At 69.6% G+C, this 43,502-nt stretch carries 43 protein-coding genes and 1 tRNA gene (1 of these 44 only partly in view); 28 read left to right on the forward strand and 16 right to left on the reverse strand.

Annotated features, from left to right (window positions below; genetic code table 11):
* On the reverse strand, positions 1-128 hold the 5' end (the start) of the coding sequence (locus C5E10_RS01950) for a TrkH family potassium uptake protein (protein ID WP_104330203.1). 1,330 nt of this gene lie to the left of the window's left edge; 128 of the gene's 1,458 nt are visible here — the first part of the coding sequence; it begins with the start codon at positions 126-128; its stop codon lies beyond the left edge, outside the window.
* A gap of 210 nt (positions 129-338) precedes the next feature.
* On the opposite strand from C5E10_RS01950, the gene C5E10_RS01955 reads away from it, so the two are divergent.
* The 3 genes from C5E10_RS01955 to C5E10_RS01965 all read left to right on the forward strand — a co-directional run bounded on the left by C5E10_RS01955 (position 339) and on the right by C5E10_RS01965 (position 1,155).
* Complete coding sequence (locus C5E10_RS01955; protein ID WP_104243471.1) at positions 339-551, forward strand: helix-turn-helix domain-containing protein; 213 nt, start codon at positions 339-341, stop codon at positions 549-551.
* 106 nt (positions 552-657) lie between these two features.
* Positions 658-756: a 30S ribosomal protein bS22 gene (locus C5E10_RS01960; protein WP_082775156.1), complete on the forward strand. Its 99-nt coding sequence runs from the start codon at positions 658-660 to the stop codon at positions 754-756.
* 135 nt (positions 757-891) lie between these two features.
* Entirely contained in the window at positions 892-1,155 is a 264-nt protein-coding gene (locus C5E10_RS01965) for a glutaredoxin family protein (protein ID WP_258070957.1), read from the forward strand.
* A gap of 25 nt (positions 1,156-1,180) precedes the next feature.
* On the opposite strand, the gene C5E10_RS01970 is transcribed toward C5E10_RS01965, so the two are convergent.
* Genes C5E10_RS01970 through C5E10_RS01980 form a run of 3 tightly spaced genes read right to left on the reverse strand, consistent with a single transcriptional unit; the run spans position 1,181 to position 3,848 of the window.
* Positions 1,181-2,095: an FHA domain-containing protein gene (locus C5E10_RS01970; RefSeq protein ID WP_181062594.1), complete on the reverse strand. Its 915-nt coding sequence runs from the start codon at positions 2,093-2,095 to the stop codon at positions 1,181-1,183.
* A gap of 38 nt (positions 2,096-2,133) precedes the next feature.
* On the reverse strand, positions 2,134-3,321 hold the full coding sequence (locus C5E10_RS01975) for a M23 family metallopeptidase (RefSeq protein ID WP_104330205.1): 1,188 nt from the start codon (positions 3,319-3,321) through the stop codon (positions 2,134-2,136).
* Positions 3,318-3,848 carry a hypothetical protein gene (locus C5E10_RS01980; RefSeq protein ID WP_104330206.1) on the reverse strand — a complete coding sequence of 177 codons (531 nt, stop codon included), beginning with the start codon at positions 3,846-3,848 and terminating at the stop codon, positions 3,318-3,320. Before C5E10_RS01980 ends, C5E10_RS01975 begins: the two co-directional genes overlap by 4 nt.
* 317 nt (positions 3,849-4,165) lie before the next feature.
* Between C5E10_RS01980 and C5E10_RS01985 the strand changes: the two genes are divergently transcribed.
* The 8 genes from C5E10_RS01985 to C5E10_RS02025 all read left to right on the forward strand — a co-directional run bounded on the left by C5E10_RS01985 (position 4,166) and on the right by C5E10_RS02025 (position 12,771).
* Positions 4,166-4,459, forward strand: a complete 294-nt coding sequence (locus C5E10_RS01985) for a hypothetical protein (RefSeq protein ID WP_104243463.1) — start codon at positions 4,166-4,168, stop codon at positions 4,457-4,459.
* A 19-nt stretch (positions 4,460-4,478) separates the two neighbouring features.
* Positions 4,479-5,297 carry a hypothetical protein gene (locus C5E10_RS01990; RefSeq protein ID WP_104330207.1) on the forward strand — a complete coding sequence of 273 codons (819 nt, stop codon included), beginning with the start codon at positions 4,479-4,481 and terminating at the stop codon, positions 5,295-5,297.
* The gene (locus tag C5E10_RS01995) at positions 5,297-6,880 is read left to right on the forward strand and encodes a hypothetical protein (RefSeq protein WP_104330208.1); all 1,584 of its coding nucleotides are present in this window, start codon (positions 5,297-5,299) and stop codon (positions 6,878-6,880) included. Before C5E10_RS01990 ends, C5E10_RS01995 begins: the two co-directional genes overlap by 1 nt.
* A 4-nt stretch (positions 6,881-6,884) precedes the next feature.
* Positions 6,885-8,378, forward strand: coding sequence for an SCO6880 family protein (locus tag C5E10_RS02000; RefSeq protein WP_181062595.1), 1,494 nt, complete (start codon positions 6,885-6,887; stop codon positions 8,376-8,378).
* Positions 8,375-9,937, forward strand: coding sequence for an ATP/GTP-binding protein (locus C5E10_RS02005; RefSeq protein ID WP_258070958.1), 1,563 nt, complete (start codon positions 8,375-8,377; stop codon positions 9,935-9,937). The genes C5E10_RS02000 and C5E10_RS02005 overlap by 4 nt, the downstream gene beginning before the upstream one ends.
* Positions 9,934-11,709, forward strand: coding sequence for a type IV secretory system conjugative DNA transfer family protein (locus tag C5E10_RS02010; RefSeq protein WP_104330210.1), 1,776 nt, complete (start codon positions 9,934-9,936; stop codon positions 11,707-11,709). The genes C5E10_RS02005 and C5E10_RS02010 overlap by 4 nt, the downstream gene beginning before the upstream one ends.
* Positions 11,706-12,107, forward strand: a complete 402-nt coding sequence (locus tag C5E10_RS02015; RefSeq protein WP_104330211.1) for a DUF4913 domain-containing protein — start codon at positions 11,706-11,708, stop codon at positions 12,105-12,107. The genes C5E10_RS02010 and C5E10_RS02015 overlap by 4 nt, the downstream gene beginning before the upstream one ends.
* A gap of 268 nt (positions 12,108-12,375) precedes the next feature.
* Positions 12,376-12,771 (forward strand): type II toxin-antitoxin system HicB family antitoxin, encoded by a 396-nt coding sequence (locus C5E10_RS02025; protein ID WP_104330213.1) that lies wholly within the window; start codon positions 12,376-12,378, stop codon positions 12,769-12,771.
* A 104-nt stretch (positions 12,772-12,875) separates the two neighbouring features.
* Here the strand turns inward: C5E10_RS02025 and aspS are convergent, their stop codons facing one another.
* Entirely contained in the window at positions 12,876-14,186 is a 1,311-nt protein-coding gene (gene aspS / locus C5E10_RS02030; protein ID WP_104330214.1) for an aspartate--tRNA(Asn) ligase, read from the reverse strand.
* A gap of 118 nt (positions 14,187-14,304) precedes the next feature.
* Here aspS and C5E10_RS02035 point away from each other — a divergent pair, with 118 nt between their 5' ends.
* The 5 genes from C5E10_RS02035 to ccsB are packed head-to-tail and all read left to right on the forward strand — an operon-like array spanning position 14,305 to position 19,378.
* A complete protein-coding gene (locus tag C5E10_RS02035; protein WP_104243445.1) occupies positions 14,305-14,952 on the forward strand; it encodes a histidine phosphatase family protein in 648 nt (215 codons plus the stop codon).
* Positions 14,949-15,587, forward strand: coding sequence for a TlpA disulfide reductase family protein (locus C5E10_RS02040; protein ID WP_258070959.1), 639 nt, complete (start codon positions 14,949-14,951; stop codon positions 15,585-15,587). The genes C5E10_RS02035 and C5E10_RS02040 overlap by 4 nt, the downstream gene beginning before the upstream one ends.
* Positions 15,588-15,622: 35 nt before the next feature.
* Positions 15,623-16,495: a cytochrome c biogenesis protein CcdA gene (locus C5E10_RS02045; RefSeq protein WP_181062598.1), complete on the forward strand. Its 873-nt coding sequence runs from the start codon at positions 15,623-15,625 to the stop codon at positions 16,493-16,495.
* The gene (locus tag C5E10_RS02050; protein WP_104330215.1) at positions 16,479-18,290 is read left to right on the forward strand and encodes a cytochrome c biogenesis protein ResB; all 1,812 of its coding nucleotides are present in this window, start codon (positions 16,479-16,481) and stop codon (positions 18,288-18,290) included. Before C5E10_RS02045 ends, C5E10_RS02050 begins: the two co-directional genes overlap by 17 nt.
* Positions 18,287-19,378 (forward strand): c-type cytochrome biogenesis protein CcsB, encoded by a 1,092-nt coding sequence (gene ccsB, locus C5E10_RS02055; RefSeq protein WP_104330216.1) that lies wholly within the window; start codon positions 18,287-18,289, stop codon positions 19,376-19,378. Before C5E10_RS02050 ends, ccsB begins: the two co-directional genes overlap by 4 nt.
* Here ccsB and C5E10_RS02060 read toward each other — a convergent pair.
* Positions 19,363-20,376 carry an o-succinylbenzoate synthase gene (locus C5E10_RS02060; RefSeq protein ID WP_104330217.1) on the reverse strand — a complete coding sequence of 338 codons (1,014 nt, stop codon included), beginning with the start codon at positions 20,374-20,376 and terminating at the stop codon, positions 19,363-19,365. The genes ccsB and C5E10_RS02060 overlap by 16 nt on opposite strands.
* A 107-nt stretch (positions 20,377-20,483) precedes the next feature.
* On the opposite strand from C5E10_RS02060, the gene C5E10_RS02065 reads away from it, so the two are divergent.
* The 3 genes from C5E10_RS02065 to C5E10_RS02075 all read left to right on the forward strand — a co-directional run bounded on the left by C5E10_RS02065 (position 20,484) and on the right by C5E10_RS02075 (position 23,351).
* On the forward strand, positions 20,484-21,026 hold the full coding sequence (locus C5E10_RS02065) for a hypothetical protein (RefSeq protein ID WP_104300482.1): 543 nt from the start codon (positions 20,484-20,486) through the stop codon (positions 21,024-21,026).
* Positions 21,027-21,104: 78 nt separating this feature from the next.
* Positions 21,105-22,016: a 1,4-dihydroxy-2-naphthoyl-CoA synthase gene (locus tag C5E10_RS02070; protein WP_104243435.1), complete on the forward strand. Its 912-nt coding sequence runs from the start codon at positions 21,105-21,107 to the stop codon at positions 22,014-22,016.
* Positions 22,017-22,058: 42 nt separating this feature from the next.
* Positions 22,059-23,351 (forward strand): AMP-binding protein, encoded by a 1,293-nt coding sequence (locus C5E10_RS02075; protein ID WP_258070961.1) that lies wholly within the window; start codon positions 22,059-22,061, stop codon positions 23,349-23,351.
* Positions 23,352-23,404: 53 nt separating this feature from the next.
* Here the strand turns inward: C5E10_RS02075 and C5E10_RS02080 are convergent, their stop codons facing one another.
* From C5E10_RS02080 to C5E10_RS02095, 4 genes are all read right to left on the reverse strand, one after another.
* Positions 23,405-25,429: a molybdopterin oxidoreductase family protein gene (locus C5E10_RS02080; protein ID WP_258070963.1), complete on the reverse strand. Its 2,025-nt coding sequence runs from the start codon at positions 25,427-25,429 to the stop codon at positions 23,405-23,407.
* A gap of 38 nt (positions 25,430-25,467) precedes the next feature.
* Positions 25,468-27,012, reverse strand: a complete 1,545-nt coding sequence (locus C5E10_RS02085) for an FAD-dependent oxidoreductase (protein WP_104330220.1) — start codon at positions 27,010-27,012, stop codon at positions 25,468-25,470.
* A gap of 1 nt (position 27,013) precedes the next feature.
* Entirely contained in the window at positions 27,014-28,405 is a 1,392-nt protein-coding gene (locus C5E10_RS02090) for an MFS transporter (protein WP_104330221.1), read from the reverse strand.
* A 158-nt stretch (positions 28,406-28,563) separates the two neighbouring features.
* A complete protein-coding gene (locus C5E10_RS02095) occupies positions 28,564-29,808 on the reverse strand; it encodes an SGNH/GDSL hydrolase family protein (RefSeq protein ID WP_104330222.1) in 1,245 nt (414 codons plus the stop codon).
* Positions 29,809-29,964: 156 nt separating this feature from the next.
* Here C5E10_RS02095 and C5E10_RS02100 point away from each other — a divergent pair, with 156 nt between their 5' ends.
* A complete protein-coding gene (locus tag C5E10_RS02100) occupies positions 29,965-30,945 on the forward strand; it encodes a 1,4-dihydroxy-2-naphthoate polyprenyltransferase (RefSeq protein ID WP_104330223.1) in 981 nt (326 codons plus the stop codon).
* On the opposite strand, the gene C5E10_RS02105 is transcribed toward C5E10_RS02100, so the two are convergent.
* Positions 30,942-31,370 carry a DUF4229 domain-containing protein gene (locus C5E10_RS02105; RefSeq protein WP_104330224.1) on the reverse strand — a complete coding sequence of 143 codons (429 nt, stop codon included), beginning with the start codon at positions 31,368-31,370 and terminating at the stop codon, positions 30,942-30,944. The two genes, C5E10_RS02100 and C5E10_RS02105, sit on opposite strands and share 4 nt — an antisense overlap.
* Positions 31,371-31,528: 158 nt before the next feature.
* On the opposite strand from C5E10_RS02105, the gene C5E10_RS02110 reads away from it, so the two are divergent.
* From C5E10_RS02110 to C5E10_RS02120, 3 genes are read left to right on the forward strand one after another with little or no spacing between them, the layout of a single operon-like run.
* Positions 31,529-32,098 carry a PLDc N-terminal domain-containing protein gene (locus C5E10_RS02110; protein WP_104330225.1) on the forward strand — a complete coding sequence of 190 codons (570 nt, stop codon included), beginning with the start codon at positions 31,529-31,531 and terminating at the stop codon, positions 32,096-32,098.
* Complete coding sequence (menD, locus tag C5E10_RS02115; protein ID WP_308471700.1) at positions 32,091-33,941, forward strand: 2-succinyl-5-enolpyruvyl-6-hydroxy-3-cyclohexene-1-carboxylic-acid synthase; 1,851 nt, start codon at positions 32,091-32,093, stop codon at positions 33,939-33,941. Before C5E10_RS02110 ends, menD begins: the two co-directional genes overlap by 8 nt.
* A 58-nt stretch (positions 33,942-33,999) precedes the next feature.
* Positions 34,000-34,485 carry an acyl-CoA thioesterase gene (locus C5E10_RS02120; RefSeq protein ID WP_104243423.1) on the forward strand — a complete coding sequence of 162 codons (486 nt, stop codon included), beginning with the start codon at positions 34,000-34,002 and terminating at the stop codon, positions 34,483-34,485.
* A 39-nt stretch (positions 34,486-34,524) separates the two neighbouring features.
* Here the strand turns inward: C5E10_RS02120 and C5E10_RS02125 are convergent, their stop codons facing one another.
* The gene (locus tag C5E10_RS02125) at positions 34,525-34,734 is read right to left on the reverse strand and encodes an Rv0909 family putative TA system antitoxin (RefSeq protein WP_104243421.1); all 210 of its coding nucleotides are present in this window, start codon (positions 34,732-34,734) and stop codon (positions 34,525-34,527) included.
* Positions 34,735-34,829: 95 nt separating this feature from the next.
* Here C5E10_RS02125 and C5E10_RS02130 point away from each other — a divergent pair, with 95 nt between their 5' ends.
* Positions 34,830-35,681: a PPK2 family polyphosphate kinase gene (locus C5E10_RS02130; RefSeq protein ID WP_104330227.1), complete on the forward strand. Its 852-nt coding sequence runs from the start codon at positions 34,830-34,832 to the stop codon at positions 35,679-35,681.
* A gap of 1 nt (position 35,682) precedes the next feature.
* Here C5E10_RS02130 and C5E10_RS02135 read toward each other — a convergent pair whose 3' ends face one another.
* Together C5E10_RS02135 and C5E10_RS02140 are read right to left on the reverse strand one after the other, a co-directional pair.
* Positions 35,683-36,216, reverse strand: a complete 534-nt coding sequence (locus tag C5E10_RS02135) for an ASCH domain-containing protein (RefSeq protein ID WP_258070962.1) — start codon at positions 36,214-36,216, stop codon at positions 35,683-35,685.
* The gene (locus C5E10_RS02140; protein ID WP_308471701.1) at positions 36,213-37,514 is read right to left on the reverse strand and encodes an isochorismate synthase; all 1,302 of its coding nucleotides are present in this window, start codon (positions 37,512-37,514) and stop codon (positions 36,213-36,215) included. Before C5E10_RS02140 ends, C5E10_RS02135 begins: the two co-directional genes overlap by 4 nt.
* A gap of 75 nt (positions 37,515-37,589) precedes the next feature.
* Here C5E10_RS02140 and C5E10_RS02145 point away from each other — a divergent pair, with 75 nt between their 5' ends.
* The 3 genes from C5E10_RS02145 to C5E10_RS02155 all read left to right on the forward strand — a co-directional run bounded on the left by C5E10_RS02145 (position 37,590) and on the right by C5E10_RS02155 (position 40,935).
* A complete protein-coding gene (locus C5E10_RS02145; protein ID WP_104243417.1) occupies positions 37,590-38,318 on the forward strand; it encodes a class I SAM-dependent methyltransferase in 729 nt (242 codons plus the stop codon).
* Positions 38,319-38,421: 103 nt separating this feature from the next.
* Positions 38,422-39,519, forward strand: a complete 1,098-nt coding sequence (locus tag C5E10_RS02150; protein WP_104330228.1) for a polyprenyl synthetase family protein — start codon at positions 38,422-38,424, stop codon at positions 39,517-39,519.
* Positions 39,520-39,570: 51 nt separating this feature from the next.
* Positions 39,571-40,935, forward strand: a complete 1,365-nt coding sequence (locus C5E10_RS02155) for an FAD-dependent oxidoreductase (protein WP_104330229.1) — start codon at positions 39,571-39,573, stop codon at positions 40,933-40,935.
* 225 nt (positions 40,936-41,160) lie between these two features.
* On the opposite strand, the gene cls is transcribed toward C5E10_RS02155, so the two are convergent.
* Complete coding sequence (cls, locus tag C5E10_RS02160; RefSeq protein WP_104330239.1) at positions 41,161-42,675, reverse strand: cardiolipin synthase; 1,515 nt, start codon at positions 42,673-42,675, stop codon at positions 41,161-41,163.
* Positions 42,676-42,737: 62 nt separating this feature from the next.
* A complete protein-coding gene (locus C5E10_RS02165) occupies positions 42,738-43,226 on the reverse strand; it encodes a YajQ family cyclic di-GMP-binding protein (RefSeq protein ID WP_104307651.1) in 489 nt (162 codons plus the stop codon).
* Positions 43,227-43,350: 124 nt separating this feature from the next.
* Between C5E10_RS02165 and C5E10_RS02170 the strand changes: the two genes are divergently transcribed.
* Positions 43,351-43,432 (forward strand) — tRNA-Tyr (locus C5E10_RS02170).
* Positions 43,433-43,502: the final 70 nt, after the last annotated feature.

The raw sequence follows: 43,502 nt of genomic DNA on the forward strand, positions 1-43,502 counted from the left end.
ACCGCGAACCGGGACGGCGTGTGATGGGCGAAGTCGTCGATCTTCCGGCCGACGGCCGCGACGATGCGCCGCAGCAGCCCATCCGTGTCCACGGGTGCGGGGATGCTCGAGGCCCGCGGAGTGCGCATCCCATCCCCAATTCACTGCACCGTCGACGACGCCGCGCGTGCGCGAGGCGTCGGTCATGCTACTCCTCGCGGGTGGAATCGCGAATCCGTGGCACGGCATGATTCGCTCTGGACCTTGTTTCTGCAGTGCTCTGGGCCATAAGGTGTTCAATTGACACTCACTTCACTTCCGTAACGCGCGGATCATCTGTCACCTTGGAGCTGCAACACATGGCAAACGACCTGTCTGATGTGCGGTTCCTGACCGTTGCCGAGGTGGCAGAACTCATGCGGGTCTCGAAGATGACGGTGTACCGACTCGTGCACTCCGGTGAACTTCCCGCGGTGCGCTTCGGCCGCTCGTTCCGGGTGCCGGAGTCGGCGGTCTCCGAGGCCATCAAGCAGTCCGGCCGCGGAGATGAGCTCGACCAGCACACCGCCTGAGTTCCGCTGGACACAGGGTTACCGGCAGGTGACGTGTAAGCTGGCGCGAGCGATGCCGCAGCCTACCGTTGCGCACACCTCGTACTTGTAGATAAAGGATGTTCCTATGGGTTCAGTAGTCAAGAAGCGCCGCAAGCGCATGGCGAAGAAGAAGCACCGCAAGCTGCTTCGCAAGACTCGCCACCAGCGTCGCAACAAGAAGTAGTCGCGACGACGCAGAGCGCCGGGCCCTCGGGTCAGGCGTTTTCTGCGTTAAGGCGCTGGTCCGCCGGTCGAGTGCTGGCACGACGGCGGCCTCCGCGCCTGCCGTCGCAGGGCACTCGTCTGCGAGACTCGAGGCATGACGGATGCGCGCGTTCCGATGGTCACCTTCCTGGGCAAGCCGGGCTGTCACCTGTGCGAGCAGGCTGAGCCGGTGGTGCGGGAGGTGACGGCTCGTCACGGTGCCGCACTGTCGGTGCTCAGCATCCTCGACGACGAGGCACTGCAGCGGCAGTATGGCGAGCTAATCCCGGTTGTCCTCGTCGATGGGGTGCAGCACTCGCAGTGGTTCGTGGAGGCCGAGCGGCTAGATGCCGCGCTCGCGGCTGCGGCGCGCGCGTAGGGGCGGCCGGTCGCTGCCACAGCACTCAGCGGAAGCTGGCGGACTCGGTGCTCACGCGGCAGAGGACGTCGCCGAGTCGCAGCTGCGCACCGTCGGGGACGCGGTAGACGACGCCGGGCACGAACGTCGAGGTTCGTCGTCCGCCGAGGTGCACGCCGTGTGTCGAGTGGTAGTCGGTGACGAGGATGCGGCCCGCGTGGTCGACGTCGACGAGCGCGTGGGTGCGGGAGACCGTGCTGTCTCGGCTGTCGACGCGAACCGGGATGCGGCCGTCGACGGGTGACGGGTTGCGGCCCAGCGCCGCGCTGCCCGAGAGGACCGCGCGTGAGTCGTCGTCGAACTCGATGACGAGGGCTCGGGGCGAGGCCGGCCGTCGTGGTGACGTGCGAGCTGCCCCCTGCTGCCTTGAGCTCTCTCGGGGTCTTCGGGAAAGCGCGGGCGATGGTGCGGTCGGCTGCGGCTGCGGCTGCGGAGCTTCTCGACGGAGCTCGCGTCTGCCGGTCCGTCGACGCTCGCCCGCACCGTCCTCCTCGGGAGTCGAAGCCTTGGCGTTGCGACTCAGCGGTTCCAGGGCGCCGCAGCCCTGGCACCGAGCGTCTGCGGCGCTCGACGTGCATCCGCACGCGCGACACGTGCCGGTCACCGCGACCGGCGCTGGCAGGTCCGGCTCGGTGCGGTAGGGCCCGTCCTCGGTGTCTCCGGGGTCAGCGGCGCCAGACGGATGCACCACCAGCTCGCGCATCCGGTCGCGCTCGTGCAGCTCGAGTCGGACGGGGCGTGCGATCGTCTGCGCGATGCGCGTGCACCGCGCGACGACGGCGGCGCGTGCCGCGTCGCGATCCGACGCGGAGATCCGGCGCACCACGGAGTTCCAGGACAGCTCACCCTGGCCGTCAGCTCCGAGCCGCGCGGTGATCCGGGGCCACAGGGGCACCGCCATACCGGGCTCGGCAGCGGCGGGCCGTCGCCTCCTCGCCATCAGAAGCTCACCCCTCGGGACGCCAGGAACGGGAGTGGATCGACGCGGCTGCCGTCGACGACCACCTCGAAGTGCAGGTGGCAGCCGGTCGACTGCCCGCTGGTGCCGGTGATGCCGATCTGCTGCCCCGCCGTGATCGTGGCTCCGACCCCGACGAGGTAGCCGTCCGCCTCCATGTGCAGGTACTTGGTGATGAGGCCCCCGCCGTGGTCGACGACGATCGTCCCGTTACCGGAGCTGTCCGGTTCGGCCTCGATGACGGTGCCCGACTGCGCGGCCCAGATCTGGCCCCCACAGCCGCCGGCGGCGAGGTCGATGCCGTTGTGCATGCGCCACTCGAAGTCGGTCGGGTGGAACCTGTTGCCGAACGTATCGGTGATGCCGCCCAGACCGGGAGCTGCCCAGCCGCCCGGGCTCACCGGCGTGCGGCTGCCGCCGTCAGGGGTGGTTGCTCCTGCTCGCGCGGCGCCGCATCCGTCACCGTCCGAGCCGCTTGCGCTCGCACCGGAAGCGAGTGCTCCGTCACCGAGGCCCGTGCTGGACGCGCTGATCGTCTCGCTGACGGCGACGGCTGCCTGCCAGTACTTCGAGTAGTGCGCCGGGTCGGCGTTGCCCTGGACGCGGTGAGCTGCCTCGGAGGGGGTGAGCGCGTCTCGCTCGGTCACCGCGAGTAGCGCTGCGAAGAAGTTGTCCGCGCTGATGCGCGGGTCCATCCTGTCGGAGTAGCTGCCCCAAGCGCCGTTGTCCCGCTGCTGGAACAGGCCTCGTGAATCAGGGCCAGCCTCGTCGCCGTGGTCGATGACCAGCAGTGTCGACTCGCCGATCGCGGTCATGACGCCGATGACCTGATCGCGCGTGCCGAGCCCAGCCGCGCGGCCCGCCAGCAGGATGTGGGCCGCGTTCGACAGCTGGGCACCGGCGAACTCGACCTGATCTTCGCCGATCATGGTGCGCACCTCGAGCGCTGCCGCGGATTCCGGCTCGGCGTCCAGGCCCGCGCTCGACTTCGCCTTGGGCCCAGCGTCGGAGAAGACTCCCGGCAACGGGAAGTCGGGCGTCGCGCAGGCGGCCACCCCCACGAGCGCGGTGCTCGCGATGGCCGCGACCACGAGCGCGCCGAGCAGGAGGCCGGGAGCGAGCAGGGCCACGATCGCAACGCCCCACCAGAGGCCGTTCCGGGTGCTCACGAGCTCGACTCCTGGGGTGTGATCTCGGCGACGAGCCAGGGCCTGGAGCTGCCGTCGCGCACGAGCAGAAGGCGGTAGGAGCCCGACTCGGTCGGTGCGGTGACGTGAGCCAGGTACCCGCTCGTGTGGCGCTCGAGGTGCGTCGCGGCGGTCAGGGAGGCGCCGGGGATGGTGGTGGGGTCGACCGAGCTCAGCGCGGCCATCGCCGACGCCGTGAGATGCGGTTCCAGCGCTTCGAGCCAAACGCGTGGCGAGATCTCGCGGCCGAGATACGCCTCGATGGCGGCAGAGGCGACGGCCAGAGCCTCCGCGTCAGAGGCCTCGTCATGCGTCGGAGACGGCCCAGGGGGCTGCGTGTCGACGTGGTCATCCTGCGGCCCACGGACGAGCTGGGTCGGTGCCGATGGCGAAGCTGCAGCGATGGCTGGAGCGCGCCCCGGCACCTCCGCGGGCGAGCAGCCGCTCACGCACACGCTCACACCGAGGGTGATGGCGGCAAGCCCGGCGGCAATGATCCTTCGGCGCATGGAGCACCCCCTTCTCGCCGCAGACCGGCAGCGGCGAGCACCAATCTAGGTGGCTCTGGAGCCCCCAGATCGTGGCTGTGGATAACTCCTCGCAGCCCCCTCGACCGTGCGTAGAGTCCATTCCTGTGCCGAGCCGGTGCACACGCCGACGGACCGTCTGAGGTTCTCGACCTGCTGGCTCACGTCCCCGGCGGGCCCACGGCGAGCTGACTCGAGCGCTCGCGGTCCGACTGCCCGGCGACGGCTCGAGCCCGCCATGAGCGCGGCTGCCCTTCATCGCGCGTTCCCGCGTCCATCTCGACAGGAGACCACTCACCATGACGATCGCCGCACTCACCGACCTGCTGCTCGACGCTTCAGCGCACCTCACGACGCTCCCCGACCCCGACCCCGTGCAGCCTCCAGGCACCGAGGGCCTCACGACGCTGCTCGGCTGGGTCAAGTGGATCGGGCTCGCCGTGTGCGTCCTGGGCCTCATCGCGGCCGGCACGATGATGGCGATCCAGTCGCGCAGAGGCGAGGGCGGCGAGCACGCGGGCAAGATCGGCATGGCGCTTGGCGGCGTCATCATCATCTCGGCGGCGACCAGCCTCGTCGGCTTCTTCGTCTGATGCCGGGAGAACGAGCATCATGCCGGGCGGCGCATCGATCCAACGGCGGTCAGCGCAGCGCCGCACGGCTTCCTCCTGGAGCCGGCCAGGGTTCATCGTCGCCGCGCTGGGCATCGCCCTGCTTGTCGTGGCCGGCGTCGTGGTCTCTATCCAAGCCGCTTTCGGTGGCGACACATCCGGAGACGACATGACGGTGGGCGACGGGCAGCCGGCGTCCGCTTCGGCGGGCGCCACGCCTGCGGGTCCCGGGCACGAGCCCGGCGATGCCGACGCGATCGCGACCGTCTCGCCGAGCAACTGCGGGCTACGCGAACCGGAGGAGACCTCACCGCTTCCCGCCGACAGGCAGCTCCTGATCGCGCCGGAGACCAGCTGGCGCGACATCGACGTCAACCCGGCACCGAGCTCGCCGGAAGCGGGCCCCGCAGCACTGCACGAGGCCGGCTTCGGATACTGCTTCCAGCGTTCAGCGGAGGGGGCGCTGTTCGCCGCCGCGAACTTCCTCGTGCAGTCGAACACTCCCGCGCTTCGGGCGCCGCTCCTCGACTACGCACTCGCCGCAGGCCAGCACCGGGAGTCCCTGCTGGCCGATTCGGGCTCGGGAGGCTCCGGCGTGCGACTCCAGATCGTGGGCTACCGGGTGCTCGCGTTCGACGGTGACACCGCGCGCGTCGACGTCGCCCAGCGTGTGAGCGTCGACGGGACGACCAGCTTCATCGCCGCCGTCATCGACCTCGTCTGGGTCGACGGCGACTGGCGCATTCCGAGCGATGAGCCTGCTCCGGTGCGCCTGCAATCGCTCGGCGACATCGGCGGCTACGTGAGATGGAGCGCGTGATGGCCGACTGCGGACTCATGGACTTCGAGTGCTACTCCAAGGAGATCGCCTCGACGGTGTGGACTCGAACACGTGAAGCCCTCCAGAACGACATCAACGAGTGGATGGCCGAACAGCTCTCGACCCTCGGCACGATGTGGGTCGACGTCCCGACGCCCGACCTCGGGACGACCGGCGCGCCCTCTGGCACGGCGGCGGCAGCTCCGACGGGCGACATCGAGACCCACCTCGGGACCGTCCTCGGCTACGTGAGCTGGATCTCGGGCACCGTCGCGGTCATCGGGCTCGTCTTCCTCGCCGTCATGGTGGGGCTGCGCATCCGCTCGGGCGACGGCGTCCCCTTCCATGGACGGCTGTTCGCGGTGCTCGCTGGTGGGGTGCTCATCGCGGGAGCCTCGTCGCTCGTGTCTGCCCTCATCCCGACGGCACCAGCGGCGGCGACCAACACTGCGACGTTCCTGCAGTCGTCGACATGGTGGCTGGCTGGGGTCTGCGCGATCGTGTCGGTCATGATCGGCGGTGCTCGCATGGCCTGGGAGCAGCGCGCGAGGCCAGGGCAGGAGCTGCTGAAGAGCCTCCTCACGCTGGTGGTCGTCGCCAGCGTCGGCCTCACGATCGTGTGGCTGCTCGTCCGGGCCGGCGACTCGTTCTCGACCTGGATCATCGACGAGTCACTCGAATGCGACCTCGACGGGGCACCGAACTGCTTCAAAGACAACGTCGGCGTGATGCTCGGCACCTCGATCGCCGGTGTCGCAGGCGCAGCAGGCGGGACTGCCGGGCCCGCCGCGGTCTCCGGGGTCGTGAACGGCCTCTTCATCGGGGTCATCGTCGGCCTCGTGTCCGTCGTCCAGGTGCTCCTCATGATCGTGCGAGGGGGGATGCTCGTGATCCTCGCCGGGATCCTCCCGCTGGCGGCCTCGGCGACGAACACCGAGCTCGGCCGGGGCTGGTTCCAGCGCTGCCTCGCCTGGCTCACCGCCTTCATCCTCTACAAGCCAGCCGCGGCGATCGTCTACGCCGCCGGATTCCGCATGAGCGGGGCGGCCCCGAGCGCCGAGAGTGGGGCCGTACTGACCACCTACACGGGGATCGTGATCCTCGTCCTCGCCATCGTCGCGCTCCCCGCGCTCATGCGATTCGTCACTCCCATGGTGGGCGCGATCGCCTCGAGCGGGGGCGGTGCCGGGATCGCCACCTCGGTCGCGGATCGGGTGCCAGAGGGCGCACGACCGAGGCCGGCCTCAGCACCCCAGGGGAGCAGCGTCCCGCGCGGCGGAGGGCGTGCCTCGACAGGCGGCGGCCCTGCAACGCACGGGTCAGGACCGAGCCCGCGGGCGGTGCCCGCTGCGGCGGGAACATCTGCGGCATCGTCGGCGAGCACGCGCGCAGCCGCATCGACGGGTGCAGCCTCCGGTGGGGCGGCAGCCGCAGCGGGAGCAGGCAAGGCCCTCGCTGGGCCCTACGTCGCGGCAGGGATCGCAGGCGTTCAGCCGTTGAAGAAAGCCGTCCAGCTCGGCACTGACGCCGCGATCGCGGTCGCAGAACGGACAACAGGAGAGGACCCGAGCGGTGGTCGATAGCTCGATGACACGACAGATGCGAACCTACGGGAACTGGCGGAAGCCGACGTCAGCGGGACTGCTCGGTCTCGGCTCGGTGGGGACGGCGCTCCTCCTGGGCGGACTGGTGCTCGTCGTCGTGGCCGTCATGATCTCGGGCCTCATCGCTGCGCTCATCGTCGCCACGGGGATCGGCGTCGCGCTCATGATGCTCGTGGTGCGCGACGCGCACGGCAAGAACGCGCTGTCGCGGCTCGGAGCCCACTCGGGCTGGGCCCTCTCGCGGGCGAGGGGCGAATCCGCGTACCGGTCCGGGCCGGTCGGACGAGTGCCGTGGGCGACATTCCAGCTGCCGGGCATCGCGGCGCCGACCAGGTTGAGCGAGCACGTCGACTCGCATGGCCGGCCATTCGCGCTGCTGCTGACGCCCGCGGTCGGCAGCTACACCGTCGTGTTCGGCACGGACCCTGATGGTGCCGCGCTCGTCGACCAGGAGCAGATCGACTCCTGGGTTGCCGAGTGGGGCCACTGGCTCTCCAGCCTCGGCGACGAACCGGGCATCGAGGCGGCGTCGGTGACGATCGAGACAGCCCCCGACTCCGGCTCTCGCCTCAGGCGAGAGGTCGCCATGAACATCGACCCCGACGCGCCAGCCTTCGCGCGGGCAGTGCTCGAGGAGACCGTCGCGGGGTACCCGGAGGGCTCCTCCACCGTGAAGGCCTTCGTCGCGCTCACCTTCCAGGGGGCCCTCCGAGTCGGTGCCAGAAGGAGGGCGCCGGACGAGATGGCGCGCGAGCTCGCGGCGCGGCTCCCCGGTCTCAGCGCGGGGCTCCAGGCAACCGGAGCGGGCGCCGCGCAACCGCTCACCGGGCAGGAGCTCTGCGAGATCGTCCGAGTCGCCTACGACCCGGCGGCCGCGGTGCTGATCGACGAGGCGCACGCCGGAGGGGAGATCCCGGAGCTCAGCTGGAGCGACGTCGGCCCGGCGGCGGCCCGCGCCAGCTGGGCCGGCTACCGTCACGACTCCGCCTACTCGACGACCTGGGCGATGACCGTCGCACCCAGGGGCAGCGTGCAGTCGAGCGTCCTCGCGCGGCTCCTCGCGCCCCACCGTGACATCGCGCGCAAGCGCGTGACGCTGCTCTACCGCCCCATCGACGCAGCCAGAGCAGCGGCGCTCGTCGAAGCTGACCTCAGTGCGGCCCAGTTCAGGCAGACCTCCACCTCGAAACCCGCGGCGCGCGACACGCTCGCCGTCCGCGCCGCCGCCGCGACGGCAAGCGAGGAGGCATCCGGCGCTGGCCTCATCAACTTCGGAGTGCTCGTCACGGCGACAGTGCTCGACGCCGCCCACGAGCTCGACGCACGAGCGGCCGTCGACAACCTCGCCGCGACAGCGCGCCTCCGCCTGCGCCCCGTCTACGGATCCCAGGACTCGGCCTTCGCCGCGGCACTCCCGCTCGGCCTGGTCCTCAGCAAGCACCTGCGAGTGCCAAGCGAACTGCGAGAGAAGCTATGAGACGAGCACACGCCACGTCACGCAAGCAGGCGACCGAGAAGCGGGCGCGCCCACCCGAGCGGCCGGGACCCAGGGGCTGGAGCGGGACCGGCCGGGGCGCATCCACCTACGTCCAGGCACCCGACGAATGGCGTGGCACCACCGTCCAGGTGTGCGGGCTCTGGCCCTTCGCCGTCGGCACGGGAACTCCCATGATCGGGGTGCCCCTCGGGCGGCACACGCAGACCGGCGCGACCCTCTGCTGCGACCCCATCTCGTGGTTCCAGCGGGCGAAGCTCATCAGCAACCCCTCCGCGTTCATCCTCGGCAAGCCCGGACTCGGGAAGTCGTCGCTCGTGCGTCGCATGGCGACAGGCCTCGCCGGCTACGGCGTCATGCCGCTCGTGCTCGGCGACCTCAAACCCGACCACGTCGACATGATCACCGCCCTCGGCGGGCAGGTCATCTCGCTCGGGCGCGGACGCGGCTACCTCAACGTGCTCGACCCCGGAGAGGCGACGGCCGCCGCGCGGCGGCTCAGGGCGAGCGGCTTCGACGCCGAGGCTGGCCAAGTGCTCGCCGATGCGCATGGCCGCAGGCACACGATGGTGTCGGCCCTCCTCACGATCATGCGGCTCCAGCCGCCGAGCGATCGAGAGGAGACGATCATCGACCGGGCACTCAAGTGGCTCGACCAGCACCACGACGGCGTGCCCGTTCTCGGCGACCTCCTCGAGGTCGTGCGAGCAGGTCCCCCGGAGGTGCGCGCGGTTGCGCTCGACCGCGGAGACGACAGCAGGTACAAGGCCATCACGGAAGACCTCGAGGCCTCCCTCATCGGGCTCGTCGGAGGGGGCAGGCTCGGCGAGACGTTCTCCCGCCAGACCACCAACCCCATGCGACGCGACGCGCCAGTCGTGTACGACGTCTCCTCCATCGACGACTCAGACGTCGACCTGCAGGCGGCGGCGCTCCTCGCCTGCTGGTCGGCCGGGTTCGGCACCGTCAACGTCGCGAACGTGCTCGCGGATGCGGGACTCGAGCCCCGCCGGCACTACTTCGTCATCCTCGACGAGCTCTGGCGCGCGCTGCGAGCAGGCAAGGGAATGGTCGACAGAGTCGACGCCCTCACTCGCCTCAACCGCCAGCGCGGAGTCGGCATGGCAATGATCTCGCACACCATGAGCGACCTGCTCGCGCTGCCCACCGAGTCAGAGCGGATGAAGGCGAAAGGCTTCGTGGAACGCGCCGGCATGGTCATCTGCGGCGGACTGCCGGGTGCCGAGATGCCGCGCCTCACCTCCGCAGTGCCCCTGTCGCTCGCAGAGCAGGAACTTCTCATCGGCTGGCAGGACCCGCCAGCCTGGGACGCGGCCAGCGGCAGAGAGGCCGAGCCACCGGGGCGAGGCAAGTTCCTCGTCAAAGTCGGCGGCAGGCCTGGCATCCCGGTCGACGTGCAGCTCACCGCGGCAGAGGCGAGCATCAACGACACCAACAAGCTCTGGCACGAGCCGAGCCGTGTGGCCGGGCTGGGCCCGGAACCGTCAGCTGGTCTCGACCCGGAGCGGATACGGCGATGAGCGCGCCGCGAAAGCGGGGCCCGGGCGGCATGGCCGCCGAGGCCGTGCTGCTGTGGATCGGACTCACTGCCGCCGTGGTCGCCATCGGCGGGACCAACCTCTGCGTGCGGGTCGCCGCGAACGTCGAACGCCCCAGCGAGCCGCTGCCCGACGACGTGTTCGCGCTGTTCTTCGGCGTGCTGCGGGGGAGCATCCGCTGGAGTGCCACAGCGACCGGGGCAGCGGTGGCGCTCGGGCTCGGTCTGGCGCTCGCGGTCTCGGCGACGCTGCTCCTCGCTCGCAGGCATCGCTCCGGCAGTCGACGCCTCGACCGCTCGGCGGCACTCCTCGGGCGGGGCCGGGAGATCGCAGGCATCAGCGCCCGCGGGGCGCGTGCGAGCAGCCAGCGCCTCGGCGTCGCGGGCTCCATCGGCGTGCGGCTCGGCACGAGTCTGCCGGGCGGCTCACCCGTCTACGGCAGCTGGGAGGACATGCAGATCAACATCAGCGGCCCGCGAACCGGGAAGTCGACGGCCTTCGCTATCCCCGCCATCGTCGAGGCGCCGGGAGCCGTCATCGTCACGTCCAACAAGCGGGATGTCGTCGACGCCACCCGGGGCGTGCGCGCCGAGGCCGGGCGAGTCTGGGTGTTCGACCCGCAGGGTGTTGCAGGCGACGTCGCAGAGTGGTGGTGGGACCCGCTCAGCTACGTCACCGACGAGGTGCAGGCGGGAAAGCTCGCCGAGCACTTCGCGAGCGGATCCCGGGAGCCGGGTTCGAGGGCAGACGCGTTCTTCGACCCAGCTGCGAAGGATCTCCTCGCCGCGCTCCTCTTGGCAGGGGCGGTCGCGGGCACCCGGATCACCGAGGTGTACCGGTGGGTGACGCGGCCCGGTGACGACGATGCGGTCGGCATCCTGCGGGATGCGGGGTACCGCCTCATCGCCGACCAGCTCGAGGGGGTGATCAGCGCGCCCGAGCGCCAACGCGGCGGCATCTACGGCACCGCGCAGCAGATGGCGTCCTGCCTCACCAACGGCGCGCTCGCCCCGTGGATCACAGCGACCGGGGAGCTCGACACGAGGCCGCGGTTCGACCCGCACGAGTTCGTCCGCGGAACCGACACGCTCTACTCGCTGTCCCGCGAAGGACAGGGGACCACAGGCCCGCTGGTCACCGCCCTCACCGTCGCCGTGGCCGAGGCAGCGGAGGAACTCGCCTCCGCCTCACTGTCCGGACGGCTCGCTCGGCCGCTGCTCGGCGTCCTCGACGAGGCCGCGAACGTCTGCCGCTGGCGAAGCCTCCCCGACCTGTACAGCCACTACGGCTCGCGGGGCATCGTGCTCATCACCATCCTCCAATCCTGGTCGCAGGGCGCCGAGGTCTGGAGTGAAGGCGGGATGCGCAAGCTCTGGTCGGCGGCCAACATCAAGATCTACGGGGGAGGCGTCAGCGAGGCGGCCTTCCTCGACGAGCTCTCCAAGCTCGTCGGCGACCACGACCGCGAGCTCTCGTCGCTGAGCTACGGGCGAGGCCACCGCACCGTCTCGAAGCAGCTGCATCGAGAGCGCATCCTCGACGTCGCCGAACTCAGCGCGCTCCCGCGCGGCCGCGCCCTCGTGCTCGCATCCGGCAGCCGCCCCACCCTCATCAGGACCAGGTCGTGGATGCAGGGCCCGCACGCCCCGCGCATCCGCGCGTCGATCACCGCGCACCAACCACGCGGCGACGCCACAGGAGGATACGAGGCAGAACGCGCAGAGGCGGAACGCGGAGAGGAGACACTGCCATGAGTCAGGAGCAGAGCCAGGGTGGCATCTCGAGCGAACTCGCGCGGGCTCCGGGGCCGCAGTTCTCGTGCCTCGCCGACTTCGTGGCCGAGTTCGTCGCTCGGAGCTGCGCGCGCAGAGTCGACGGCCGGACGCGCGTCTGGTCGGCGCGCTGGTGGGACTCCCCGGAAGCGGTGCTCCGCCTCGGTGGGCTCTGGCAGGCGTGGGAGGAGCTGAAGGACGTGCCCGGAGGTGCGTCCCTCTGGTTCCGAGACCACGCCGACTACCACCTTGGCGTGCTCTTCAGCCCAGACGGACCCTTCGAGGCGAGCCCCGACCTCCGCGAGAGCATCAGCCGCCGCGGCGACGACCTTCCCTGCGCCCAACCACCGCCCGGTCACGAGGTCTCCCGACGACGCTGACCCGTGCCCGAACGCAGCAGAGCCGCCCGCAACTTGTCAAGAGCTATTGCCAGTATTCGTCTACACGTCTGGACAAACATGTGAAACGCTTGGACCTTCTCCGGCGACTGCGTCGACATGCAGCCGAACAGCGACTCGAGATGGTGCTCACCGAAGGCGCCAGCCACACCAAGGTCGTGAACGGGGGAGCGAGGACCGTCGTGCCGCGTCACAGCGAGATCAACGAGCGGACGGCGCGAGCCATCCTGAGACAGACGGGAATCGAACGATGAAGGTAACGGCGCGGGCGACCCGTTCCGGTTCCTGGTGGGCCGTCGAGGTGCCAGAGGTGCCAGGGCTCTTCACGCAGGTGAAGCGCCTCGAGCACGTCCGAGAGCAGGTCGCGGACGCGGTCGAGCTCCTCGAAGGTGTGCCAGCGGCAGACGTGCAGATCGCGCTCATACCAGTGTTCGACACAGCCACGGATGGCGTTGTTCACGGCGCGCAGAACGCGGCGGCGGCAGCAGCCGCTGCCCAATCTGTCGCCTCACGCAGCATGCGGTCGGCCGTGGCTCGCCTTCGCGACGAGCAGCTCACGATGCGAGACATCGCGGAAGTCCTCGGCATCAGCCACCAGCGCGTGTCGCAACTTGTGCAGGCCGCCGGCGTCCGCGAAGCGGGCTAGCGCTCAGTCGACCGCGGTGCTGCGCGCCCCGAACGCAGCAGAGCCGCCCGCGAGTGATCGCGGACGGCTCTGGGGGAACTCGGCAGGCCAGGCTGCCGGGTGGCTTACGGCTGCAGGCGGTTCGGGCCGCGGAACAGGTACGTGACCTCGCGCAGCGTCGTCTGGTGCAGCATCAGCATCAGGATGCGTGCGAAGCCCATGCCGAACCCACCGTGAGGCGGTGCGCCATAGCGGAAGAAGTCGAGGTAGAAGCCGAGCTCGTCGACCTCCATGCCCTTCTGCTTCGCCTGCTCCTCGAGCACGTCGACACGGTGCTCGCGCTGAGCCCCCGTCGAGATCTCGACGCCGTTCCAGATGAGGTCGTAGCTCTTCGTGAGCGACTCGTCGCCCTCGTGGCGCATGTGGTAGAACGGCCGGATCGAAGCCGGGTAGTCCGTCAGGAACACGAACTCGTGGCCGAACGTCTCCTGCACGTGCGCCGCGATCTGACGCTCGCCCTCAGGGTCGAGGTCCAGGTCGTTGCGCTCGAGCTTGTGGCCGCGGGCCTCGACGATCTCTCGAGCCTCCAGCAGCGGGATGCGCGGGAACGGCAGTGTCGGCACGGTGACGTCGACGTCGAAGAGCGCCTTGATCTCCTCGCCGTGGGCATCCTTGACCGCCTGCAGGCCGGCAACCATGAGCTGCTCCTGCATCTGCATGACGTCCTCGTGCGACTCGATCCAGCTCACCTCGGCGTCGATGCCCGTGAACTCGGTCGCGTGGCGCGACGTGAACGAAGGGTCAGCGCGGAAGACCGGCCCGATCTCGAAGATCTTGCCGAGGCCGGAGCTCATGGCCATCTGCTTGAAGAACTGGGGGCTCTGCGCGAGGTACGCGCTCGTGTCGAAGTAGTCGACCTTGAACAGCTCGGCCTTCGACTCGGACGCCGAGGCCATGAGCTTCGGGGTGAACAGCTCGACGTAGCCGTTCTCCACCCAGTAGGTGCGGAACGCGTGCGCGAACGTCGTCTGGATGCGGAAGATGAGGGCGTTGCGCGGGATGCGCAGGTCGAGGAAGCGCCAGTCGAGGCGCTTGTCGATCGACGTGTCCTCGGCGATGGGCGTCTCGGGGAGCGCCGCGGTCTCGACGACGATCTCGTCGACCTTGACCTCGAGTCCGCCGAGCTTCACGCGCTCGTCGGCCTTCTTCTGGCCGCGCACGGAGATGAAGCTGCCCTGGGCGAGCGCGGAGATCGTGTCGGAGATCGCCTCGCGGCCCTCGGCGCGCGGGTTCACGAGCTGGACGGCGCCGCTCTCGTCGCGGAGGACGACGAACTGCACCTTCTTCTGGTCTCGAACCGTATCGACCCACCCCTGCACAAGCACGGGGCCGTCTTCGAGCGTGGAAAGGGAGGAGATGAGGGCGCGATCAGTCACCTCGCAAGGGTACCCGAGGCGCAGGCGCGTGCGAGCGGGAAGAGAACAAGGCACAGCTTTGGGGTGCGGACGCGCATCCTGTGCCGCAGTGTCGGTGGCGGTTCGTAGACTGGAGCGCATGGCGGCACAGCGAATCCACCTCGTCCGCCACGGCGAGGTCGAAAACCCCAACGGGCTCCTCTACGGGCGCCTCCCCGGCTTCGGCCTCTCCGAGCTCGGCGCGCGAATGGCGCGCGTCACAGCCGAGGACCTGCACGCCAGGGCCGTGCCCGCCACCCGCCTCGTCGTCTCCCCGCTGCAGCGCACCCGCGAGTCGGCGGCACCCATCGCCGAGCTGTTCGGCCTCGAGCCCGTCATCGACGAGCGTGTCATCGAGCCGACGAACGCCTTCGAGGGGCGACGGATGACGGGCAGGTACGGAGCCCTTCGTCGCCCTGGCTCGTGGCCGAAGCTCGTCAACCCCCTGCGCCCCAGCTGGGGCGAGGCGTACAAGTCCATCGTCGCCCGCATGCGAGAGGCGGTGCTCGACGGGGCCGAGCTCGCCGATGGCGGCGATGTTATCGTGGTCTCTCACCAGCTGCCGATCTGGATGGTGCACCGCGCGCTCTCGAAGGAGCCGCTCGCGCACAACCCGAAGCACCGGCGGTGCTCGCTCTCGAGCATCACGACGCTGGAGTACCACCCCGCAACCGGCTTCGTGGAAGCCGACTACCGCGAACCGGCGGCGCACGAACTCGGCGCCGCCACCGATGAGGGAGCCGTGTGACCATCCGCTCAGAGAGCGTGAAGACGTCGCGCTTTCCCCGAACCCTCCGTGTAGCCCTCGCGACCGCGGGTGTCGCCACCATGCTGGCGCTCGCCGCCTGCTCCGGAGACGAGCCGCTCGCCCAGGACTACGCCGCCGGGGGAGATCAGGGCTACGTCGCGGGCGACGGCAGCTACGAGATCTTCCCGGCAGGCGAACGACAGGACCCGATCCAGTTCGGTGGCGTCACCGAATTCGGAGATGAGCTCTCCAGTGAGGATCTCGCGGGCTCCGTCACCGTCGTCAACTTCTGGTACGCATCCTGCCCGCCTTGCCGCCTCGAGGCCCCCGACCTGCAGGCAGCTTGGGAAGAGCACGAAGACGACGGCGTGAAGTTCGTCGGCGTCAACATCTACGACCAGGCGGCGACCGCCAAGACGTTCGCCGAGACGCAGGGCATCACGTACCCGTCGATCCTCGACGTCGACGACGCGAGCGTGCGACTCGCCTTCGCCGACAACGTGCCGCCCCAGGCCATCCCGTCCACGCTCGTGCTCGACGCTGAGGGCCGGGTCGCTTCCGTCATCCGCGGGCCGATCGACCCCTCGATCCTGAACTCGATGATCACCGACACGCTCGCAGAGAGCAGCAAGTGACGACGCCCCTGCTCGCCTCCTCCGCGCTGACGGCGATCGCCCCCGGCAGCGCGGTTGGCGAGACGATCGTGAGCGGCCAGCTCCTCCTCGCGATCCCGCTCGCCGTCCTGGCCGGCCTCGTCTCCTTCGCCTCCCCGTGCGTGCTGCCCGTCGTGCCCGGCTACCTCGGGCTCGTCGGCGCAGTGGCTCAGGATGCGCCGGCCAAGGTTCCCGCTCGCCAGAGCGTCGGAGCGGCCTCGGGTCCCGCCGCCGCAGCCGAGTCCTCCTCGCCCGCATCGCGACCCGCAGACCAGCCCGAAGCGAAGCGGGGCCTGCTCGCCCGACTCACGGCCGGACGCGGCCGAGTCGCGTTCGGCGCGACGCTGTTCGTGCTCGGCTTCTCTGTCATCTACGTGCTCTTCGGTGTCGCGTCGGGGTTCCTCGGCAAGTGGTTCCTTCGCTATGGCGATATCGTCACTCCGATCCTCGGCGTCATCGTCGTGCTCATGGGTGTCGTCTTCATCGGCCAGGTTTCGTTCCTGCAGCGAAGCGCGCGTATGCGCTTCGCGCCCGCCGGACTCCTTGGTGCGCCGCTGCTCGGCGTCATCTTCGGCGTTGGTTGGCTCCCGTGTGTCGGGCCGACGCTCGCCACGATCCAGGCTCTCAGCTACACCCTCGCTGACCCCGGCCGGGGAGCGCTCCTCGCGTTCTTCTACTGCATCGGGCTCGGCCTCCCGTTCGTCCTCGTGGCGCTCGGCATCGGCCGCGTGACGACGGGCATCAACTGGGTGCGGAAGCACATCCGCACCATCAACCTCGTCGGCGGCGGCATCCTCATCCTCATCGGATTCCTCATGGTGATCGGCGTCTGGCAGCACTTCATGTCCGCGTTCGCGGCGACGATCGGCGGCTATGTCCCGGCCCTCTGACCACTTCGACGCGGGAAAAGACGGCTTCGAGGCCCGCGACCGCGAACCGAAGAAGACCGCATCGGGCGCCGCGCGCGCGAGCATGCCGAACAAGCCGGGCGACATCAAGAAGCCCGGCCGCGCATCTGCGCTCGTCGCCTGGCTCCGCACGGCCTGGCGTCAGCTCACGAGCATGCGCACCGCGCTGCTCCTCCTGCTGCTGCTCGCCATCGCCGCCGTACCCGGCTCGCTGGTGCCGCAGCGCTCGAGCGACCCCAACGGGGTCATCGTCTACCAGGACACGTACCCGGACATCGCCCCGTTCCTCGACGACATCGGCATGTTCGACGTCTACAGCTCCCCGTGGTTCACGGCGATCTACCTGCTGCTCTTCGTCTCGCTCATCGGCTGCATCATCCCGCGCATCAAGCACCACTGGGATGCGCTGCGCTCGAAGCCGCCGAAGACTCCAGCGCGCCTCTCGCGGCTCGACGCCTACTCCACGCAGGTCCTCGACTCGTCGCTCGACCCGAAGCGCGGCGCCGTCATCGACGAGGCCGCCAAGCTGCTGCGCGACAAGAAGTACCGCACCGTCATCTTCGATGACGGCAAGCGCGGAATCTCCGTGTCCGCGGAGCGCGGCTACCTGCGGGAGACGGGCAACCTGGTCTTCCACTCGGCCATGGTCGGCATCATCGTGGCCGTCGGCATCGGCGGCGGCTTCACCTGGTCCGGGCAGCGTGTGCTCGTCGAAGGCCAGACGTTCGTGAACGGCCTCGTCAGCTACTCGTCGTTCAACCCGGGACGATTCTTCACGCCAGACGTGCTCGCGCCGTTCTCGATGCGCCTCGACTCCTTCGACATCACGTACGAGGAGGAGAACCAGAACGCCATCGGGCAGGCCACCGACTACGCGGCGAACGTCACCGTCAATACTCCGGGCGGCGAGCCGAAGACCGAGACGGTGCGCGTCAACGACCCGCTTCGCTTCGCCGGCACCGACAGCTACCTCCTCGGCAACGGCTACGCCCCCGAGATCACGGTGCGCGACCCGGACGGCAACGAGGTCTTCTCCGACTTCGTCCCGTTCCTCCCGCAGGACGCCTTCCTGACCTCCATGGGTGTCGTGAAGGTCCCGGATGGGCTCGACGAGCAGATCGGCATGCTCGGCTTCTTCTACCCCTCAGCGGTCGAACTCGAGTCGGGCGCGCTCACCTCGAATCATCCCGACCTCCGCGACCCGATGCTGACCCTGAACGTCTACTCGGGTGACCTGGGTCTCGACGATGGGGTCCCGAGGTCCGTGTACACGCTCGACACGGACACGCTCACGCCCATCGCGGCGCGCGACCTCGACTTCAAGCCCATCGAGCTCCGGCCGGGGGAGACCGCCGAGCTGCCGAACGGCCTCGGCACGATCGAGCTCGGCGAGGTTCCCCGTTACGCCTCCTTCGACGTGCACGAGGACCCGACGCAGATACCGGTGCTCATCTTCGCGATCCTGATCATCGGCGGGCTCTTCACGTCACTGCTCGTGCCGCGACGCCGCCTCTGGGTGAAGGCCACGACCCGCTCCGACGGCACGGTGCTCGTCGAGTACGCGGGCCTCGCACGTGGAGACGATCCGCAGCTGGCCGCCTCGGTCAACGATCTCCTCGACGCCCACACGAGAAAGATCGTAGGCTTAGCGGAACCTGCGTCGCCGGCCCGCGCCGCCGGGGCACTTCAAGGCCCCGAGGCCACCCAAAGCTCACCATCTGGCGCCGGCAGCCAAGGCGCGGCGCTCGCCTCTTCTCCCACTCAGGAAGCTCCATGATCGAAACGCTGTCCAGCTGGTCGAACCTGCTCCTCTACGTCGCGATGGCGGTGTACTCGATCGCGTTCATCGCGTTCGCCATGGACCTGGCCGGTCGCAGCGCACGCGCAGCCGAGCGCTCCGAACGGCAGTCGGCGGTCGGAGCGACCGCCGCGCGCCGCAACACGCTCGTCGGCGCGGCAGCCCCGGCAGGAGCAGCGGCGCACGACGGCGTCGCGGCAGACCGCGACGTGTCCGAGCCGGCCAGCTACACGACGGAAGACCCCGCGAGCTCGGTGTCTCTCGCATCCACCCGCACCGAGTCGGGCGACGCCTGGCGCGACACCCGCGCGACGCCGTCGCTGCGCATCGCGATGTGGCTGACCATCGCCGCGTTCGTCGTGCATCTCGCGGCGACCACCCTTCGCGGCATCGCCGCAGACCGGGTGCCGTGGTCGAACATGTTCGAGTTCTCGATGACCTCGACGCTCCTCATCGTGCTCGTCTTCCTCGTCGCCCGCTTCTGGGCCGACGTGCGCTTCCTCGGCACCTTCATCACTGGGTTCACCGTCATCACGCTTGGCATCGCCACGCTCGGCTTCTACGTCGATGTCGTGCCGCTTGCCCCCGCCCTGCAATCGGTGTGGCTCGTCATCCACGTGTTCGTCGCGTCGCTCGCGACCGGCTGCCTCGCGATCGGCGCGGGTCTCAGTGCCGCGCAGCTCCTGCAGACTCGTCGAGTTGCGCGCGTGCGTGCCGGTCTGCCCACGAAGCTCAAGCTCCTCTCTGCGCTGCCAGACGCGGTGCGCCTCGAGAACCTCTCCTACCGCATCAACATCATCGGCTTCATCCTCTGGACCTTCACCCTCATGGCGGGAGCCGTCTGGGCTGAGCGGGCCTGGGGTCGTTACTGGGGCTGGGACACCAAGGAAGTGTGGACCTTCATCATCTGGGTGGTCTACGCGGGATACATCCACGCTCGTGCCACGCGTGGCTGGCGCGGAACGCCGTCGGCGTGGCTTGCCATCGCGGGCTTCGCGACGGTCATGTTCAACTTCGGCGTCGTCAACGTGTTCTTCAAGGGACTGCACGCCTACTCGGGGATCTGAGCAGACCCTCCGGCGAGGAGGGCGTGGCAGCGGCGGAGGCGCTCCCTCCACCAGTCCTGGCGTTCGGCGGGCGACGCGAGCCGCTCGAGTGCGGCTTCGTCGACCGTGACGGGGGCGAGCGGGATGCGCCCGGCGCGCGGGCGGAGTGGTGCGATCACGACGTCCTCCGCGAGCAGCGACGCCGTTCCGAGGCCCGCGTCGTGGCGCGGCGCTGACAGGGCTGCGGCGAGCTGTGCTCCCATCGCGATGCCGACCGAGGAGTCGAGGGCGCTCGACACGGTCGCGGGAAGCCCAGCCGACGCGACGATGTCGACTGCGCGCCTGATCCCGCCGAGGGGCTGCATCTTGACGACGACCACGTCAGCCGCGCCGAGGCGCGCGACCTCCAGCGGGTCATCGGCCTTCCTGATGGACTCGTCGGCGGCGATGGGCACCTCGATGCCCGCGTCCCGCAGGCGGCCCCTGAGCTCGCCGAGCTCGGCCGTCGTCGCGCACGGCTGCTCCGCGTACTCCAGGCCGAAGCGGCCAAGCGCCCGGAGCGCCGTGATGGCCTCGTCGACGGACCAGCCGCCGTTCGCGTCGACGCGCAGCCGCGCATCCGCGCCGAGGCGTTCGCGCACGCCGGCCACCCGGGCGATGTCGTCGGCGAGCGTCTGCCCTCGCTCGGCGACCTTGATCTTGGCCGTTCGGCAGCCGTCGAAGCGCGCGAGCACGCCGTCGAGCGCGGCCTCCCCGACGGCGGGCACGGTCGCGTTGACCCAGATCTCGCCCTCCGTGTGACGCTCGAGGGTCTCATCGAAGCCGAACTCGATCGCAGCGCGCAGCCAGTTCGCGGCTTCCGCGTCGACGTACTCGAGGAACGGCGAGAACTCGCTCCACGCGACGGTGCCGCGGATGATCGCCACCTCGCGTGCATCCACCCCTCGGAACCGGGTCACGAGGGGAAGCGTCACGATGTGCGTGCGGTCGAGGAGCTCGTCGATCTCGGGCAGCTGCATGCCGCCATTGTCTCGCGCGGTCCCGGGAAGGTCTCTCCGGCTGGGGACGTTCGGCGCGGATCGCGCTAGGCTGAGGCATCGATCGGTCATGCCGGACGCAAACTCCTATGTCTACGAACCTCTCCAGCCCCGCACCTCGCTTCAGCCCTCCGCCGGCTGACGAGGACTTCGGCGATGCCCTCGTCAGCTCCGGCTCCGGAGGGCACCGCCCCCAACGGGTCGCCTCGACGGGCGGCAGCGGCAGGCTCGGGTACGGGAAGCCGCAGTACCGGCACGGCTCGCTCGTGCAGCGCACCTGGTACGAGATCGCCTTCAACCCGCGCCGCTGGTCGGCCGGCCACTGGGCGCTCCTCGGGGTGCTCATCACGGTGCTCGCCGACGTCTTCGTCTTCTTCTACGCCTCGAACCTGTTCGGTATCGACCGCAAGTTCGAGATCGAGATGTGGCTGCTCACGGCCGGCATCGCGGGCTTCCTGACGATCGCGATGGCCCTCTGGGGAATCATCTTCAACAGCGCCAGGGGTGCGGCGATCTTCGCGATCATCCTCGGACTGCCGTTCGGCGCACCCCCTGCGTGGCTGGTCGGCAACACGATCATCCAGCTGATGGCGAACGGCGGCACCCTCCCCGTCGCGCCGCCCCTCTGGTAGCGGCGCCACACTCGAGGCCCTGACTCCGCGGGTCCACGCCCCGCAGGACCCTGCCCGCTCGTCGGATAGCGTTATGGCATGACTGCCTTCGTCTCCGAACTCTTCGACGCCGAGCGCTGGCGCACCGTCCCGGGCTTCGAGGAGCTCACCGACCTCACCTACCACCAGGATCTGACGGGCCGCATCGCCCGCGTCGCCTTCAACCGGCCGGAGGTGCGCAACGCGTTCCGCCCGCAGACGGTCGACGAGCTCGCGCGTGCCCTCGACGATGCGCGGATGAACCCGCGCATCGGCGTGGTGCTGCTCACGGGCAACGGTCCGAGCCCGAAGGACGGCGGGTGGGCGTTCTGCTCGGGCGGCGACCAGCGCATCCGGGGTCGTGACGGCTACAAGTACGCCGACGGGGAGACGCGCGACACCATCGACTCGGCCCGCAACGGGCGGCTGCACATCCTCGAGGTGCAGCGGCTCATCCGCTTCATGCCGAAGGTGGTCATCGCGGTTGTTCCCGGGTGGGCAGCTGGGGGCGGGCATTCGCTGCACGTGGTGTGCGACCTGTCGATCGCGTCGCGTGAGCATGCGAAGTTCAAGCAGACGGACGCGGATGTCGGGTCGTTCGACGCCGGCTACGGCTCTGCGTACTTCGCGAAGCAGGTCGGGCAGAAGTTCGCGCGCGAGGTGTTCTTCCTCGCCGAGGAGTACTCGGCGGAGCGCGCCATGGAGATGGGCACCGTCAACCGGGTCGTGCCGCACGCGGAGCTCGAGGTCGAGGCCGTTCGCATGGCGGAGACGATCCTGACGAAGTCGCCCACGGCGATCCGCATGCTGAAGTTCGCCTTCAACGCGGTCGACGACGGGCTTGTCGGGCAGCAGGTGTTCGCCGGCGAGGCGACCCGCCTGGCGTACGGCACGGATGAGGCTGTCGAGGGGCGGGATTCGTTCCTCGAGAAGCGCGAACCGGACTGGTCGCCGTTCCCGTGGCAGTTCTGACGTCGCGGACCGATGGCGTCTCGTTGGAGCGGGGGCTTCGGCGTGGGCGTTGAGCTCGGGGGCGGCGGCGCGCGTCCGCTGGTCCGCGTGGATGCTCGTGACGCATCCGCGGTCACGGCCGCGCTCCGGAGCGCGCTGAGCGGTGCAGGACCTGCCGTCCTGCCCACGCAGCCGGCGGCAGACGCGTTGGCGTCGGGTGAGTGCGGTCTGGCCGGTGAGGTGCTCGGCGTCGTGCCGGAGGGCGTCGTGCTGGTGATCGAGACGAGCGGGTCGACGGCGGAGCCCAAGCGCGTGATGCTCACCGGTGACGCGCTGCGCGCATCCGCTGCGGCGACGTACGCGCGCTTCGACCTGCTATTCGGAAGGGCGCGCGCAGCTGAGCCCACTCGCCAGTGGCTGCTGACGTTGCCGGCGTCATACGTCGCGGGCGCCCAGGTGCTCATGCGGTCGATCCTGGCCGGCACGGAGCCCGTCGTGCTGGGCGATGGGCATTTCACGGCTGACGGGTTCGCGCGCGCCGCCGAGGAGCTCACCGCCGACCGGCGCTACGTCTCGTTGGTGCCTGCTCAGCTGGCGCGCCTGCTGGATGGGTCTCCTGCGGTCGCGGACGTGGTTGCTCGCTTCGACGCCATTCTCGTGGGCGGGCAGTCGCTGCCGCCTTCGCTCCGCGAGCGGGCGGCTGCCCTCGGCTGGAACCTCGCGACGAGCTACGGCTCGAGCGAGACGAGCGGCGGCAGCGTCTACAACGGCGAGCCGCTCGACGGGGTGCGGATCCGCGTCCGGGACGGGGAGGTGCAGCTGGCTGGTCCCGTTCTCGCGGCCGGCTACCTTGGCGACCCGCGCCGCACGGCGGAGGCCTTCGTCGAAGATGACGGCGAGCGCTGGTATCGAACGAGCGACGGCGGACGCCTCGAGCGCGATGAGACCACGGGGCGAGAGCGGCTCGTGGTGACCGGTCGCCTCGACAACGTCATCGTCTCAGGCGGCGAGAAGGTGCTGCTCGACAGGGTCGAGGGCATCGTCAGGCGGCTGCCGGGGCTCGAGGGCGCGGTTGTCGTCGCGGCGGCGTCTGAGGAGTGGGGGCAGGTGCCGGCGCTTGTCGTGGAGGCCAGCGCGTGGGGCGCGCCTGGTGCCGAGGCCCCGGTGGCCGCGCGATTGCTGGATGCGCGCGAGCTGTCCGGCGATGAGCGGTGGCTGGCCGTCCGGGCCGCGGTGGCACCCGTCGGGCGCGCGGCTCGCCCCTCGAAGCTGCTCGTCGTCGACCACCTGCCGCAGCTGCAGAGCGGAAAGCCCGATCGTCGGTCGCTCGAGCGACTCGTCGCCGAGCTCGCATAGCCACAGCCACGCCGTGGAGGGCGGTGCTGGCGAAGGCCGCCGCGCCGTGACCCTCAGGAGGCGCTGACCTGCACGACCGCGTGCTTGAACTCCGGCATCGCGGAGTGCGGATCAGTGGCCCCGCTGGTCAGCAGGTTGGCGCTGCCAGCATCCGGGTAGTGGAACGGCAGGAACACCGTGTCGGGGCGGATGCCGGCGTCGAGTTCGGCACGCGCGTAGATGGTGCCGTTCTCGTTCGAGATGCGGACGCGGTCGCCGTCGTGGAGTGCTCGATCGCGTGCTGTGACGGGGTGCAGCTGTGCGACGAGGGTTGGCCTCGTCGCCGTGAGCTCGTCGATTCGTCGGGTCTGCGTCCCGCTCTGGTACTGCTCGAGGAGTCGCCCGGTGATGAGGTTGAGCTCCTCGCCTCGCGCCTTCTTTCGGGCTCGAACGCGGACGGCGACCATGCGCGCCCTCCCGTCGGGGTGAGCGAAGCGGTCCGTGAAGAGCCGCGGCGTGCCCGCGGAACCGGTTGGGAACGGCCAGTGCGCTTCGATGCCGGTGTCGAGCAGCGCGTGGCTGAGCCCGGAGTAGTCGGCGAGGCCGCCTGCGGATGCCCTGGCGAGCTCGTCGAAGACCTCGGCGGGGTCGAGGCTCCACAAGCCGGGGGCGTCCAGGCGTCTGGCGAGCTCGGCGAAGAGCCACAGCTCGCTGCGTGCGCCGTCCGGGCCGGCGAGTGCGCGGCGGCGGCGCAGCACTCGACCTTCCAGGTTGGTCATGGTGCCCTCTTCCTCCGCCCACTGGAGGACGGGCAGGACGAAGTCGGCGATTCGGGCGGTCTCGGAGAGGAAGAAGTCGGAGACGATGAGGAGGTCGAGCCTGGCGAGCGCGGCGCGGACCGTGTCGACTCTGGGCGCGGAGACGACGACGTTCGATCCGTGCACCAGGAGCGCCCGGACGCCGCCCGGCATTCCGGCGCTCTGCAGCAGCTCGACCGCGGGCACGCCCGGACCGGGGATGATGTCGGGGTCGACGCCCCAGACCTTGGCGACGGCTGCCCGTGCATCCGGGTCGGTGATCTTGCGGTAGCCGGGCAGCTGGTCTGACTTCTGCCCGTGCTCCCGCCCGCCCTGGCCGTTGCCTTGGCCGGTGAGCGTCCCGTAGCCGGAGCCGGGAGTGCCGGGCAGCCCCAGCAGCAGCGCGAGGTTGATCGCGGCGCCCGCTGTGTCGGTGCCGTCGACGTGCTGTTCGACGCCGCGTCCGGTGAGGATGTACGCGGACCGGGAGGCGGCGAGTGCTCTCGCGACTTCGCGGATCCGGTTCGCGGGCACTCCCGTGACGGTCTCGGCGTGCTCTGGCCACCAGGAAGCGACTGAGCGTCGGATGTCGCCGAGTCCCGCCGTGCGCTGCTCCACGAAGTCGGCGTCGTAGAGACGCTCGGCGAGGACGACGTGCGTGAGGCTCAGGATCAGGGGGAGGTCGCTGCCGGGAACTGCCTGCAGGTGGATGCCGCCGCCGTCGTCGCAGAGCCGAGCTGTCGAGCTGCGGCGGGGGTCGACGACCAGCAGGCCGCCGCGGGCGCGGGCTCCCTGGAGGTGCGAGACGAAGGGCGGCATCGTGTCGGCGACGTTCGAGCCCAAAAGCAGGATCGTCTCAGCGGTGTCGAGGTCGCTGAGCGGGAAGGGCAGCCCGCGGTCGATGCCGAAGGCACGGTTCGCGGCGGCCGCGGCGGAGGACATGCAGAAGCGTCCGTTGTAGTCGATGCGGGAGGTGCGCAGGGCGATGCGGGCGAATTTGCCGAGCTGATACGCCTTCTCGTTGGTGAGGCCTCCGCCGCCGAACACCCCGATCGCATCCTGCCCGTCTTCGGCCGCGATCGCCCGGAGCCGGCCGGCGATGAGGTCGAGGGCGGTGTCCCAGGCGATGGGATGCAATTCGCCGTCGTCTCCGCGCATGAGCGGCGTGGTCAGCCGTCCGGTGTCGGCGAGCAGCTCGGCGGAGGTCCAGCCCTTCTTGCAGAGGCCGCCGCGGTTGGTGGGGAAGTCGCGGCCCTGGACCTCGACGGGCAGCCGCCCCGTGGGAGTCAGGGTGAGGGTCATGGCGCACTGGAGCGCGCAGTACGGGCAGTGGGTGGCGGTCACGCTGGCACCCCTGCCGCTGCGTTCAGCATCTCTGCGATGCGGGCCCGGCAGCCACCGCATCCGGTGCCGGCTCTCGTGCAGCGGCCGACCTCAGCCACGGACTCGCAGCCGCCGGTGATGGCGTCTTCCACGGCTCCGACGGAGACGGCGTTGCAGATGCACACGGTGGCCTCGCGTCCGGTGGCCTGAGCGGCTGGCTCGTCGGCGCTGTCGAGGCGCAGCAGCAGCGAGCGGTCGGCGGGCAGCTCGCCGCGGCGGAGGTAGAGCACGCCGAGCTCCGCGCCGGTGCGCGGCAGTCCGACGCAGACGAAGCCGCTGAGGATCCCGTCCCGCGTCACCATCTTGACGTAGCTCCCGTGCTCCGGATCAGACCACACCGCGACGCCTGGCGCGGCTTCGTCTGCTGGGACGGGGGCGAACTGCTCGACGGAGACGTCGCCGGCGGAGACGAGGTCGACGCGCTCGGCTTTGAGCGCGACGACTCCCGGCTGCTCGTCGGCGAAGGGCTGCGGTGCGGCTCCGTCGAGCTCGTCGATGATGGCGGCGGCGAGCCACTCGGCCTGCCGCCAGCCCGGAGCCACGAGGCCGTTGGGGCCGCCGGGGATGTCGCGTTCGCGCAGGTACTGTTCCGGGTCGGCGATGTGGGCGCAGTCGCCGATGGCGTGGATACGCGGGTCGGTCCAGCTGCGCAGCCCGGCGTCCACGAGCACGCCCCGGCCGGTGCGCAGCCCGGCGGCCTCTGCGAGTTCGGTGCGCGCGCGGGTGCCGCAGGAGAGTACAAGCAGGTCGCCCTCGATCTGCCTGGCGTCAGCGCTGACGAGGGCGCGGAAGCGACGCACGCCGTTGTCGTCGGCGCGTGCGATGACGGCCTCGGCGCGAGTGTGCGGGACGACGGTCACCCCTGCGGTGGACAGGGCAGCGCCGAGGACCCAGGCCGCCCCGCGGTCGAGCTGCCGTGGCATGGGGATGGGGCCGAAGTGTGCGACGGTCGCCGGGGAGCCGGCCTCGACGAGCAGCATGGCGAGCTCGATGCCGAGCACTCCGGCCCCGAGCACCACGACCCGTCCTCCCGCCTCGACGACGGAGCGCACGTTGGCGGCATCCTCGAGGCTTCGGAGCACGCAGACGCCCGACGTGAGCCGGGCGTCGAGCCCGCTGGAATCGACCCCGAGCTCCTCGAGCCCGTCCAGTCGAGGGACCACGGACCGCGCACCCGTCGCGAGCACGAGGCGGTCGTACTCGAGTGCGCTGCCGTCATCGAGCACGACGGCGGCAGAATGTCGGTCGATGCGCTCGGCGCGGGCGCCGAGCCGCAGGTCGACGCCCGCGCTGCGGAGCTCGTCGGTGGACGCGAGTTCGAGCCCGTCGGCGTCGATCTCCCCGACCGCGTATTCGGCGACCAGCACCCGGTTGTAGGGCTCCGTCGGCTCCGCGCCGACGACGGTCACGCTGATCAGGCCCCGTTCGATGGCGGGCAGGAGCTCCTCGGCGAAGCGGATGCCGACGGGGCCTGCGCCGACGACCACGATCCGTTCGACCATGTCAGATCCTGTGTCCCGCGAGGGTCGCCCGCGGGATGGCGTAGATGGTGATGGTCAGGAGCAGCAGGACAACGTAGGCGCCGACGAAGCCGGCGAATGCGGGCACGTACGAGTCGCTCGCGTTCTTGGCCGCAGCCAGGACCTGGGGGATGACGAAGCCGCCGTAGGCGCCGATCGCGGAGACCAGCCCGAGCGCCGCGGCGCCCTTGCGCTGCGTGTTCACGGCGAGTGCGTCCCCGGCGGTGGCGGCGCCGCGGGCGGCGAAGACGTTGGGGATCATCCGGTACGTGGAGCCGTTGCCGATGCCGGCTGCGACGAACAGCAGCAGAAAGCAGCCGATGAAGGTCCAGAAGGAACCGGCGTCGACGGTTGTCATGAGCGCGAGGGAGCCGATGATCATGAGCGCGAAGGCGGCGATGGTCACGCGCGCCCCGCCGAAGCGGTCGGCCAGGCGTCCGCCGTACGGGCGCGACAGCGAGCCGACGAGCGCCCCGACGAACGCGAAGGAGAGCGAGGCGGTGCCTATCTGGAAGGACGAGAACTCGGGGAAGTTGTCGGCGATGAGCTTCGGGAAGACGCTCGCGAACCCGATGAACGAGCCGAAGGTGCCGATGTAGAGCAGGGAGAGTACCCAGAGGTGTGGTTCGCGGAGTGCTGCGGCGGCTGCCGCGAAGTCGGCTTTCGCGGAAGAGAGGTTGTCCATGTACTTCCACGCGCCCCAGATGGAGATGAGGATGAGCGGGATCCACATCCACCCGGCAAGGGGGAGGCCGAGCGAGAATGACGCGCCGATGGAGACGACGATCGGGACGGCGAGCTGCGCGACGGAGGTGCCGAGGTTGCCGCCTGCCGCGTTGAGGCCGAGCGCCCAGCCCTTCTCCTTCTGCGGGAAGAAGTAGGTGATGTTGGCCATCGAGCTGGCGAAGTTGCCGCCGCCGAAGCCGCCGAGGGCAGCGACGATCAGCAGTACCCAGAACGGAGTCTGCGGGTCTTGCACGACGAAGCCGAGCAGGGTGGCAGGGATGAGCAGCAGCGTCGCCGAGATGATCGTCCAGTTCCGCCCACCGAAGCGCGCCACCATGAAGGTGTAGGGGAAGCGCAGCGTCGCGCCGACCAGGCTGGGCAGCGAGATCAGCCAGAACGATTCGCTGGTGCTGAGGGTGAATCCGGATGCAGGCAGCAGCACGACGACGATGCTCCACAGCTGCCAGATGATGAAGCCGAGGAACTCCGCGTAGATCGACCAGCGGAGGTTGCGGCGTGCGATGGCCTTGCCCTCGGCGGCCCAGAAGACGGGGTCCTCTGGGTTCCAGTTGTCGATCCAGCGCCCGGGGCGGTGCCGGAGCGTGGTGACGGGGGCGCTGATCTCAGTGTTGCCGACTGTCGTTGCCATTGCGGCTCCTAGTGGGAGGTGGGCTGTGGTTCGACGATAGGAGCGGCGTGTTGCGCGCGGACGCTGCCGCGATTGCCGAGGCGTAACCGTGTGCTCACGCCAGGCGGGCCCGTCGGAGAGGGGCATGTCACGTGTTGGAAACGTGTGATGGAGTGCGCTCAGGCCTCGGGGTCGTGTTCCGGTGGGCGTCTGGCTGCGGCCGAGCGGCGCCGGATGATGATCGTCGTGGCGATGCCGGCTCCGAGGAGGACCAGCACGCCGGCGATGACAAGTGGTGCTGCCGGCGTGGCCGTGGTCGCAGCCGTGTTCGTCGGCTGCTCGGTGGCGGTCGCTGTCGGCGTGGGCGTGGGCGTGGGCGTCTCGGGCGTGCCCGGCTCGAGGAGCGCCTGCAGCTCTGCCCCGACGGTCTCCGCCAGGTAGGCGACGCCCGCCTCGTTGGGGTGGAGCGCGCCGAGCTTGAGAGATGCGCCTGGCGTGGTCGACCCTCCCTCGCCGGGTTCCAGCGTGATGCCGCTCATGTAGGGCTCCGTGGTCGAGCATGCGGAGTGGGCGGACGTCGTCTTCAATGTGGAGATGAAGGTGGCGCCGCTGGCCTCGGCCGCCGTCTTTATGGCCTCGTCGAGGTGGACCTCCGTCTCGTGCAGGTACGCGGTGTCGACGTCGGTGAACGGGAAGGAGTTCTCCGGGTAGCCCGTCGAGGTGAAGGCGGGGGAGAAGCATCCACCGACCGGCGTGTTCGTGGGGTCGGGTGTGATGGCGGGGTATCCGACGACGACGATGTCGGCGTTTGGTGCCTTCTCGGCGATGAGGGCGAACGTCGAGGCCAGCGCGGGGGCGATGAGCGAGTCGATGCGGTCCTTCAGGGCGTCGACCTCGACGCCGCCTCCGTCGACGACGTACTGCGATCGGCAGTTGGGGACGGTCTGGTCGGCGACGAGGGGGCCGAGGGAGCTCGCGGCGACGCAGGAGGCGGCGATATCCGAGAACTCGAGGTCGTTGCCGCCGATCGACAGGGTGACGATCTCGGTCGTTGCTGAGAGGCTCGCCGACTGCACCGGTGCGCTCGCGCCGGACGCGGTGACCTGCTCGGTGTCGCGGATGTCGGCGGTGACGGCGCCGCTGCACGTGCGGTCGTCGAGGGCCAGGCCGAGCGAGTCGGCGATGCGGTGCGGGTAGTTCGCGAGCGCCTGGAAGCAGCCGGCGGCGGGCTCCTCGCTGAACGGCACGAGCCCGAACCCTGAGGAGTACGAGTCGCCCAGTGCGACGTACGCGCGCGCCTGGGTGCCTCCGTTCACCGCCGGATCGCCCAGGGGCGCCGCGAGGGCGCCGGGAGCGGCGAGCAGCACGATGCCTGCGGCCGCAGCGCTGATGGCGGCCGCGCGCACGCGTGATCGGGCAGTCATGGGTCTCCTGTCGAGCGGACGTCGATCGGGACGGGGGTTGTGGTCTCATAGTGCCATCGTGATGCTGACCGGGGAACGGGCTGAGGAGCTCGCTTCTGGGGTGCGCAAGCCGTCGTCGCAGGGATGCGGGCCTGCGCCGCCCTCTAGAATCGCTCCGTGGCGCAGAAACAGAAGCACAGACAGCGGAAGCAGCAGCAGGCGAACCCCACGCAGCGGCCACGGCCGAAGGCGAGGGAGGTGCGCAAGCTGGATGCGCGCGCCTGGATCGCGGGTGCGCGTCTGCGCACGCTCCCGCTGGCGATCGCTCCGGTGCTGCTCGGCACCGCTGGTGCCATCGTCGACGGCGAGCCCGGCCAGTACCACTGGGTGCGTGCCCTCGCCTGCCTTGCCGTTGCGCTGTGCCTGCAGATCGGCGTGAACTACGCCAACGACTACTCGGACGGCATCCGCGGCACCGACGCCTTCCGGGTCGGGCCGGCCAGGCTCACCGGCTCCGGCCTGGTCGAGCCGAAGCGCGTGAGGCTCGTCGCGTTCATCTTCTTCGGCCTCGGTGCCCTCGCCGGCCTCTTCCTGGTGGTGACCTCGGGGCACTGGTGGCTGCTCGCCGTCGGCGCCGCCGCGATCGTCGCCGCCTGGTACTACACGGGCGGCAAGCGTCCGTACGGCTATGCGGGCCTCGGCGAGGTGTTCGTCTTCGTCTTCTTCGGGCTCGTGGCGACCGCTGGCACGACGTTCGTGCAGATCGGGAGCGTCTCCGCGAACGTGTGGATCATGGCGACGGCGATCGGCCTCTTCGCCTGCGCGGTGCTCATGGTCAACAACATCCGCGATATCGAGCAGGACCGCCTCGCGAGCAAGCGCACGCTCGCAGTGCTCGTCGGTCCGGTCGTGTCGCGATGGCTGTTCGGTGTCTTCACGCTGGCCCCGTTTGTCCTGGCGATCCTCTTCGCCATCGCGTACCGCAACGCGATCTTCACCTTCTTCGCCCTGCTGCTGGCGGCCCCGGCCGTGCTCATCGCGTCGACGGCGCGCAAGCCGCGCGAGCTCATCCTCGCGCTGATGCTGACGAGCTTCGCGACGCTGGCCTACGCCCTGCTGCTCGGCCTCGGCATCGTCTTCAGCGGGTACGTGCGCTAGTTGACGTTCGGTCGGGTGCTCTCGGGGGCATCCGGCTCGTCGGCGTGAGCTGAGGCGTCCGCCTGCTCGGGTGCGGTGAGCGCGTCTGGCAGCGCGTCTGCGTCTGGAGCTGCGTCGACGTCTGCCTCGGCAGCGGCGGTCGAGTTGGGACCCGCTTCGCCGTCGAGGGCCGCATCCTCGAGCTTGTCGTCCGCGGTGCGCGCGTCCTTGCGCTCGCTGAGGCGCTGCAGGTCGTCGCCCATCTTCTGGCGGGTGCTGCGCAGGAAGATCACCGAGATGCAGGCGCTGATGATGGCGCCGACAAGAGCTCCCGCGAGCCAGCTCCACTGCCAGGCAGGCAGGGCCAGCATGACAACCGCGAACGGGATCGCGAACGCGAGCAGTCTGATGACGGAGTAGACGAGCCAGGCGCGCTTCGAGTTCATCCCGCAATTCTACGAGCGAGGCGGATGCGCGCCTCACCGACTCCCTGAACGCCCGGTCTGCGCCCGGTCTGCGCCCGGCGCTCGCACCGAGCGCGGTTCGCGGAGGGCGAAGGCATCACCAGCTCGGGCGGAGGCAAGTCGCGTATCCTCGGGGGACCATGTCTCGCCTCCTCATTACTGCCGCAGTCATCGTCGTCGCGGTGACGATCTTCGCCGTGGTCGATTGCGCGATGACGGACGCAAAGCGCACGCGCGCACTCCCGAAGCCCGTCTGGGTCGTCGTCGTGCTGCTGGTCCCCGTCGTCGGACCCCTCCTCTGGCTCTTCTTCGGCAAGGTCCGCGGCAATGCGGTAGCCGCGAAGCCGGTGCAGACCACCCCGGACGATGACGAGACGTTCCTGCGCTCGATCGGCATCGAGTCCGACAGCGATGAGCGCATCCGCAAGCTCGAGGAGGAGCTGCAGGCGCTCGATGACGTCGACTTCCCGGCCGCGGCCCCAACTGGCCCGGTCTCGGAGGGTGGCGTCGCGACGGCCCTCGAGGACGCGAACGACGAGGCGTCGTCCGGTGAGAAGTCGGAGAAGTCCGCGAAGCCCGAGCCTGGCGGCAAGAAGCCCCGCAAGGGCCACGACAAGCCTGCCGCGGGCGACGACGAGCCCGGCGAGCACGAAGAGCCGATCGAGCACAAAGACGACTGGACTCAGGGCGACGGGTCGCCCCGTGCCTGAGCGGCACGCCCACACCGAAGCCTCCAACTCCCAGCGCCCCACAGCGGGCGCTGAGTCGCGTGCGCCCGCACCCGGGGCGAGCATGCCGCGCACCGGCAACCCGGCGGTCGACTTCAGCCTGCACTTCCTGGGTTCGCTCGTCCGCCTCGGCGTCACCGATCTTGTGGTCTGCCCCGGTTCCCGCTCACAGGCGCTCGCCCTCGTAGCGGCCGAGCTCGAGCGAGTCGGAGCGGTTCGCCTGCACGTTCGCATCGACGAGCGCTCGGCCGGCTTCTTCGCCCTCGGCCTGGCTGCGGAGACCGCCCGCGCGGTACCCATCATCACCACGTCGGGAACCGCCGTCGCCAACCTGCTCCCCGCCATGCTCGAGGCGTTCCACGCCGGAGTCCCGCTTGTCGCGGTCACCGCAGACCGGCCGGAGGAGCTGCTCGGCATCGGGGCGAACCAGGCCACGACGCAGCCCGGGATCTTCGGGCCCAACATCGTGCACGAGGCGATGGATGCGCCGACGGGGGCACCCGCGGAGTCGGCGGAGGCCGAGCGCCTCGCACTGCGCGCCGCATCCACGACCGGACCGCTGCAGCTGAACCTGGCCTTCCGCGACCCGCTGAGCGTCGCCGTCCCATCGCTCGAGGCCTGGGCCGAGGGCGTCGACCCGGGCGAAGCTCCCGTCGGCGACCGCGTCGCCGAGGTCAGCCAGGCCACCGATGCGGATGACGTCCTCGACGTCGACGCGGCCGAGTGGCAGCGCACGCTGGTCATCGCCGGGGCTGGCGCTGGCGCAGTGGCAGAGGAGGTCGCCCACGCCGGCGGCTGGCCGCTCATCGCCGAGGCGTCGAGCGGCTCGCGCTACGGCCGCAACCTCGTGCTCGCCTATCGACAGCTCCTCGGGGCGAGCTCCCCACGGCCAGATCTCCGGGATGCCATCACACGGGTCCTCGTGTTCGGACACCCGACGCTCAGCCGAGAGATTCCCCAGCTCATCGCCCGCGAGGGAGTGCACGCCGTCGTCGTCGGCTCGACGGGCGGCGAGCCCTACAACCCCGGCCGCGCCGTCGCTGCGCACGTCGAGGCCGTGCGTGTGCATCCCGTCTCAGCCGGCGACGCCGAGTCCCGGGCCGAGTCGCGCTCCTGGCTGCGCGAGTGGGTGCTCGCGAGTCGGGAGATTGTCGCGGCCTCGGCGGAGCAGCCGCCAGCGCCCGACATCGAGGCGTCGAGATCGAGCGACAAGGCCGTGCGCAGCCGATTCGCCAGGCAGGAACTCGCCGTCGCCCGCACGAAGGTCGACAGGCGGATGCTGGTCGAGGCCGTCTGGAGCGCCACCTGGCCCCACGACCGGCTCGTGCTCGGCGCATCCACCCTCATCAGGGTGCTTGATGCCCACGTGCCGGGCAAGCCCGTGCGAGTGCACTCGAATCGGGGACTCGCCGGCATTGACGGCACCGTCGCGACGACGCTCGGCGTCGCCGTGGGCAGCCAGCTCGCCGGCCCCGTCTCAGCCCAGGGTGGCGTGACGCGTGCGCTCATCGGCGACCTCACCTTGCTCCACGACGCCTCTTCGCTGCTCGTCGGGCAGGGTGGCGAGTGGTCGCCCCGCGTGCAGCTCATCGTCGGCAACGACGGCGGGGGCACGATCTTCGACGATCTCGAGGTGGCTCGCACGGCCGCCTCCGCCGCGCACGCACGGGTGCTGTACACGCCCACCGCTGTCGACCTCGAGTCGCTCGCGAGGGCCTACGGCTGGAGTTACCTGCGGGTCGAGACACGTGCCGAGCTGGAGCGCGCGCTCGTCTCTCGGGAGCACGAGCGCGTCCTCATCGAGGTGCCTCTGCAGCGAGGCTGAGTGAAATGTCAGGACATATGCTAGCCGTGCACTGTCCGGCCTGAGCAGCGGAGGAACGATGGCCCCCACATCCCCCAACCCCGAGACGCGCGCCGCCGCCGAGGGAGACATGAACTTCCACACCCGCAAGTGGGTGCGACCGGAGGACCTGAACGCGAACGGCACCCTCTTCGGTGGAAGCCTGCTGCGGTGGATCGACGAAGAGGCCGCGATCTACGCGATCATCCAGCTCGGCAACTACCGCTGCGTCACCAAGTACATTTCGGAGATCAACTTCGAGGCGTCCGCGCAGCAGGGCGACCTCATCGAGATGGGGCTCGTCGCGACGCACTTCGGTCGCACGTCGATGACGATGCGCGCCGTCGTGCGCAACATGATCACACGGCGCACGATCCTCTCGATCGAGAAGATCGTGTTCGTGAGCCTCGGCGATGACGGGCACCCCGTGCCGCACGGGTACTCGAGCATCACGTACGCGCGCGACCGGATGCCGACCACGCATCCGCAGACCGGCACGATCGCCGTTCCCCGCGTCGGCGAGTAGCGCCGCCGCTCCGAGCGGCGGCGGCGCTGCGGCAACGAGCTACTGGTTGCCGACCTGCTTGTCCGCCGCGTCGCGTGCGCCCTTGATCTGATCGGTGAACTTGTCGCCGGTCGCCTTCTGGGCGGCGTTCGCGACGCCGTCGAGGATCTTGTCGCTGATGTCCTCGGCCTTCTCGCTCTTGAGCGCCTCGGTGACTCGCGGGTCCTTGAGGAACTCCTGCGCCTTGCCGGTGATGTTCTCGATGCCCATGTGCTTCTCCTCTGCTGGGCGCCGCTTCCGCTCCGTCGCGAAAGCTGTTCGCGCGAGCAGAGCATAGCGTCGGTGGGTGGCGTTAGCCTGTTCTCATGCCTCACTTCACCACCGAAGACGCTGCAGTGCTGCGCGTCGATGAGAACTTCGATCTGGGTGCGCTCGACCCCCGCTCGACCCCTGGATTCACCGGCAAGAAAGCCGACGCCGCGACCCTGTTCACCGAGCACGACGACGAGATCGCGGAGCTCCAGGAGCGCATGTTCGCGAACTCGCGGGCGGGTCTCGAAGCGCCGTCCGTGCTGCTGCTCCTGCAAGGCATGGACACGTCCGGCAAGGGCGGAATCGTGCGTCACGTCATCGGGGGCGTCGACCCGCAGGGGGTGCAGATCGCCTCCTTCAAGGCGCCGACGGCCGAGGAACGCGAGCAGGACTTCCTCGTGCGCGTCCGCAAGCAGCTGCCCGCCGCCGGCAAGATCGGCGTCTTCGACCGCTCCCACTACGAGGACGTGCTCATCCAGCGGGTCCGCTCATTCGCGCCGCCGGAGGAGATCGAGCGCCGCTACGGTGCCATCGTCGACTTCGAGAACGAGCTCGCCGCATCCGGAACGAAGCTCATCAAGGTCATGCTGCACATCTCGAAACAAGAGCAGGGCGAGCGCCTCGCGGAGCGGCTCGAGCGCCCGGACAAGCACTGGAAGTTCAACCCGGGAGACATCGACGAGCGACTGCTCTGGGACCAGTACCAGGAGGCCTACGAGATCGCGTTGCAGCGCACATCGACGGAGACCTCGCCCTGGTACTGCGTGCCCGCCGATCGCAAGTGGTTCGCCCGCCTCGTGGTGAAGGGCCTCCTGCTCGATGCGCTGCGCGGCTTCGACCTGCAGTGGCCCGCCGCCGATTTCGACGTCGAGGCCGAGAAGCGGCGTCTCGCCGAGAGCGCGTAGCTCAGTCTGCGAGCTCGGGCGGCCAGACGACGCCGAACCGCTCGAAGACGACCTCGTGCTGCGGCGTGAACTCGCGACCGACCGCGGCCCGGGTGCGTTCCCAATAGCGCTGGTGCTCCCGGCGCCAGCTCTCGAGGCTCCGGTCGTCTTCACCCTCGTCGTAGGCGAAGGCCTCGTCGACGCTGTCGAAGGGGCCGACGCGCAGCTCCGTGCTGCGGATGACGACGACGGGCGTCCCTCGGCCATCGCACGCGATCCAGTGCGAGCCGATGCGGGGCAGCAGCTCGCCTTCCTCTGCGAACTCCTCGAGGAGCGCCGCGGTGGCGCGCTTCGGTCCGTGCGTCACCAGCGCAAGCAGCTCATCGGCGAGTTCGACGCTGTCGCCGAAGTTCTCGACCGAGTACTCGGGGGCGGCATCGGCGGCACCGGGGTTGGCGGCGCGGTAGGCGTCCCACATCGCGGCGGCCGCGGCGCGGTCGAGTTCAGGGAGATCCGTGCGGCCGAGGGCCGCGTTGCTGTTGGCTGCCTCTGTCATCGCGAGTCCTCCTCGTCCGGCCCGTCGGCGCTGTCGCCGCGGAGCGCTTCCACGATGGGTCGGAACTTCAGCTGCGTCTCCCGGTACTCGTCCGAGGCGTCCGAGGACGCCACGATGCCGCCGCCCGCGTACGCCGTGATCGACCCGTTCGCGTCGATCTCGGCACCGCGCAGCGCGACGGCCCACTCGCCGTCCCCACCAGCGCCCACCCAGCCCACTGGGCCGGCATAGCGCTGTCGGTCGAACGGCTCGAGGGCGAGGATCGCGTCGAGGGCCGTGGGTGTCGGGGTGCCGCCGACGGCCGCCGTCGGGTGGAGCGCATCCACGAGATCGAGCACCGTCACTCCCGCAGGCAGGGTGCCGCGGATATCGCTCGCGAGATGCCAGAGGTTCGGGAGCTTGAGCGTGAAGGGGGCGCGGCTGCTCGTCAGGCCCGTGCCCGGGTCCTCGTGCGTGTCGAGGGTCGCGAGTGAGGTGAGCGCGCTCTCGACGGCGAAACGGTGCTCTGCCAGGTTCTTCTCGCTGTGCCGCAGCCTCGCCTCGGCCCGCGCGTCTGCTTCCTCGTCGCTGCCGCGGGGTGCCGTGCCGGCGAGCACCCGCGCCGAGACCTGCCGCTCGAGCACACGCACGAGCGTCTCCGGGCTCGTCCCGGTGAGTCCGTCGACGGCGTAGGTCCAGCACTCGGGGTACGCCGAGGCGAGTCTCGCGAGCAGGCGGCGGCGGTCGGCGCCCTCCGGGAGGGAGCCGAGCTGCTCGCGCGCCAGCACGACCTTCGAGAGGTGACCGGTGTGGATGAGGTCGAGGGCACGGTCGATGGCGCGTCGGTGCTCGTCGCCCGACATCAGGCCGTCCGTGAGCGTGGCCGTGGCGTCGACGTCGCCGAGAGGTGCCACGTCGGGGAGGCGCGGCTCCGGGGCAGAGCCATCGGCGGTGATCGCCGTCACGAAGCACCGCGCACCTCGACGCCCCACGACGAGCTCGGGAACCTCGAGGATGCTGCGCGCCCCCGACTCGGCGGCGAACGCGAACGCGCCGAACGCGATGAGGCCAGAGCCCGTCACCTGGGCGGCATCGTCGATCTCGGCCGCCCCGACGACGTCCCGCCAGGCTGTGGCGGAGTCCGGGATTCGCGTCGCACCTGTGAACTCGCCGCGCCACGCGCTCCCCGTCGCGACGACTCCATCGCCGTGACGAAGCCACACGAGGGGGGAGGTCGACGACGCGAAACGGAGGAGATCGCCCGGATCGGGGACCTCGATCGTCCGTGCGCGCAGGCGGGGGAGGATCACAGCTGGCACGACGGCAAGACTATCCCCAGCAATCCACTGGAACACGGCCAGGGCGAGACGTGCGCCGCAACGTAGGATGATCTGGTGACAAAAGCCGACCTGAACAAGCGACCCGAGCAAGTGTCGTCGATGTTCGACCGTGTTTCCAAGAAATACGACGAGACGAACGACATCTTGAGCATGGGCAACGCAGCGCGTTGGCGCGTGCAGACGCGGCACGCCATCGCCCCGCAGCCCGGCGAGAAGATCCTCGACGTCGCAGCGGGCACGGGCACGGTCAGCAAGGTCCTCGCCGACGCGGGCGCCAAGGTCACCGCCCTCGACTTCTCCGCGGGCATGATCGAGGAGGGCAAGCGCATCCATGGCGCGAACCCGAACATCGACTTCGTGCAGGGCGACGCCACCAAGCTTCCTTTCGACGACAACACCTTCGACGCGTCGACGGTGAGCTTCGGCCTGCGCAACGTGCAGCAGCCGAAGGTCGCGCTCCAGGAGATGCTGCGCGTCACGAAGCCGGGCGGGCGCCTCGTCATCGCCGAGTTCTCCACGCCGCCGCAGGCCCTCATCCGCACGGGATACCGCGCGTACATGCAGATCGCGATGCCGACCATCGTGAAGCTCGTGAGCAGCGACCCCGAGGCGTACACCTACCTGAACGAGTCGATCATCGCCTGGCCCGCACAGCGTGAGCTGGCGTCCTGGCTGCGCGAGGCGGGCTTCGAGCGGGTCAAGTACCGCAACCTCACCGCCGGTGTGGTCGCCCTGCACAAGGGATTCGTCCCGCTCGCCGACTCCGGCAGCGTCCCGAGCTAGGGAGCAGCAAGCCAGCAGGAACCCGGCAGGGCGCCGGCCTGAACCCCCAACCAAGTTCGCCAGAGGGCACCCCTCGAGCGGAGAACCTGAACCACCAGGAGACATGAGCGTGGAGCTCCCCAAGACCGAACAGCGCCGGAAGGCGCGAAGCACTGTGGTGCCGGGCGGAACCGACGACCTCTTCGACGGTCCGAACTCCGACGTGCTGCGCGAGCGCCTGGACGCCGGATTGGCCGCGGTCGAGACCCGCCTCCGCGACGAAGTCCAGTACGCCGACGAGATCGCCGACGTCACCGCCCGATACCTCCTCAACGCCGGCGGCAAGCGCCTGCGTCCCATGCTCACCGTGCTCGCCTCGCAGTTCGGCGACACCCCCGGTTCGGACGAGGTCATCACCGCGGCTGCCGCGGTCGAGCTCACCCATCTCGCCTCGCTGTACCACGACGACGTCATGGACGAGGCGGAGCTGCGTCGAGGCGTTGCCGCCGCGCACCTGCAGTGGGGCAACTCCATCGCGATCCTCGCCGGCGACCTGCTGTTCGCCCGCTCGAGCCTCCTGTTCTCGGAGCTCGGCCTGCGCGCCGTGCGCCTGCAGGCGACGATCTTCGAGCGGCTCGTGCTCGGCCAGATGCGCGAGACGACGGGGCCGGCCGCGGATGTGGACCGCATCGACCACTACGTCGGGGTCCTCGCGGACAAGACCGGTTCGCTCATCTCCGCTGCAGCCCAGTTCGGCGCGATCGTGTCCGGCGCACCGGAGTCCGTCGTCTCGGCGCTCGCCGAGTACGGTGAGCGCGTCGGCGTCGCCTTCCAGCTCGCCGACGACGTCATCGACCTGCAGCAGAACCCGGACGCGACGGGGAAGCTGGCCGGCACGGATCTGCGAGCCGGCGTCGAGACGCTGCCCGTGCTGCTGCTCGAGCGCCAGGCCGCGACCGACGAGGTGAGCCGCGACCTGCTGGAACGTATCCGGTCCAGGGTCGCCGGCGTCAACGAGCAGCCCGAGGAGACTCGCGCGAGCGAGGAGGAGATCTCGGGCATCATCCGCGAGCTCCGTGAGCACCGCGTGACGCAGTTGACGGTCGACGAGGCCCAGAACTGGGTGACGCTCGCCGTCGAGGCGCTGCGGCCGGTCAAGGCCGGCCCCGCGAAGAACGCCCTCGAGCGCTTCGCCGCAGAGGTCGTCAGCCGCGACCGCTGACCGAGCCGTTCGCGAGACAGCTCACCCCCTGACCCCTTCTCTGGAGGACATGTGACCACGCTCCGCCTTGCCATCGTCGGCGCAGGACCAGCCGGTATCTACGCGGCAGACATCCTGCAGAAGATGGAGCGGCAGTTCGATCTCTCGATCGACCTGTTCGACAAGCTGCCGGCGCCGTACGGTCTCGTCCGGTATGGCGTGGCCCCTGACCACCCCCGCATCAAGGGCATCATCAACGCCCTCCGCGAGGTGCTCGAGTCGGGTGTCATGCGGGTCTTCGGTGGGGTCGAGTTCGGCAAGGACATCACGCTCGACGACCTCAAGCAGCATTACCACGCGGTGATCTTCTCGACCGGCGCCATCCGCGACGCCTCCCTCGACATCCCCGGCATCGAGGCCCACGGCAGCTTCGGTGCAGCCGACTTCGTGAACTGGTATGACGGGCACCCCGACGTGCCGCGCACCTGGCCGCTCGAGGCGCGGGAGATCGCTGTCATCGGGAACGGCAACGTCGCGCTCGACGTGGCCCGCATGCTCGCGAAGCACCCCAAGGACCTCCTGTCCACCGAGGTGCCGCAGAACGTCGTCGACGGGCTCGAGGCGAGCCCCGTGACCGATGTGCACGTGTTCGGGCGTCGAGGGCCCGCGCAGGTGAAGTTCACGCCCCTGGAGCTGCGCGAGCTGGGGGAGATCCCTGACGTCGACATCATCGTCGACGAGGGCGACTTCGATCGTGACCCAGCCGCGGCCGAGCTCGCGAAGACCAACAAGCAGCTCATGGTCATCGGCCGGATCATGGGCAAGTGGCGGGGCGAGCGCGAGCTCACCGCATCGCGGCGCCTGCACCTCCACTTCTACTCGAAGCCGGATGCGGTGCTCACCGAGGAGGGGCCAGAGGGAGAGCGCGTGCGCGCGATCCGCATCGAGCGGACGGAGCCCGACGCCGAGGGTGGCGTGCGGGGCACCGGCGAGTTCATCGAGCACCCGGTGCAGGCCGTCTACCGGGCCATCGGGTACTTCGGCTCGCCGCTCCCCGGGGTCCCCTTCGACGAGCACCACGGCGTCATCCCGAACCACGAGGGTCAGGTGTGGGACGACGACAACCAGCAGGTCAACGGCATGTACGCGACCGGGTGGATCAAGCGCGGCCCCATCGGCCTCATCGGGCACACGAAGTCGGATGCGCTCGAGACCGTCACGCACCTCGTCGCCGACCAGGGCAACTGGTGGACTCCGGCCGACCCGAGCGAGGCCTCCATCGTCGAGCTTCTCGAATCACGTGATGTGCGGTTCACTGATCTCGAGGGTTGGCGCCGCCTGGATGCACACGAGCTCGCGCTCGGCGAGGCGGCTGGTCGCGAGCGCATCAAGGTCGTTGACCGCGAAGAGATGACGCGCATTTCCCGCGGCGAATAGGGGTTCGGCTCCCTGTCGGCGAACAGGGGAGTTCTCCCCATCGCGGAATGACGGTTCACCTCGTACGCTCGGAGTACGCGCAGAGAGCGGAAGAAATTCCCGGGCCTGAAACGGTCCGGGGCACCGACTTCAGCCGGCGGTTGAGCCGCGTCGCATTGGTCGTTCTGACCGCGGCGCGAAACTGGGGGAGCTCGCCGTCGGCTGAAGACCCTTTCGAGTGGTTTCCTACTGGATGACGCTCGTCAGACGGGCGACGTTGTCGAGCGCGCGCGTGAGGATCGGTCGCTGCCGCCATTCGTCGAGGGTGAGCTCGTAGCTGCGCTGCCGGTACCCGTTCTCGACCTCGCGCATCCGGTTCACGAACTCCTCGCCGTGCACCATGAGCATGAGCTCGGCGTTGAGCGTGAAGGAGCGCATGTCCATGTTGCTGGAGCCGATGAGCGTGACGGAGTCGTCGAAGGTGATGTGCTTCGAGTGGAGGATGTACGGGCGCCGGTACAGCATGATCTTCACCCCGGCCCTGAGGAGCGCCTCGTAGTAGGAGCGCTGCGCGTGGAAGACGAAGAACTGGTCGGCGATCTCGCCGACGAAGAGCTCGACGCTCACTCCTCGCTGCACGGCCGTCGTGATGGCGTACATGAGCGAGTCGTCCGGTACGAAGTAGGGGCTGACGATGACGATGCGCTCTCGGGCCGCGTAGAGCAGCTGGTTGAAGAGGCGGAGGTTGTTCTCGTTCTCGTAGCCTGGCCCACTCGGCACGAGCTGGCAGGGGAAGACGTCTTCCTGGTCGCCCGCTTCGATCTCCGCTTCCGCTTCGTCGGGCTCGGGGGTGACGGGGTCGTTCTCGAAGACGTCGGTGAGCAGCTCCTCCGTCTCGGCGTACCAGTCGGAGATGAAGACGGCGTTGACTCCCGTCACCATGGGGCCCTCCATGCGGAGCATGAGGTCTTTCCATCTGAGGGCGTCGGTGCCGGGCTTGGGGCCACGGTGGTAGTCGCGGGAGATGAGGTTCTGCGAGCCGAGGTAGGCGGTGCGTCCGTCGACGACGAGGAGCTTGCGGTGGTTGCGCAGGTCGACGCGCTGCATGCCGCCCTCCCACGGGTACAGCGAGAGCATGCGGTGCCAGTCGGCGCCGATCTCGGTGAGGCGCTGCTTCATCCTCTTGTAGCCCCGGTACCGCATGGAGCCGATGTGGTCGAACAGCACCCGCACCTTCACGCCGCGTTGCACGGCGCGTTCGAGGGCGTCGAAGAACGGGGCGGTGGCGTCGTCGTGGCTCATGGCGTAGAAGAGCACGTTGACGTAGCTCTCCGCCTGGTCGATCTCCCGAGCCATGCGCCTGATGGAGCGGTTGTAGCTGCCGTGGAGCTCGAGGCGGTTGCCGTCGGCGAGGGGGATCGCGGTGAGGTGCTCACCGAGCTTCGTGACCTGCTCGAACCAGGAGGGGTGCGTGATGGCGCGCTCCGCCGGGGCGATCTGGTCGGTGGCGTCGCGGATGATGCCGTCGACCTGCGCCTGCATGCGTCTCCGCCTCGTGGGCAGCTGGTTGGTGCCGAACAGGAAGAACAGGATCACCCCGGCGTAGGGGATGAGGACGATCGTGATGATCCAGGCGAGCGCCGTCGTCGGCCGTCGATTGCGGGGGATGACCACCACTGCCGTGACGATGATGAGCACGTAGATGGTGGCGACGAGCCCGAACCAGAACCCGGTCAGACCGAGTTCCGGGTACCACGGCATGAGCGCCCCGACGGCCGTGCTCGGGTCGTAGCCGGCGCGGCCGCCTGCGACCCCGGGCGGCACTATCGGCGGTTGACGAACTGGAGGTCGACCTCGACGTCGGCGGCCTTGAGCAGAGCCATGGTGGCCTGCAGGTCGTCGCGGCTCTTCGAGGAGACGCGGAGCTCGTCGCCCTGGATCTGCGCCTTGACGCCCTTGGGGCCCTCGTCGCGGATGAGCTTGGTGAGCTTCTTCGCGCTCGGCTGGTCGATGCCCTCCTTGAGGGAGGCCTCGATGCGGTACTCCTTGCCGGAGGCGTAGGGCTCACCGACATCGAGCGTCTTCAGCGAGAAGCCGCGCTTGATGAACTTGGTCTGCAGGACATCGAGCACCGCCTTCACGCGCTCTTCACTGGAAGCCTTGAGGAGGAGCTTCTCGCCAGACCAATCGACCGAGGCGCCAACGCCCTTGAAGTCGTAGCGCGTCTCGAGCTCCTTCTGCGCTTGGTTGACGGCGTTGTCCGCCTCCATCTTGTCGACCTTGTTAACGACGTCAAACGAGGAATCTGCCATGCCGTCCATGGTAGCGAGGCCCGCCGACAATCTCGCGAGCATGGCGGTTCGTCGGGTCGTTTCGACAAACCGGGTGGAAGTCGGTAGTCTCTAGCCTGCACGTTTGCGCTTCGCGCTGTGCACTGGCGAGTTACCCAAGCGGCCAAAGGGATCTGACTGTAAATCAGACTGCTCAGCATTCGGGGGTTCGAATCCCTCACTCGCCACGAACACCATGACGCGAGACATCTTCGAGATGTCTCGCGTCATTTGCGTCTCCGGGACCATCCCCATCCC

Origin of the sequence: Pseudoclavibacter sp. RFBG4, from assembly GCF_002931515.1 — a bacterium.
Lineage (GTDB): Bacteria > Actinomycetota > Actinomycetes > Actinomycetales > Microbacteriaceae > Pseudoclavibacter.

Coding starts and splice junctions, on each gene's coding strand:
- C5E10_RS02015 (WP_104330211.1), top strand. CDS start 11,706: ATGAGTCAGGAGCAGAGCCAGGGTGGCATCTCGAGCGAACTCGCGCGG.
- C5E10_RS02070 (WP_104243435.1), top strand. CDS start 21,105: ATGACTGCCTTCGTCTCCGAACTCTTCGACGCCGAGCGCTGGCGCACC.
- C5E10_RS02080 (WP_258070963.1), bottom strand. CDS start 25,429: ATGACCCTCACCCTGACTCCCACGGGGCGGCTGCCCGTCGAGGTCCAG.
- cls (WP_104330239.1), bottom strand. CDS start 42,675: ATGCCGTGGTACCCGGAACTCGGTCTGACCGGGTTCTGGTTCGGGCTC.
- ccsB (WP_104330216.1), top strand. CDS start 18,287: ATGATCGAAACGCTGTCCAGCTGGTCGAACCTGCTCCTCTACGTCGCG.
- C5E10_RS01980 (WP_104330206.1), bottom strand. CDS start 3,848: ATGCGCCGAAGGATCATTGCCGCCGGGCTTGCCGCCATCACCCTCGGT.
- C5E10_RS02050 (WP_104330215.1), top strand. CDS start 16,479: ATGTCCCGGCCCTCTGACCACTTCGACGCGGGAAAAGACGGCTTCGAG.
- C5E10_RS02090 (WP_104330221.1), bottom strand. CDS start 28,405: ATGGCAACGACAGTCGGCAACACTGAGATCAGCGCCCCCGTCACCACG.
- C5E10_RS02105 (WP_104330224.1), bottom strand. CDS start 31,370: ATGAACTCGAAGCGCGCCTGGCTCGTCTACTCCGTCATCAGACTGCTC.
- C5E10_RS02005 (WP_258070958.1), top strand. CDS start 8,375: ATGAGACGAGCACACGCCACGTCACGCAAGCAGGCGACCGAGAAGCGG.
- C5E10_RS01985 (WP_104243463.1), top strand. CDS start 4,166: ATGACGATCGCCGCACTCACCGACCTGCTGCTCGACGCTTCAGCGCAC.
- C5E10_RS02130 (WP_104330227.1), top strand. CDS start 34,830: ATGCCTCACTTCACCACCGAAGACGCTGCAGTGCTGCGCGTCGATGAG.
- C5E10_RS02000 (WP_181062595.1), top strand. CDS start 6,885: ATGACACGACAGATGCGAACCTACGGGAACTGGCGGAAGCCGACGTCA.
- C5E10_RS01970 (WP_181062594.1), bottom strand. CDS start 2,095: ATGGCGGTGCCCCTGTGGCCCCGGATCACCGCGCGGCTCGGAGCTGAC.
- C5E10_RS02165 (WP_104307651.1), bottom strand. CDS start 43,226: ATGGCAGATTCCTCGTTTGACGTCGTTAACAAGGTCGACAAGATGGAG.
- C5E10_RS02095 (WP_104330222.1), bottom strand. CDS start 29,808: ATGACTGCCCGATCACGCGTGCGCGCGGCCGCCATCAGCGCTGCGGCC.
- C5E10_RS01955 (WP_104243471.1), top strand. CDS start 339: ATGGCAAACGACCTGTCTGATGTGCGGTTCCTGACCGTTGCCGAGGTG.
- C5E10_RS01960 (WP_082775156.1), top strand. CDS start 658: ATGGGTTCAGTAGTCAAGAAGCGCCGCAAGCGCATGGCGAAGAAGAAG.
- C5E10_RS02125 (WP_104243421.1), bottom strand. CDS start 34,734: ATGGGCATCGAGAACATCACCGGCAAGGCGCAGGAGTTCCTCAAGGAC.
- C5E10_RS02085 (WP_104330220.1), bottom strand. CDS start 27,012: ATGGTCGAACGGATCGTGGTCGTCGGCGCAGGCCCCGTCGGCATCCGC.
- C5E10_RS02065 (WP_104300482.1), top strand. CDS start 20,484: ATGTCTACGAACCTCTCCAGCCCCGCACCTCGCTTCAGCCCTCCGCCG.
- C5E10_RS02110 (WP_104330225.1), top strand. CDS start 31,529: ATGTCTCGCCTCCTCATTACTGCCGCAGTCATCGTCGTCGCGGTGACG.
- C5E10_RS02010 (WP_104330210.1), top strand. CDS start 9,934: ATGAGCGCGCCGCGAAAGCGGGGCCCGGGCGGCATGGCCGCCGAGGCC.
- C5E10_RS02025 (WP_104330213.1), top strand. CDS start 12,376: ATGAAGGTAACGGCGCGGGCGACCCGTTCCGGTTCCTGGTGGGCCGTC.
- C5E10_RS01995 (WP_104330208.1), top strand. CDS start 5,297: ATGGCCGACTGCGGACTCATGGACTTCGAGTGCTACTCCAAGGAGATC.
- C5E10_RS02135 (WP_258070962.1), bottom strand. CDS start 36,216: ATGACAGAGGCAGCCAACAGCAACGCGGCCCTCGGCCGCACGGATCTC.
- C5E10_RS02120 (WP_104243423.1), top strand. CDS start 34,000: ATGGCCCCCACATCCCCCAACCCCGAGACGCGCGCCGCCGCCGAGGGA.
- C5E10_RS01990 (WP_104330207.1), top strand. CDS start 4,479: ATGCCGGGCGGCGCATCGATCCAACGGCGGTCAGCGCAGCGCCGCACG.
- C5E10_RS02060 (WP_104330217.1), bottom strand. CDS start 20,376: ATGCAGCTGCCCGAGATCGACGAGCTCCTCGACCGCACGCACATCGTG.
- C5E10_RS02035 (WP_104243445.1), top strand. CDS start 14,305: ATGGCGGCACAGCGAATCCACCTCGTCCGCCACGGCGAGGTCGAAAAC.
- C5E10_RS02150 (WP_104330228.1), top strand. CDS start 38,422: ATGAGCGTGGAGCTCCCCAAGACCGAACAGCGCCGGAAGGCGCGAAGC.
- C5E10_RS01965 (WP_258070957.1), top strand. CDS start 892: ATGACGGATGCGCGCGTTCCGATGGTCACCTTCCTGGGCAAGCCGGGC.